Here is a 57671-nt window from a genome sequence, read left to right on the forward strand (position 1 = left end):
GGAATTCGTATTGATCCAGCAGCTCACGCAGCTCCATCTCTACCAGTTCCAGCATTTCAGCGTACTCTTCTGAGTCAACGCCGCCACAGTCTTCAGCCAGCAGGTCAGCTTTGTTCAGGAATACAACGATGTAAGGTACACCTACCTGACGAGACAGCAGGATGTGCTCACGAGTCTGAGGCATTGGGCCATCAGTCGCGCCACACACCAGGATAGCGCCGTCCATCTGGGCAGCACCGGTAATCATGTTCTTAACGTAGTCGGCGTGTCCCGGGCAATCTACGTGCGCGTAGTGACGACTCGGAGAATCGTACTCAACGTGAGAAGTTGCGATGGTGATACCGCGCTCACGCTCTTCGGGAGCGTTATCAATACCGTCAAAAGCAACGGCTGCACCGCCCCATACTTCCGCACATACGCGAGTCAGAGCTGCAGTCAGAGTAGTTTTACCGTGGTCAACGTGACCGATGGTGCCCACGTTTACGTGCGGTTTTGAACGTTCAAATGCTTCTTTAGCCATTACGAGGGCCTCCTGAGTTTACACATCTTGCCGAGTGTCGCCGCCAACTGCAGCGAGCATTACACCCAAACACACAAAAACGCCGTAAAGAGCTTGCTTTCTTCACGACGCAAATACTGGAGCTCTTGAGCGGATTTGAACCGCTGACCTCACCCTTACCAAGGGTGTGCTCTACCAACTGAGCTACAAGAGCTTATTCTTGCATACAAGCAGAACCTGGAGCGGGTAGCGGGAATCGAACCCGCATCATCAGCTTGGAAGGCTGAGGTTCTACCATTGTACCATACCCGCTAAACTTACCTTTTAGCTCTTGTGAGCCAGGCCTTTCGCGCCACCAGCCAAGCAAACTGCTCAGATGGAAAATATGGTGCAGGGGGGTGGATTCGAACCACCGAAGCTTTCGCGTCAGATTTACAGTCTGATCCCTTTGGCCACTCGGGAACCCCTGCCAAAAAAGAGGCGTTATTTTCCGCCTCATCTTGGCAACTGTCAACCGATAATTCCTGAGAATTCACACGGTTACAGCAACAAGATGAAAAAAAATGGAGCTGGCGAGAGGAGTCGAACCCCCGACCGGCTGATTACAAGTCAGCTGCTCTACCAACTGAGCTACGCCAGCCCATATTCACCGACTTGCGACACCTAAATAGGCACTCGCTTTAAGTGAGGGCGCGATTCTAGAGAAACTTTTACTCGGACGCAACATCTGGACAGAAATTTTGTCGTTTCTCCAGATCTTCTTCCCGATTCAGCAGCTCAAACCAGTGCTCACTGCCTATTTTTTCAGCTTCTCCACCCACCATAGACACCCAAACCTCCTCAAAGGAGCGGGGCACAGTGCGAATATTGGCCGGGTAACCACTGGACTGAACCACCTCCAACTGCTCTTCCGCCCGACTGCGATCACTGAACAAGCCAAAAGAGATACCATTCTCCAAATCCCCTTTGGGAATGACATAACTGTCTATCCCCTTCGCCTGCAATTCATGCAGGCGCCTTAAAGCGGCTTTGCGCGACACCTCCGGCGCCTGATATACCCAAAAACCCGGATCCCCAGGCACTTCGAGAACCTCTACAGACGACACAACATCCAAAGCCCCCAGACGCTCAACAAAATATTCAGCCGCAAGACGCTCCTTGAACGGACCCACAAGGGTACAGACAGCACGACCATCATCCCGATCACCCCCCGCCTCACGGGACGCGACCCATTGATTAACCTCAACCTCGGAACTCAGCTCATGACGAACGTCAGACAACTCTGAACCGCCGCCATCAGAAGAACCGCCTCCAGACAAGGCAGCCCCGCCACCAGCCGCTCCAAGTGATGCCCCGCCATCAGGCAGCTCACTCAACAAAGTTAATTGGCCAACGGATTCCGACGATACAACTGGCGCAGCAGATGGCGACACCACAGGCTCAGGTGCTCGCAACCAGAACACCGCCAACAAAACCAGATTAATCACTACCAATGTAATAAATATTGCTCTCATCTTTCCTTCCCAAATCCCCTCGCCACAAGGATTCCATTACCCAAGAGGCCTGACATCCGCCAGCAACAAACCGTCCAGCACCAAATCTTCCACCACCTGACAAACCGGATCATCACCCAGCATGGATGACAACAGAGGCGCATCACCGCCAGTCAACAGCACCGTCCAGCGACCCCCATCCTGCAACTGACGTCGCCACACCTCACGCACCAGCCCGACCACCATCAATGGCAACCCAGAATTCACGGCCGCAGAGGTGTTTGAACCCGGCTCGCCGGAATCAAGCCAGTCAGCCACTACCTTAACCCTGGCGGTATCACCAAACAGAGCCGCATTCATCAAGCGCAAGCCCGGCACAATGTAGCCACCGCGATGCCTGCTACCCGACAACACATCCACCGTCACCGCGCTACCACAATCGACCACGATCACACCTTCACAGCCATACCGGGATGCCCCGAGGACGGCCAGCCAGCGATCAACCCCCAACAAATCAGGATTGTCATAACCAACACTGACACCGGCAGCAGAGCGGGTGACATACGCAAAGCAGGCCTCCACCCCCCAAACCTGACGCGCCCAATCCCGGATCGCCACCGACAACGACTCCTCCGCCACCGTGGACACCTGCAACTCCGCTACCGCAGCACCGACATCCAGCCGACCAAGACTCTCGACCACCGAAGCCAGCAAAGCGGCCTCAGTTTCGAAGTCCGCCCGCACACAAAAGCCACGCCCTAACACCTGAGCGCCCTTCTCGTCAGCCTCCAAAGACAGCAGACGCCACTTGAGGCGGGTGTTGCCAACATCCAGCTGCAATCGCACCATTGAATGACTCACCCCGCCACCATCACACGCCACGCAGCGAAACTTCGCCGCCATTAAATTCCTGAACAGTATCCCCAATTTGCAGACGCAATGCGCCGGAATCGGTCACACCCAGTGCAACACCGGCAATATCTTCACTGACTGTCAGCAAGCGGACATCACAACCGGCATGCACATGCGCAGCCTCCCACTCCCGACGATAGGCAGCAAAGCCCTCCAGGTGATAGGTCGCCAGAACCGGCAACAACTGATCCAACATGACGGCAGCAAGCTCATTGCGCGAGACACCCGGCAACACCTGATTCATATCCGCCCAGGGTTGATCAATATCAGCAGCAGACTCCTGCGCCATGGACACATTCAACCCGATACCGACCACCACCTGACAGGCACCCGCAGGATCGCCCGTCATTTCCAGCAACACACCTGCCAGCTTGCGCCCTTGCCACAGCACATCGTTGGGCCACTTTAACCCGACACCTTCGGCACCCAATTGCCTGGCCGCGCGCACCAGCGCCACCCCAACCGCCAGACTCAATCCTTCCAGAGCAGCAGCACCACCACTGAATTCAACCACCACAGAACAATAAAGACTCTGGCCAAAGGGGCTCACCCAGGCACGACCACGACGACCACGGCCCGCCGACTGATGCTCCGCCAGACACACGTAACCATGCGCACCGCCAGCAACAGCGCGAGCCATTGCCTGCACATTGGTAGAATCTACCGACTGACGAACATCCAGCTCCGACAGAAAACCGGCCGCTACCGGCGACAGGCCCGTCCGAATGCGATCGGCATCCAGCAACTCCAGACCACCGCGCAAGCGGTAACCCTTGCCTTTGACTGACTCCAGCGGAATACCGTAGGCCTCGAGTTTTTGCAGATGCTTCCACACCGCCGTTCGACTGACCCCCAACAACTCGCCGAGATCTTTGCCGGAGTGGTACTCGCCATCCGCCATCAGCGCCAATATTGCCTGTAAATTCATATTCCAGCCTTTTGATCAGTCCACATTAGCCCGCGTGCCGCGACAGCACATCCAACAACCCCGATAAATCCTGACGCAAGCGCTCAACATTCAAACCTGTCGCATCCAGCCGACCACTCGCCTGTTTCAACCATTGTGCCGCCCTTTTCTCGAGCGCCAAACCGGCCTCCGTCGCCGCCACCATCACCCGCCGTTCATCCTCGAGATCCCGCGTACGAGTCACCAGATGCTGCTGTTCCAACCGCTTTAACAACGGCGTCAACGTACCGGAATCGAGCCGCAAGCGCTCCCCCAGCATTTTGACGGTGGCTTCCGAGTGAGATGAGTGCGCCCACTCCCACAGCACCATCAACACCAGGTATTGCGGATAGGTCAGCTGCAAATCCTTCAACATGGGCTGATAGGCGCGAGTCATCGCCCGCGACCCGGCGTACAACATAAAGCACAATTGCTCATCAAGGCGGATCAAATCTTCATTGGCCACAATCGTGCTCCTGATTCATACACTTTATTCACGCTTCCGGCGCTCCTCCATCAAAACCGGAGCCACATCAAGACGCCATATCTGTTTTACAACAGCGCCTCAATGGCAGACTCCAGGCTTTCAGGCTTGTCTTTTGGCGCAAAACGCTTGACCACCTTGCCATCGCGCCCCACCAGAAACTTGGTGAAGTTCCACTTGATGGACTCAGTTCCAAACACACCGGGAGCCTGCTTCTTGAGATGATTAAACAGTGGGTGCGCATTGTCACCGTTCACCTCTACTTTCGCAAACAGGGGAAAAGTCACTCCGAAATTACGCTCACAAAAACCACCAATCTCTTCACTGCTACCCGGCTCCTGCTTGCCAAACTGATTACAGGGGAAACCCAAAATCTCCAACCCCTTGTCTTTGTATTTCTGATATAAGGCTTCCAAGCCTTTGTACTGGGGCGTAAAACCACACTTACTGGCCGTATTCACCACCAAAACCACCTTGCCCTCATAACCTGACAATGAACGCTCTTCACCCGCCAGATCCGGGGCCGAAAACTCCGCTAAGAAACTCATAAACACTCCTGCTCTACTATTTTGTGGATGCAATTTAATTGTGCACAATCAAAATAACTAAAAAATAGCCCGCGGGCAATGCCTTTCTTGCGCAGAATCAGAGAAAGGCTTGAAAAACAGAACTGCCGCCCAAAACCAAAGCCTCGGTTTCAGGCGACAAGAAAATTCAGGAGGGGTTAAGAGTCACCCAGAGTAATGGAGACATTATCAATGAGGCGCGCGCCACTGGTGTACATGGCACCCAGAATGGTCAGCTCGGAGTCGTCCACAGCGGCCGCCTCCAAAGTTTTGCTGTCGGAAATGGTGAAGTAATCCACCCGGAAACCAACACCTTCGATCTGCTTTTTGGCTTCGTCTTCGAGCACTTCGAAATCCCGGCGCCCTGCGAGAATTTCATCCGCCACCCAGTTCAGACTCTTGTTCAACTGGCTGACCCGCGGACGCTCTTCATCGGTAATAAAGCCGTTGCGGGAACTCATGGCCAGACCATCCGCCTCCCGGTGAATCTCGCCCGCCGTAATCTGTACAGGCATGCACAAATCTTCCACCATGCGCCGGATGACCGCCAACTGCTGATAATCCTTCAGACCAAACACCGCCTCATCTGGCTGCACAATATTGAACAGCTTGGTAACCACGGTAGTCACGCCCTCAAAGTGCCCTGGACGACTGGCACCACACAACACATCCGTCATGGTGGGACAGATGACCCGCGTCTGGGTATCCATGCCATTGGGGTACATTTCCAGATCGTCCGGATGAAACAGATAATCACAATTGGCTTCGCGCAAGCGCTTGCAGTCACCCTCAAACGTGCGCGGATACTTATCCCAATCCTCATTCAGACCAAACTGCAGCCCGTTGACAAAAATTGAGCACACCACAATGTCGTTGGTTTCCCTGGCTCGCTCAACCAGCTGTATATGGGCATCGTGCAGGTTGCCCATAGTCGGCACAAAACCAATGCGCTTGCCGGCCATCCGCTCTTTTTTCAGGGCGTCACGCAGGGAAGCAATGTGATGGAAAATTTGCATGGATCAACTCTCTCAATGATGATTTTGCCGGCCACACCGTGAAACGTGCAGCCGCTTACAATCGCGCCGGCAGGACGCCAATCAGAAATCGTCAGCCTGGTTAAAGTATTCCGGCGCCAGGTTTTCAAAGCGGGTGAACTTGCCCACAAAGGCGGCCTTGCTGGTTCCCACCTCACCGTTACGCTGTTTGCCCACGATCAACTCGGCCACACCCTTGTCGGGACTCTCCTCGTTGTAATACTCATCGCGGTAAATGAACAGGATCACGTCGGCATCCTGCTCGATCGCACCGGACTCCCTCAGGTCTGAGTTCATCGGCCGCTTGTTCGGGCGTTGCTCCACCCCGCGATTCAACTGCGACAGAGCAATCACCGGACACTCGTATTCTTTCGCCAGCGCCTTCAAAGAGCGCGAGATTTCGGAAATCTCCTGGGTACGCCCTTCACTGCGTCCAGCCACCTGCATCAACTGCAGGTAATCGAGCATCACCATGGCCGGCTTGCTCTTCTCCTCGAGCTCTTCCAGGGAGAGATGAGGTTGTTTCTGCTGCAACTCCGCCTGATAAGTACGGGTCACTCTTTTTACCCGCGCGCGGACTTCCTGCGGCGTCAGCCCCGGCGTGTCATCAATAAACAGGGGCTTGTCTTTCATCTTGGCCACAGCCGCCGACAGCTTTGGCCAGTCCTCTTCCGTCAGGGAGCCGTCGCGCAACTTGCCCGCATCGATACGACCAATGGAGGACAGCATCCGCATCACCAGCGAGTCCGCCGGCATTTCCATACTGAAGACCAGAGACGGCTTGTCCTGAGTCATCAGTGCCGCCTCGACAAAATTCAAAGCCAGTGCGGTTTTGCCCATGGATGGACGTGCGGCGAGAATGATCATTTCGCCGGGCTGCCAACCGGAGGTACGCTCATCCAGTGCCGTCAGGCCGGTGGACAGTCCGGTAATCGCAGAGTCCGACCGGAAGCGCTGATCGATTTTCTCGACCGAGGTTTTCAGCAGCGCATTCACATCCTGAAAACCACCCTCTTTCGGGCGATCTTCAGCGATTTCCGCCATGCGTCGCTCGGCCATCTGCAGCAGGTCATCGGAATCAAGACCCGCCGGATTCTGACTGGAGCGACTGATTTCATTGGCCGCATGGATCAGCTGACGCAGGGTTGCCCGCTCGCGCACGATCTGGGCGTAGGCCGTAATGTTGGCAGCACTGGGCGTGTGATTGGCCATCTCCGACAAATAGGGCAAGCCACCCACATGGGCCAGCAGATCATGGCGATTCAACTCTTCGGAGAGGGTAATAATATCCAGCGGCTGACCGGCATCGTGCAGCTTGGCCATCATCTGGAAGATATGGCGATGGTTTTCCCGGTAGAAGTCCTCTTCCGACATCACCTCAGCCACCGCATCAAAGCGCTGGTTATCCAGCATCAGGCCACCGAGAACAGCTTGCTCAGCCTCAATGGAGTGGGGCATGGGGTCGCGCTGCGCTGCTGACGGGGCAGAACCATCGAAAAAGTCAGAGTCTCCGTAATCGGGCGGCGAGTCTGAAGGGTAATCGGCAGAGTAAGCGTGCGGATCAGTCATAGGAATGGCGTATCAGGATGCTGAATTGGCTAGTTTGCATAGCACAGGAAAGATTAGCAAGGGGGACGAAAGGAAAATAGAGTCTCTCTCAAACCACCCCAAAAGAGAGCGGTAGAAACGACTCGGGCGCCACCCCAACACCACCGTCTTCCGACAGTGGGCAGGATAACGCCCGAATCACTTGCCGTACCGGACAGACTCCGATACAGCAACAGCCTTTAACGGCTGTAATCACTCAGTAAAAATTTACTCAGCAACTACTTACTCAGCAACTACGGTCAGCTTCACAGACTGAATCACTTCAGCGTGAACTTGTACGTCGATTTCGTACTCGCCAACTTCACGCAGAGTGCCTTCTGGCAGCTTCACTTCAGACTTGGCAACGTCAACACCGGCTTTGGTGATGGCAGCAGCCAGATCGCGAGCACCCAGAGAACCGAACAGCTTGCCTTCGTCGCCAGCGTTGGCAGCGATGGTTACAGTCAGTTCAGCCAGCTTCTCAGCGCGAGCTTCAGCAGCGGTCTTCTTCTCAGCTGCAGCAGCTTCCAGCTCGGCACGACGAGCTTCGAAATCTGCAACGTTAGCAGCGGTTGCAGGAATTGCTTTACCCTGTGGGATCAGGAAGTTGCGGCCAAAGCCTGACTTCACAGAAACCTGGTCACCAATGTTGCCAAGCTTACCCACTTTTTCGAGCAGAATAACGTTCATTTCGTTAATCCTCTAAGTTAAATTCAGTGTTCACGCATCGCGCTTAATCGTCCGAATCGCGGTCATCCCGGCTTGGGGGACGTCCCGATTTGGCTTCGATGCGCGAACGAAAGTCTATCCACGTATCCAGCACCGCAAGCGTCAATACGATCGGGCTTGCGAGCACGAGAACCATATAAAACAAGATCAGCCATTGTCCGCCCATTTGGCGGGTCTTTACGACACTGTGGGCAATGGTTGCACCCACCACCAGCAACGGAAAGCCAAACAGGCCCGCCCAGTGCTGATAATCCATACCCTGCGACCAGCAATACAAAATGGCCGCGGCACAAGACAATGTCGCTACCGGCTTCAGTCGCAACTGATGCAGCTCTACCTGCAACCCACCCGGGTTATACAGCAAAGCTTGCCACCAGCGTGCGAGCAGCAGACTCATAAAAGAGCTGACTGCCATGACATACGCGATCAGGCCAATCACAAAGATTTCGGAAGGCTTCTGAATTACTGTGCCTTCCGGCGCCTGAGCCTGCATCTGCTCCAGCACCTCACCTAACGCTTGCGTCACCCCGTGCACCGGGTCGGGAATTAACTGCCCCATAATCAGCGCGCTCAGCGCACTGACGGCTACCATGCCCATCAGGGTCTGGAGCCAGGCACCACTGCTTCTCAGCAGCAGGGCGGCCAACAACGTAACCACCATTCCCACAATAGTGACCACTGGCATCAGTGGTCCCATGTCACTGATGGCAAACGCCACCAGAGCAGGCAATACACCCCACAGCAGAACAGCCAGGCCATCTACTGTACCGCGTCGCAATGTCACCAAAGCTACCGCAGCGGGGCTAATCAGAGGAAACCAGCTCCCGATAAGAGCTACCACTGACGCCTGCGTACGTCCACGCATGATAAATTCTGCAAGAGCACGCACTATAAACTGATCTCTAAAATTACCGGATTCCCGTACTGACTGTCTTACTCGTGGCTATCCGTGTATGGCAACAAGGCCAGGTAGCGGGCGCGCTTAACAGCGGTAGCCAGCTGACGCTGATACTTGGCTTTAGTACCTGTGATACGGCTAGGTACAATTTTACCGGTTTCTGAAACGTATGCTTTCAGAGTGTCCAGGTCTTTATAATCGATCTGCTTTACACCTTCAGCGGTGAAACGGCAGAACTTACGACGACGGAAAAAACGTGCCATGGTGTTGACTCCTTACTCTTCGCCAGCTTCATCAGCGGCAGATTCTTCTGCAGAGCTATCTTCTTTAGAAGACTCGTCGGCAGACTCTTCGCGACGCTCTTGACGTTCCTGACGGTTCGCCTTGCGCTCGCGGCTCTCTTTTTCCGCTTTCATGATTGGAGACTCTTCAGTTACAGCCTCGTCCATGCGAACCACCAGGTTACGCAATACGGCATCGTTGTAACGGAAGTTGGTAGTCAACTCTTCCAGAACTTCTTCGGTACACTCAACATTCATCAGAATGTAGTGTGCCTTGTGGATCTTGTTGATTGGGTAAGCCAGTTGACGGCGGCCCCAGTCTTCCAGACGGTGAACTGCACCACCTGCATCGTTGATAGATGCAGAGTAACGCTCGATCATGCCTGCTACCTGCTCGCTCTGATCCGGATGAACCAGAAACACAATTTCGTAATGACGCATTTTAGCTCCTTACGGGTTAAAGCCTCCCGGTCAAGGACCAGTAAGGCAAGGAGGACTGAAGTCTTTATGATCCGCTCCAAACCTCTGAAACAGACCCCTCAGCCATAATTAGGGTCGCGTATTCTATGGGCGGGAATGTGGGAATGCAAGGATTTGTGCATTTTGTAGCCGATCCGGACACCGACAACCTCCTGACACCCCACAGAGCACCTGCAAATCTCACATAAAGATGCCAGCGACAGCCTCAGGGCTTATCATAGGCCGCCTGACATTTTCACCCTAACCACCGAGACGCCTCCATGAAAATCTGGGTCGATGCCGACGCCACCCCCAAACCGGTCAAGGAAATCCTGTTTCGCGCCGCACAAAGAGCTCAAATACCGACAACACTGGTGGCCAACCAGGCCCTCAGCGTGCCCAACTCGCCCCACCTGAAAACCGTTCAGGTACCCAGCGGCTTCGATGTGGCCGACAACTATATTGTGCAGCAATGCAGCGAGGGCGACATCGTGATTACTGCCGACATCCCCCTGGCGGCGGAAGTGGTTGAAAAAGGCGCCCTGGCCATCAATCCCAGAGGCGAGAAATACACCCGCGAAAACATCAAACAGCGCCTGGCCATGCGGGATTTTATGGAGGAGATGCGCTCTTCAGGGCAGGTCACGGACGGCCCCAAAGCATACAACCAACAGGATCGGCAGGCTTTTGCCAACACCCTCGACCGATTGCTGGCCAAACGATAAGGCGCCGGCTCACTGAGCAGCGGATGACTGGGCTCTGGGCAGGCCCATTGAACATACGGCTGCCAGACCCACCATCAGCGACGAAACCAACAGGCAGACCTCCAACCCCCAGAGCTGATAGACAACACCGGACAGAACCGTACCCGCCAAACGCCCGGCGGCATTGGCCATATAGTAAAAGCCCACATCCAGTGACACCCCGTCTTCTTTGGCGTAAGCCACGATCAGATAGGAGTGCACGGCCGAGTTAAGCGCAAACACGGCGCCAAAAGCCAGCAGCCCGAACACGATCACCCACTGCGGCTGCCACTGCCACCAGATGGCCAGCGCAATCAGCGCCGGCAAACCACACAACAACAGCGCCAATTCCAGCGCCGTACCGCCATCGGGTATCTTGCCTCGGCTGATGCCGGTAATCGCCGGGGCACGGGCCTGCACCAATCCATAGAGGATTATCCACCCCGCCAGCATGGCGCCCACCGACAAGTGGGACCAGCCAAGCTGCGCCTGCAAAAATACCGGCAGCGCCACCACGAACCAGACGTCCCGCGCACCAAACAAGAAGAAGCGCGCTGCCGACAATTTATTAATGGCCGCACTTTTGGAAAACAGGTCTTTGAATTTCGGTTTAAAACGGGTCTTGCCCAGCTGGCGATCCAACAGTGCGACACTGAACATCAGCACCACCAGCAACCCCACCGCCATCACCGCCACGGCACCACGAAAACCCAGACCGGACATCAACAGCGCACCCAGAAAGAAACCGATGCCTTTCAGGCTGTTCTTGGAACCGGTCAACAACGCCACCCAGCGGTAAAGACGGGCACTCTGCGCACCATCATCATCAGGCAACAGCATCTTGATGCTGCTTTTGGCACTCATCTTGTTGAGATCCTTGGCGATGCCCGACAGCGCCTGAGCCACCATCACGTACACCACACTCAACAGCGAGGGACTGACCAGCAACATGCCCAATGCCACCACCTGCAAGCCCAAGCCGATATGCATGGTGACATTGAGCCCAACCCTGGCGGCGAGCCAGCCACCAAACAGATTGGTCACCACCCCAAAAAATTCATAGAGCAAAAACAGCATGGCCACTTCCAGCGGACTGTAACCCAGGCCGTGAAAATAGAGCACCACCAGCATGCGCAAGGCGCCGTCGGTGAGGGTGAACGCCCAGTAACCGGCCGTCACGACCAGATACTGAGCCACATCCCGCGGCAGATCCGAGACTTTTTTCAGCAGGGCATTCACAGAGACGCGGCCACCTTTTGCACCAGCTCCATCATGCGATTCACATAGCCAATCTCATTGTCGTACCAGACCAGAAGCTTCACCTGTGTGCCATTGATGACCATGGTCGAACCTGCGTCCACAATGCCGGAGCGGGTATCGTTGGTGTAATCCACCGACACCAGAGGACGCTCCTCATAACCCAGCACACCCGCGAGGGAACCTTCCGCCGCAGACTTCAGCGCCTGATTGACCTCATCCACAGACACGGATTTTTCCAGCTCAAACACGCAATCAGTCAATGACGCATTGGCCAGCGGCACCCGCACCGCAACACCGTTAAGACGCCCTTTCAATTCGGGAAAGATTTCCGTGATAGCCGTCGCCGACCCCGTCGATGTGGGAATCAGCGACTGACCACAGGCGCGGGCACGCCGCAAATCCGTGTGGTACTCATCGAGAATACTCTGGGTATTGGTGATGTCGTGAATGGTGGTGATCGAGCCGTGACGAATCCCAAACTGCTTGTGCATCACCTCAACCACGGGTGCCAGACAATTGGTGGTGCAGGAGGCCGCCGTGACAATTTTTTGAGAGCCGTCGTAGAGGTGATCGTTGACCCCCATCACCACATTGAGCGTCCCGTCTTTGACCGGAGCCGAGACAACCACTTTTTTAACGCCCGCCTCAAAATAAGGTTCCAGCAGCGCCTGGCTCTTGAATTTTCCGGTGCATTCCACCACCAGATCCACACCCAGGCCGCGCCAATCGGTCTGTTGCAGCTCGCTATTTTGAGAATAGGAAATCTCGGCCCCATCAATGCTCAACCCGCCGTCCACGACATGGATCTCGCGCTGCCACTGTCCATGAACGGAATCAAATTGCAGCAGGTGCGCCGCGGTGGCCACATCACCGGCCTTTTCATTGATGTGCACCACCTGAAAACCCGGCCAACCCCAGGCTGCTCGCAGCGCCAGCCGCCCCATGCGACCAAAACCGTTAATCGCCACCCTGATCGTCATACCTTACCTCCTGCGAAACCGCCCCTAGTTAAAATGTATATACGCAAAAAGAGATATATCTCTGTGAACTACGAGACCGCCAACACCCGCTTAACAGCAACCGGCCCCTTCCTGCCCGGCCAAACGACCCAGATCTTCCCTGACCTCCGCCGCACCGGAGACCTCCGAGCGAAGCACAGCAAGCACTCCTTTCGAAAATCCATTGTCCTGCAACAGCTGGTAGTAGACCCAAACCCCCTCACGACGGGTACTCACCAAGCCACTGTTGCGCAAATACGCAAGGTGCCGGGAGACCACACTCTGGGATACGGACAATGCGTCTACAATATCGCAGACACACAGCTCCCCTTTTTCCAGCAGCAAGCACAGAATCCGCAAGCGCACCGGCTCGGAGAGGGCTTTAAACACATTGGCGTAATCAGACATATCCATAACCGGGACTATATTTGCTTAGCCAAATATATGCAATCATCCGGCCTGTCACTCTGATAACCACTGCTTCACCTCCCTGGGTGTTCAAAGGAGAAGACATCAACGAAATCAGCAAGTTAGAAATCAGTTTGCCTTAATCGCAAATAGTACTGCCAATTTTATGGCAATCTGCGTATAATTCGCGCCCTCTTGTAAACGGGATCATTGGCTAAGCGCCTTACTCTGGGCCGTTCGTGACATCCTTGGCGGATGGACACAAACCCGCAGCTCTTTTTATAGAGCCTCTTTTATCGAAAGAAGCCCACGACTATGGAATGAGGGGAGATGTGTTGTTACTTGTCACAGACAGGTCAGCGCAGAGACTCCCAGATCGCTATTGCAGCAATGCTGCGGCGATTCACTAAGGCTAACAGTCACTGCCCCCTCTAACCTAAGGTCTACCCATGTCTAATGACTCCGTACGCTTCGCCGATCTCGGCCTGGCGGAATCTGTATTAAAAGCTGTCGAAGCCGTCGGCTACGAAACTCCTTCACCTATTCAGGCACAGGCTATCCCTCACCTTCTCGAAGGCAAGGATATTCTGGGTATGGCGCAAACCGGTACCGGTAAAACCGCCGCCTTTGCCCTGCCACTGCTGACCCGCATTGATCCTAACCTGAACAAAACTCAGGTACTGGTTCTGGCTCCAACCCGTGAGCTGGCCATTCAGGTGGCAGAAGCTTTCCAAAGCTATGCTGCCAAAATTAAAGGCTTTCACGTGCTGCCAATTTACGGCGGTTCTGATTACCGTGGCCAGATCCGCGGACTGCAGCGTGGCGCCCAGGTCGTTGTTGGCACCCCCGGTCGCGTTATGGACCACCTGCGTCGCGGCACTCTGAAACTGGATCACCTGCAAAGCGTTGTCCTCGACGAAGCTGACGAAATGCTGCGCATGGGCTTTATCGATGACGTCACCTGGATTCTGGACCAGACTCCACAGGAGCGTCAGGTTGCTCTGTTCTCGGCCACCATGCCGAGAGAAATCCGCAAGGTGGCTGACACCTACCTGACCAACCCGGAAGTCATCAAGATTGCCGCCCAGACCCAAACCGTTGAGCGCATCGAGCAGCTCTACTGGCTGGTGCGTGGCGTCAACAAACTGGATGCCCTGACCCGCATTCTGGAAGTTGAAGACTTTGATGCCATCATCATGTTTGTGCGCACCAAAAACGCCACTGCAGAACTGGCCGAGAAACTGGAAGCCCGTGGCTACTCCGCCGCTGCGCTGAACGGTGACATGAGCCAGCAATTGCGCGAGCGCGCCATTGAGCGCCTGAAAAACGGCAAGCTGGATATCATCATCGCCACTGACGTTGCCGCTCGCGGTATTGACGTATCCCGCGTCAGCCACGTGATCAACTACGACATCCCTTACGATGCCGAAGCCTATGTTCACCGCATCGGTCGTACTGGTCGTGCCGGCCGCACTGGTAAAGCCATCCTGTTTGTGGCGCCGCGTGAAAAACGCATGCTCTACACCATTGAGCGCACCACCAAGTCACCGATCACAGAGCTGCAATTGCCCAGCAAGGCGCAGGTGGCCGACAAACGTATCACCCAGTTCAAGCAGCAGATTTCTTCTGCCATTGACGAACAGGATCTGACGTTTTTCCGCGAAGTCATTATGAATTACAGCGATGAAACCCAGGCCGAGCCTTTGGACATCGCTGCAGCTCTGGCGTATCTGGCACAGCTGGAAAAACCCCTGCTGCAACCCAAAGACATTGTGGAAGACAAGCCTGTGCGTCGCGAGCGCAATGAGCGCGACGATCGTCGTGAGCGCCCCGACCGCAAACGTCGCGAACGCACCAACGATGCGGATCTGGAAACCTTCCGCCTGGAAGTGGGCCACAACTTTCACGTCAAGCCCGGCGACGTGGTTGGCGCGATTGCCAATGAAGCGGACATCGACAGTAACTACATCGGCCACATCAAGATTCGTGAGACTCACACCTATGTGGATCTGCCCAAAGGCATGCCGGATGAGTTATTGCAAAATCTGAAGAAAGTGCGTGTTCGCGGTCAGCAAATCAACCTGTCCCGTTTTGACGGTCAGATTGAAGAAGACACATCTCGCGGCCACAACAAGCGTCCCTTCAAAAAAGGACCACCCCGTGGCGGCAAGAAGCCAGGCGGTCACCGCGGCGGCAATCGTCCAACCCAGCACTAAGTCAGACACAGCTTGCCATTCGTTTTTTGAATGGTAGTAACGAAAAAACGGCCACTTGATGGCCGTTTTTTTTGGCAACATTCCAATGGCAAACCCTCAGTAGTGATGCCACTACTGCTTAATCCCCCCCCCCGGACAGCCACCACTTCTGAAAAAATAATATGGCACCCCCACAGCAACCATGGCCGTCTTCAATACTGCCATGACAAAGCCAGAAACCATGGCAAACGGATAGCAAACCGAACGGAAGAATGTTGCCTTTCAGCTTGGGACTCCGCCAGAGCTCAGCAAAAAGATTAAACCGTTATAAATGCTCTCAACAGTAATAGCTGCACTTTGAGAAAGGACAATTTTAGCCAGGATTTGTGAAATTTCAGACGACAAACCACAGGCCACCTGATAAAGGTGACCTGGAATGAAATGTGAACGGTCTTGCCAAAAAGCGCGGAACGCCAGGAAACGAAAAAATAGACCTGTCAGGCTTTTTTCTTTTGCTTCAAGCCACGCTTACGCCACCACAGATAGACGCCAGTGTAGAAAAACAGCAACGGAGCAAGACCAACCATAACCAACAGCGACCGTCCCGCCAAGCCAAGAACATCGGCGTTGTGCAACGGGAACTGCCACGCCATAAAGGTTGTGCCTGCGGCCTGTTCACCGACAATACGGCTGGCGAGCACCTCTCCGGTGTACTGATCCAGCCATACTCGACTGGCGCCATGATTACTCCACGGCTCACCTGGCATATTAAAAGACAATCGATAAACAGCACTGTCATTGTGGGGCAGATCAATGCGCTTTAGCACACCTTGCGGGAAGTTTTGACGGGCAAGGTCTACGATCTGATCAACGCCCAAAGGCGTCATATCCGGATCTTGCTCCCCTGAGGACACAGCCACTTTGGGCTCCATTGGAAGCCCCAGACCAACAAGCTGCTCCACCTGCTTGGGGAAGATCATACTGACACCGGAAAAACCGACCACCAACAACAGCGGCAACAGGTAAATTCCCACCACCTTGTGCAAGTCAAAATAAAACCTGAATCTGTTGCTGCCAGGGCGTATGGTCAACGCATTGCGCCAGCGATTGTTACGGGGCCACCAAATCACAAGACCACTGAGACAAAAGAACAACAGCGCAAGTCCCATCAGACCAACGATGATCTTTCCGGTTTCGCCGGATAACAGGGTGTAATGCAGACTGTACAACCAGGTCATGGGGTATTCACCCCAGGTTCTGACCGCAAGGACCTGAGCATCCGTGGGAGACACACTGACCTCAATAGAGCCTGCATTTTCGTCAGGATTGGAAAAGCGCACCAGATGCGGACTGCCTTCCCCACGGGGCAAATAGAGACGGCGAGGTAGCGGGTTACCCGTTACGGCTGTCTGGGCGTTAGCCAGCACCTGACTGAGAGATGCCGGCTCTTCAGTTGACTGAAACGCAACGGTTTCGGGCGTAAGGGATTCATCCAAGGCATGGTCGAACACCAACAAACTGCCGGTCAGCCCGATCACAACCAGAAGCAAACCCAAGATCAGACCTGCGTATTTATGGACGGTGAAAAACGCACTACGCACGCTGAAACTCCCGGATACAACTGAAGAGCCTGCCTCGCCATTCAACCTGTGCGAAGCAGAACCCTATTTTGCGATTTCTTTAAAACTGATAGTTGTAGCTCAAACTCATGCTGCGACCGATACCCTTAAAGTTACGGGCATCGTTACCCACTGTCTGTGAGTAATAGGTGAAATAATCTTCGTTCGTCAGGTTTTGAATGCCCAACACAAAGCTGCCGCCCAGAGCCTGCAGCTGAGCACTCACGTCAATGGTGGTGTAACCATCAAACTCGGCATACTCAGTGCCACTGACGTCTTCAAACTCACGATCCAGCATCACATTCGCCTGCACCCGGGTGCTTAAGCTCTCACCCCAACTGTGCTCCCAACTCAGGTTCACTCGGTTGGGCGAGATGTTAGCGCCATCCAGATCACTGTCAACACTGCCACTGTCATCTGAATCGTAACGACCTTGGGTGTATGCATAGCGCAGCCCCAGTGTATCGGACTCTGTGGCAAACCACTGTGCACTTAACTCAAAGCCATCGATCTCGGTTTTTTCACGATTAACCGAGTAAACACCGTCTGGACCACGACTCAAACGCTGACCGAAATCGGAATCAGATGCATAGTAAGCCAGTTGCGCAGTAAAACGCTCACTGTGAAAGTCCACACCAAACTCCTGATTTTCGGTCAGGATTGGCTCAAGATCCAGATAGGTTTCCACACTTTCATTGGGCGTATCGACACCTCGCAACACACGCCCTACATCCGGCATGGAAAAGCCTTCGGAGTAGTTGGCATAAACACGCCAATTATCGTTGATCTGATAAGTCGCCCCGATATTACCCAGAGTTTCACTGAACTTGATATCTCCACCTTCCACAAACTGGCTCCCATAGTGAGCAAGCGTGGTAAAGTCATCCACTTCCAGTCTGGAAATTTCGCGGCGTAGACCTGCCGTTACACTCAGCTTTTCAATGCCGGTGAACTCGGCCTGCATATAAGGTGCAATATTTTTGTAAACGGTAGGCGGAACCCAGCTACGGCCGGTGAGAATCAGCTCCTGCCAGGTTTCATCCTCATAGGCATCCACACCGTAGACCAGATTGACAGGCAGGCCGGCAATATCATCTTCAATCAGAGTCAGCTTCATCCCGTATTTTTCGGAATTATTCTGAGATTGGTCAAACAGAGTGCCGACCGTTGCAATCGACGGATCCTGAAAGGTTCTGCTTGGGGTGCCGCCGTAGGTTCCTTCAAAGTCCTGACTGAATACTTGAACTCGTAATTTCTGCCCCAGAATGTCTTCATTGCTGTACTGCAAATTGATGGTCGTGACATCATTGGAAGGCTCTTTACCAGGCACATCCGCCTCAATGGAAGAGGTTGGAATGCCCTGATCAATATCACCATTCACCTGCAACCAATCGTTGTTGCCTTCGAGATGATATTTGTTGACCGTCAGCTGAATGCGCTGCTCATCCCAACTGTAACCGACCTTTATAAAAGCGTTGATGGTATCGCTGTCCATGGTATCGCCCTGAGTGTTATCAAAGCCCACCACTTCGCCGTCAGCATCGTAACTGACACCGGTTGTGCGATAACTGACACTGCCCAGAAAATCGATACCAGAGACTTTACCCGAGGCACTGTAGCTGGCACCGTAACCAAAACTGTCACTGGAGTCTTCTGGCTGCATCGTGGTTTCAAAGCGCATGGCCTGCTGCAGATCTTCGGTTGGCTCTTTGGTGATCAGGTTAATGATCCCCCCAGAGGCACCCATACCATGTATCGCATTGGCACCGTGGATCACTTCCACACGCTCGAGCATCAGGGGATCAATGGTGTGGCCATCGCGACCGCCATTGCGCAAAGGATTGGATTGCGGCACACCATCAATCAGGTAGAGTGGCTTGCGCCCGCGCAGACTTTCACCCGCATTACTGAGTTTCTGGCGACTTGGAGAAAAGCTGGGGATCAGGTTACCCAGAACCGTAGACAGGTCATTCTGAATACTTAACTGCTGGGTCAGATCGACCTGATCAATCAGGGTCACGGTATTGGGAATGGTGCTTAACGGACGCTCAACGCGGCTGGCAGTCACGACAACTTCTTCACTGATTTCACCGCGACGGCTGTTGGTCATGGTGGTCGCCAGGCTCTCTTTAGCGGCTTTTACATCGGTGCCAGTCGCTTGCGCAAACACAGCTCCTGTCCCTGCACCCAATGCACCGGCGGCCAACAGGGCCACAACCAACGGCTGACGTCTAAACACTCTATTCATGATTTTCCCCAAGCTCCCAAAGTTATGCAGGTCACCACATGAAACCCCTCTGGGCTTTCACGACCTTCCCTGGACCGGAGACAGCAAAGATAAACTAAATGATAGTGATTCGCAAAAAGCGGATTATAGAGATCAACTGAGGAAATGTAAAAGAACTTCTGAGAACCGTGCCGCACTGGAGAAACCCGACCAGTGCGGCACGAAAATGACTCCGGATTAATTAAGCCCGCGATAGGGCAACCCGGTTAACAGGGACAAGTGTTCGGCCAGTTTTTCCGCCTTGCCAAAGCCATCAATGCCAAACCCTAACGCTTTTTCGCTGCCGCTTTTCAAGCGCAGTTTCAATTTGTAATACTGCACCACCTCTTCGCCGCTGCTCATGCTGGATGAAGAGTGAATCGATAACCCCTCCACGTCCGAACGAGCCAGTTCGCTGGTGCTCAGCGCCATTCCGAACCAGGAACGCTTGGTCAACACGGTATTGGGCGTGATACGCACTCGCAGCTCCTTACCCAGACCGTAGATGCCCAGCGACAGCATCAGCACACCAAAGCCGCCAAATGCGAGTACAAATATCCAGGCCATGGCATCGCTCACCTGTGTCATTCCAGCGCCGATGGAAAAGAAGATGGCCCCCATGAACGTCATAATAAGGTGCAGCTTTCGCGTATTGCCCGGCGTGAATCGCAACCACAGTCCGTCCGGTCGCTGGGTGATTTCGGTCAGGTGTTCCAGCTCGCTCAGTTGCCGATCTTCAAAGGCCGCGTGTGCCTCCGCAGGCAATGGCCGGGAAGCTTTTGCCTGCGACGGGAACATGGGCAGTTCCCAGGAACGCTGGAAGGCAACCTTCTTATCCAGCGCTTTTATCGACAGACGCCAGTAGTGGTAATCGTTATCCGGCACTTGTGAAGCCTGTAATCCTTCGGGCACATCCACCAGCACTCTCACGCGGGTACCACGCTCTGCGTTTTGCACCCGGCAGGCCTCGGTGTGCAACGGCACCTTGCGCTGCCACACCACACTGTCGGTGGTTTTCGTTTCATTGCCCGAGCGCCGGCGGGTTCGCCGAAACAACACCAGGGCCGCTTCAAATTCACCGGCATCCTGCTGCGGGATTCCCAGATCCACGTAACCGCCCATCTGCCCGCCAATCGCCCCGGGATAGGGATCCATATGAAACGGTGTCGCCCCGTAACGCCGCCACTCACGCGTTAACTTGATGGCTTGCGCCAGCAAAAACACACTGACCAACGGAAACAGCAACACCAGCAGCACCAGATAGTCGCCACGAGCCAGCTTGCGACTCAATTCGTCATGGCCCGCAATCAGGACAACACTGCTGACACCGCCAAAGATCAGTGCAAACACCCACATCACCCAGCGGCCTGATTTCATATGGCTGTCTATGGTTGGGCTTGACCACTCCTTGCGACTTAACCACGGCTGCGACATATCCTTATCCTTCTGTTACTCAATCTGAAAAACCGATCTTGCTCAAACACTCAGTCCGTAAACGCAAAAATCAGGCAATTTTCTATAATGTCCGAATTTGGCTAGAGACGTCAACGCAAGTGGAGTAGATTGCCGGTATGAGACGTTTTCTTTCCGACACAGAACTCCCCGTCGAATGGCAGCAGGCGCGCCTGTCCCGCGACGCTCGCTTTGACGGGGTGTTTTACATTGGCGTGTTAACCACTGGGATTTTCTGTCGCCCGGTGTGTCCCGCGCGTCTGCCCAGGGAAGACAACGTTCGCTATCTGCGCACCCCGGCAGAAGCCATAGAAAAAGGGTTTCGCCCCTGTCGCCGCTGCCGTCCCGAGTACTCGCCCAGGGTCCGCCACTGCTGGTCTGATGAACGAATCGATTCCGTATTGAATGCCATCGACAACGGCTATCTGGATCGCCATGATCTGCCGGAGCTGGCCCGGACGGTTGCTCTCAGTGACAGACAATTGCGGCGCCTGTTTCTCGACAATCTGGGCACCACCCCCAGCCGTGTTGCCGAAACCCGGCGACTGATGCTGGCCAAACAACTGCTGTGTGAATCGAACCTTTCCATGACCCAAGTGGCAGAGGCTTCCGGGTTTAACAGCATTCGCCGCTTTAACAGCAAGGTAAAATCTTTTTACCAACAGACGCCCAGTGAAATTCGTCAGGCGCAACTGAGACGACCTACCCGCCAGCAAGATGACTGGGTGATCGACATCCCGCATTCTGACCATTATCCCTGGCAGCAAGTGTTTCACTTTTATCAGCAGCGTGCCGTCGAGGGTTTGGAGCATGCCAGTGAAAATTGTTTGCAACGCATCGTCCATATCAATCACCAACCGGTGTTACTGCGCTGCGAAAAACTGGCCCATCGACCGGCGCTTCGACTGACACTCACTGGCGCAGACTGTTCGTGTCTGAGCCAGATTATTGCGCTCACCCGCAAGGCGCTGGATCTGAACAGCAATCACCTTGCCATCGCAGAACATCTGGCTCGCAGTAAACAACTTGCCCCGCTCACAAGATCACAAAACCTCATTGCCTTGCCCGGCGCCTGGGACCCATTTGAATATTTGATTCGTGCCATTCTTGGCCAACAGGTTTCGGTGAAAGCGGCCAGGACACTGACTGCTCGACTGCTCGAACGCTGCGGCGAAAAGGTGACTCTGGCCGGTCAGACATGGTACCTGTTCCCTACCGCAGAAACTCTGGCAACCGCTGATTTGCGAAACTTTGGGATGCCACAAAGACGTATCGATACTCTGCAACAGGTCGCCCGCGCACAGGCCAATGGCGACATTGATCTGGCGATGACCCACAACGCACTCCATCCAACAGATGCGATCGCTTCTCTCAGACAGTCATTACTGAACATAAAAGGCATCGGCATCTGGACGGTAGATTACCTGCTCATGCGTGCGTTTTATCAGCCCGACATCTGGCTGGACACAGACCTCGGCATCATCAATGCGGTTAAAAAAATCCATTCGGATCTGGATAAAAAGAGCCTGAAAACCATTGCTGACGACTGCTCCCCATGGCGATCTTATGCAGTCATGGCACTTTGGCATTCGCTCTCTGCAGGAACATCAAATGAAACCGATTATCCCCCAACAGACGCCCATGGTGTTCGATACCTTCAGCACGCCCGTAGGCACGATGATTGTGGTGCAGGATGATGAAGGCATTCGCTATATCGACTTTCAGGATTGTCCCACCCCGTTAACTCCGGCGCAGAGCTGGCAGCGGGACAGCCGTGCCTGCCAATCGGCAAGGGAGCAACTGCTGGCCTATTTTAATCGGGAACTGACCCACTTTGATTTACCGCTGGCGCCCATTGGCACTGAATTTCAGCAACGAGTATGGAGCGTATTGGCCGAAGTCCCCTTCGGCACCACAATCACCTACGGCGACATGGCCCGACAGTTACATCAACCATCGGCGTCACGGGCGGTGGGTATGGCAAACGGACGCAACCCGCTGTCGATCGTTTTGCCCTGCCATCGGGTGGTTGGGGCGAGCAGAAAACTTACCGGCTATCGCGGAGGTCTGCCCATCAAAATGGCGCTATTGAAACTGGAAGGGTTAGACATCGACTCGCAGCACAGAATCACTCCTTAGTCCGACTGCGCTCCGCCGGCACAAACAACTGCTTGAGCATATAGTCTTTAAAGTCTTCTGCGTACGGTTGTTCCGCCAATGCCTTTTCCATGCACAACAGCCAGGCATCCCGCTCAGCCACGCCAATAGGCAAGTGCGCGTGAGCACGGGGAATCGCGATGGGCCCATATTTTTCCCGATAAAGTTTCGGACCACCCAGCCAACCACTTAAAAAACGCGCCAGCTTTTCTTTCGACTCCGTCAGATCCTCACGATGCATCGCGCGAATGGTTTTGGCCTCGGGCAAGGTATCCATGTAAAAGTAAAAACGCTCCGACAGTTTCTTCAAACCCTCGTATTGTCCGGCTGCCTGATACGATGTATCGCCATCACCATATTGTTTCTGTTCAGTCACTCTGTGAAACCCTCTTCTCTGTCACTTCTACAATTCGCCACGAGTGGCGATAAAGCTCAACGTCAGTTTACGCCAATCACATAGTTCTCACCTATGGTCATGGAAGGAAAAACCCATTTAACCCGCGAACCCCGTACCGGTAATCTTAGCGGCAACTGACACCCAGGAGGTCTTATGAAAACGCTGTTCAGAATCATCAATAAAGCCATCGACGACAACGCCAACCCACCACAGACCAATCCCTGTGGTGACGCCCCATGCAACTATACGGATAACTACTACGGCGATCAGGCCTGTATTTTGAAACACAAAGCCTGAAACGTAATTCCTCACACCTCAATCCAGCCAGTGCTTTTCCGCAAACACTGGCTGGTACTGCTGATTAGGCTTGAGACTTCTTTACGCCCACATAGTTGACATTGTCAACCAATAGGAAATATAGTTGATTCTATCAACCAAATGATACGAATTTCAGCTATGCCAACACACTCTCTCAGCGAAGCCCTGCATCGCCTCACCCATGCCTACAAGCGACAACTGCGCGCGGCCATCAGACAACAGCAGATCCAGCTGCCCGTTACCCATATCCGGGCCTTGAAGGGGGTCTGCCGCAATCCGGAGTGTACGGCTCAATCCATCGCAACGCGGATGCAACGGGACAAAGCCCAGATCACAAGGGTTTTGAATGAACTGCTGCAGGCAGGTCTGATTGAGAAAATCGACAATCCCAATGACCGCCGCAGCCTGCTGTTGCGCCCGACCCGGAAGGGTGAAAAGACCATGGATCAGATCAAACTGGCCGAGCAGCAAACCGCTGACCGCCTGACCCGACAATTAGGCCCCGACGATCTTGAGTCTTTTATCCGCATTGCCAACACCATGTCCGACAGCGTTGACGAAGAGCTGCTTCCGCAGGCCGATACGCTTTCCCAAACCGGAGAATAACTCATGGCCAAACCAGCACCACGCGAACTGGAAGTGATCCGCTCCACCCGCGTTACCCCGCACATGCAACGCATTACCCTGGGTGGCGCCGAAATCAATAGCTTTCCTGAAGATCAGGAAAGCGCGTATATCAAACTCATGTTTCCACAGAACGGCGACGAGCGCCCCCAGGTGAGAACCTACACCGTTCGCCGGCAGACTCGCGACACCATCGATGTGGATTTTGCCCTGCACGGTGATGCTTGCGCGGACGACACCCTCTCCACCCAGGGGCCGGCTTCCACCTGGGCCCAACAGGCCACACCCGGTGATCGCATATGGGTCGGCGGCCCGGGCCCGAAAAAACTGATCAACCCCAGTGCCGACTGGTTTTTGCTGGCCGGGGATATGACCGCCCTGCCCGCCATCAGTGTAAACCTGGCCCTGCTGCCTGACGACGCTCAGGGTTACGCGGTGATTGAGGTGGTTGATGAATCCGACATCCAGTCTATTCAGCATCCGCCCCGGGTAGAACTGTTCTGGGTGATTAACCCGATTGCCACCGATCAACACCACCCGTTACTGGACAGAATTCAGCAACTGAACTGGCTGCCTGGCCAACCTGCTGTCTGGGCCGCCTGTGAATTCAACAGTATGCGGGCACTGCGCAAATACCTGAAACAGGAGCGGGCCATACCGAAAAGCCATCTCTATATTTCCAGCTATTGGAAAATCGGCAGCAGTGAAACCCAGCATAAAACGGCCAAACGGGAAGACGAAGCCCAACAGTCTGACGGAGCAGACCGCTAAACACCTTCACCAATTGATCCTTATTCACAGGGGATCTTTGCTTATCCCGCCACAGGGTAATAAAGTGCTTCTCTATCGATGGACTGATAAAGAGCGTTTGCTGTGCTGACCCCTGTAACTGTTTTTGCCCTAATTGCCGTGACCGGCCTCGCCTGCCAATGGCTCGCCTGGCGCGCACGACTGCCCGCCATTTTATTTCTGCTGCTGTCGGGAGTTCTGCTTGGCCCGGTAGCCAATGTCGTCAAACCCGATGAACTGTTCGGCGATTTGCTGTTTCCGTTTATCTCTCTATCGGTGGCGATCATTCTGTTCGAAGGCAGTCTGACCCTTAAATTTCGGCAACTGCAAGACATCGGTAGCGTTGTGCGCAACATGGTGTCTTACGGCGCGCTGATCAATGCGGTGATCACCACCGTTGCCGTGCACTTTCTGATTGGCATCAGCTGGCCACTGGCGGCCTTGTTCGGTGCCATCATGGTCGTCACCGGCCCTACGGTGATTGTGCCGTTGCTGCGCACCGTCAAACCCAATGCCCGCATCGCCAATGCCCTGCGCTGGGAAGGCATTGTGATTGATCCTCTCGGGGCGCTGTTTGCCGTACTGGTGTTTGAGTGGATCAGTGCCCAACAGGGACACGGTGACTGGCTTCACGCCACCTGGATCTTTTTACAAACCATCGTCGTGGGCAACCTGCTCGGTGCGCTGGCCGGCTACCTTTTTGGACTGTTGTTGCGTCATCGCTGGCTGCCAGAATACCTGCAGAACTTTGCCACCCTCGCCACCGTCGCCGGTGTGTTTGCCTGCGCCGAAAGTCTGCGTCACGAGTCCGGTCTGCTCACCGTCACCATCATGGGCATCTGGCTGGCCAATATGCGGGACGTGAACACCGAGGACATTCTCGACTTTAAAGAAAATCTGACCATCGTGCTGGTCTCAAGCCTGTTTATCGTACTCGCCGCCCGTATTGATTTTGCCGACGTGGAATTGCTGGGCTGGGGCAGTCTGGGTGTGCTGGCAGTGATGCAGTTACTGAGCCGCCCTATCAAGGTCTTTATCAGCAGCATGGGCTCTGTGTTTACCTTTAAGGAAAAACTGTTGCTCTCCTGGGTCGGCCCCCGCGGTATTGTTGCCGCAGCGGTCACGGCGCTGTTTGCTCTTAAACTGGAACAGATGGGTTACGAAGAGGCCTACCTGCTTGTACCTCTGGCATTCACCGTGATCATGGGTACCGTGGTCATTCAAAGCCTTACCGCACGACCACTGGCCCTAGCTCTGGATGTGGCCGAGCCTGACTCGCGCGGCTACCTGATTATGGGAGCCAATCCTGTCGCCCGGGCAATCGCCAAAGCCCTGCGTACGGCCAACTACCGTGTACTCTTGTCGGATACCTACTGGGACAATATCTCCAGTGCGCGCATGGCGGACTTGCCCACATTTTATGGCAGTCTGCTGTCAGAACACGCCGACCGGCACCTGGATCTGGTGGGCATGGGGGGCTTTTTGGGCTTGTCTCATCATGCCGAACGCAACCACCTTGGCGCACTCAAGTTCCAGAACGAATTCCCCAAAACCAAAATTCTGAGCCTCGCCAGCAACCGGGACAACGTCCAGAAGAGCAGCAAGCGCACCATCAGCGGCAACCATCACGGGCAAGTCCTGTTTGGCGACGATACCACCTTCAGCAAACTCGCAAGCCTGATCGCCAAGGGTGCACAAATTAAAAGCACCACTCTGACCGACAACTTCACCTACGACGACTGGCGCAGCCACGAAAGCAATGCTGACAGCATCCCCCTGTTTTGTGTTGATACCAAGGGCAGCGTGCTGTGGTTTACGCCACAACATCAACTGGAACCCAAAAGTCAGTGGCAGTTATTCAGTCTTGTTCCCCAGGAAAACAAACCCTCCAAAGAGAAAACGGAGAGAAAGCAAAGCAGCAATAAGGAAAACCAGGAAGTACCGTCTGCCGGCAAATAGTTCACAACATTCTGTGAATGACAGGTGACCGTTAAAGTGTTTGGCAATTCATTGCCCCAGCCGGTCGAGTGATTTTCTTTGACTATACTTGGCCGTGCGACCCGAGTTTGTGCATGTTACTGATGACGTCTCATGCACGGATGGGATTAAAACACACAAAGGAAGACCTCATGCCACTCAAACATTTCGCTGCAGCCTTACTTTTTGGTGTATGTGGCCTGTCCATTGCCGGTGCACACGCCGCCACCGACCCACTGCCTTCATGGAACGATTCCACCGCCAAAACCTCGGTCATGGCTTTCGTAGAGAAGGTCACCCAAGAGGGATCACCGGACTTTATCCCTGTCGCGCAGCGCATTGCCACGTTTGACAATGATGGCACCCTCTGGAGCGAACAACCGGTATATTTTCAGGGAATTTTCGCGATAGATCAGATCAGTGCCATGGCAAAGGATCACCCCGAATGGAAAACACAGGAGCCCTTCAAAAGTGCTCTATCGGGTGACATCGCAGGCATCATGGCCAGCGGTATGGAAGGTCTGGCAAAAATCATTGCCGCCAGCCACGCCAACATGACCGCCGAGGAATTTTCCAGCGCCGTCAGCAACTGGCTGGCAACCGCCAAACATCCGACCAGCGGCAAGACTTTCGACAAGATGGTGTTCCAGCCCATGCTGGAATTGCTGGATTATCTGCGCGCCAATGACTTCAAAACCTACATTGTCTCCGGCGGTGGCATCGACTTTATGCGAGTATTTGCCGAGCGGGTGTACGGCATCCCGCCAGAACAGGTTATCGGCTCCACCATCGACGCCCAATACGAATTGCGCGACGGTGTTCCGGTTATCCTCAAGACCCCCAAACTGGTACTGATTGATGACAAGGCCGGCAAGCCGGTAGGCATCTATCGTCACATCGGCCGCAGGCCCGTCTTTGCTGCGGGCAATTCCGACGGCGACTTGCAAATGCTGCAATACACCACCATCCCCCGCAGCGCCGACGACAAGACACCGCGCTTTGGTCTGATTGTCCATCACACCGATGGCAAGCGTGAGTGGGCCTACGACCGCAAATCCCACATCGGCCAGCTGAACGAGGCGCTGGATGAAGCCAGGCAGCGCGGCTGGATGATTGTCGACATGCAAAAGGACTGGCGCCAAGTCTACCCTGAGCACGCAGCCAACAACTAGCCGGGCCAGATCATACAAACGACACATAGAGGAGGCGCTTGCACCCAGGGCCTCCCGTGTAACCCCTCCCTCTCTTCTCGAGACACCTAAAGCCTCCGCAACTCGGGACTTGATCGAAAAAAGACCCGCGCCCCGCAGGGCGTGACTCGCCGGTCACCCTGGGCAGGCGATTTTCAGCTGCTTTCGCACTTAAACCAAAAGACTAAAGAGACGCCAAGAAGAGCCGACATCCCTTAAACACGAGTCACGGATGGCGTGGTCAGAACGACCCTGATAGCCGACTTCTCCGCCAGACAAGCATGCTATGAAGCCGGCAATAACGAAAAACAATAAATCAGAACAGCGAAGCGAGACTTCTATGCAAAGCAAACCTGAACGCGATATCTTCGCCCAGGCAACAACCGCCAGGCCTTCATCCCCTTTTGTAGTGCTGATGGGTATCGAAACAGCCTTAATCGTGCTCATTGTTGCCCTTGGAAACAACATGCTGGCCATTGCCGGCGGCACGCTGGGTTGTTTCACCCTGGCCCTCAGCTGGACTCTCGGACGCAGACAAGCCAGACAGCTCTCTGAATTTACACAGGTACTGATGCAAACCAATGGCGAGCGGATGGATCTGTCACAGGAAGTCACAGACACTCTCGCTGCAGGCGATTTTAAAACCTACGGGCAATTAACCCGTCGACTGCGTGATTTAATTGTCGAATTTCAGCAACAGTCTCTGCAGATTTCTCTGTCTTCAGCAACCAGTCGCATCGCCGCCGACAAGGCCAACCGCGAGGCCAGTGGCCAGCAAAATCTTTCAGAGTTGATCTTCCAGGCCAGTGATCAAACCACTTCGGCCCTGCAGGACGTAGCTTCCCGTTCCGCCACCATTGCCGAGATGAACTCCCGCAATCTGAATGTTGCACAGGCGTCCGGGGAGCAACTGGACAATGCTCAGCGTCAAGTACAAGCCATCAATAATGCAATGAACACGTTTCAGGGCAATATTTCCCGACTGGATGAAAGCTCCACCCAGATTCAAACCATCCTGGCAACCGTGCAGGGGTTTTCGGAGCAAACCAACATGCTGGCCCTGAATGCTGCCATTGAAGCCGCCAGAGCGGGCGAACAAGGACGCGGCTTTGCTGTGGTCGCCGATGAAGTTCGTGAACTGTCGGTTCGGGTCGGCGCCGCCGCCAGCCAGATTGGAACCCTGCTGGAAGAGATGATCAGCGCCATGTCCAGTGCCGATGACCAGTGTCAGTCCATCATTACTCAGAGCGCCACCGCCGGTGACGCCGTGAGCACCGCCGCCGAGCAGTTCAGCACCATGGTCAACGATTTTAGCCAGGCTCACGACGATCTGATCATGGTCAGCAGTGCGCTGGAAGAACTGGCCGTTACCAATACCGAAACCCATCAGCACGCCACAGACATTCGCGATCACAGCGTTGCGATCGGTGATCGAATGGACAGCATTTTCCGCGAAACCGATGCCCTGCGTGACAACACCAATCTGGTACTTCAATCCCTGTGCCGGTTCCGTCTCGGCGAAGGGCAATTGGAAAACGTCACCAACATCCTGTTCCAGCGTCGCGATGAACTGGTGAAGGTTTTGGAAGACCTGCTGGACAACGGGGTCAATATTTTTGATTCCAATTACCGTCCGGTGCCCAACACCAACCCGCAGAAGCTACTGGTCAGCTGGGCCGAGCCGTTTGCCGATAAAGTGCGCCCCATGCTGGATTCCTGGGATAAAGGCGGCAAGGACGGCATCGTCTACATCGCCCCGACAGACATCAATGGTTATTTTGCCGCGGCCCGTACCGTCAGCTCACAACCGATGACCGGCAACCCGGAAATTGATATGGCCCGCAGTACCCACCAACGTATTCTGGTGTCCGGTCAGGAGCTGGAAAACCTGCGCAAATGCACCTACCTGAGCATGGGTACCTTTGTGCTGCCCGGTTCCGACATGGTGGTGATTGTGATGTACATTCCGCTGTATGTGCGCGGACGTCACTGGGGTGTACTGAGTGCGGGCGTTCACCCGGCGGCACTGGGCATCAGCTGATCGACAGCGCGGCTTATCGTCCCGGTTCGGGCACGTCAGAAGCACGAACGTTCTGTTCTTCCATAATCGCTTTTGCCCGATGGCGGTCTTCCTCATCCGCCTCCACCCCGTCCTGCAGCGCCGCTTTTACCGGCGCATACACTAACCGGGTAAAGAGCGGAAAGTGGTCTGAGCCTATTGCCGGCATGCGCTCGATAGTCTCAATCGTGAAATGGCTGCTGTGAAACAGGTGATCCAGGGGCCAGCGGCAAAATGGGTAATCGGCATGGAAGGTATTGAACATGCCCCGCCCAATTCTCGGATCCAGCATTCCGCTGATTTTGCGAAACAGACGCGTCGTCGAAGACCAGGCAACGTCGTTCAGATCACCGGTCAATATCACCGGCTGGTCACAGTGCTCAATACTGCGGGCCACCATCACCAGCTCTGCATCCCGCTCGGCGGACTCCGGATTTTCAGTCGGGCTGGGTGGTGCCGGATGCAGAAAGTGTACGCGCACCTTGTCACCGCAGGGCAACCTCAGAAGCGCGTGCATGGAAGGTACATCGCTTTCGACCAGGAAGGTGGTTTGAGCATCTTCCAACGGCAACCGTGAATACACATGCATACCGTAGAGATTATCCAGCGGACACTTGATGGTGAAGGGCATGGAGTCTTCAAGCACATCCAGTTGCTGCTGCCACCAGTGATCAGATTCCAGGGTCACCAGCACATCCGGCTGATACTCCTTGACCAATGCCAGCAAGGCCTCCGAGTTGCGGTTGGGTGTCAGCACGTTGGCCGTCATGATGCTCAGCTGGCGATCCCTCTGGCTGTTGGTCGCATTGCGAACCTCCCTGCGCCATAACGGGGTATAGGGCAAGACCCACCACAACTGATAACCGAGGCACAACAGCGCAGCCGCAATACTGCCCCAACTGCTGACTCGTTCGAGATCCAGCCACACCAGCTGTGCAATCAATACCAGTACCGCCAGCACGGCAAACTGCAAACGCGGGAAATCCATCCCGCGAATTGTCCAGTGAGAATTACGAGACAGAGGCAGGAGCGTTACAAGCACCAGTAGAAATGTAATCAACCAAATGATGAACACATCAACCTCACCAGCAACCAGTTAAGCCGTGGTCTGTTACTTTTCGGCCCGTCCCATAAACCGACGCTCTTCCACATTGATCTTGATTTTATCGCCGGTGGAAATGTGCTCTGGCACCTGCACCACCAAACCGGTGGATAATGTGGCAGGCTTGGTTCTTGAGGTCGCGGAGGCACCTTTTACTGAAGGGTCGGTTTCGGTAATTTCCAGCTCAACACTGGTGGGCAGATCCAGCGCCACCGGTACTTCATTCACAACCAGCACCTGAATGCCCGGCGTCTCTTCATTGATAAACAGAATTTCATCGGCGATGGAATCCTTGTTCAGGTTGTAGGGGGTGTAATCCTCCTGATCCATAAACACGTATTCCTCACCGTCGATGTAGGAAAACATAGCCGGGCGACGAATCAGATCCGCAAGGTTGAGCATTTCGCTGTCCTTGAAGGTTTCGTCTATTTTGTTACCCGTCACCACATCGTACATGCGCATGCGATAGAGACTGCCGCCCGCACGTCCCTGAGGAACGGAGCGCTCAATGTCTCTGACGATGTAGGTATTGCCGTTGTAGTCAATGGCTGCATTTTTTTTGATTTCACTTGCTTTAGGCATTTTTTATATCCTGATATTCACTGAACTGGAACACGAAAAACAACAAAGAACTATGCGTTTCTCTGACGCACAGCTTCAAACAAACACACGCCGGTGGCCACCGAGACGTTCAAACTGCTCACTTCACCGGCCATGGGAATATTCACCAGACCGTCACAACATTCACGGGTCAGGCGACGCATACCCGGTCCCTCGGCCCCCATCACCAAGGCCATGGGACCTTTAAAATCCTGCTGATAAACTGACTGCGGCGCTTCACCGGCGGTACCGATCAACCACACCCCCAACTCCTGCAACTTGCGCAGGCAACGCGCCAGGTTGGTCACAGGGATATAGGGCAGCACTTCGGCCGCACCACAAGATACCTTGCGCGCGGTCGGCGTCAAGCTGGCGGAATTATCTTTTGGAGCAATCACCGCGTGCACACCCGCCGCCTCGGCAGTGCGCAAACAGGCGCCCAAATTGTGAGGGTCAGTCACGCCATCCAGCACCAGCAGGAACGGGTCCTGCTTCAAACCTTCGAGCATTTGATAGAGGAACTTCTCATCGTGCAGTTCACCGGGAAAACTCATGGCAACCACACCCTGGTGATTGCCATCGACCAGTTTGTCCAGCTCTTTGCGGCTGGCCTGACGCACTTTAATATCGGCGCTGGCAGCCGCAGCCAGCACTTTTTGCAGGCGCTGGTCATGACGTCCCTGCAACACCAGAACTTCATTCACTCGCTGAGGGGCACTTTTTAATAAAGCCTGCACCGCGTGCAGACCGAATACCGTTTCTAACTTTGCCACTGTAGATCTCACTTTACACAGTAGTTATCGAACACCCGGGTTAACTCAGCTTTATTCTGAGCGCAAACAGAAAAACCACTTCCGGAGAAGTGGCTTTCAGTTTTCCTGCCAATCCAAACCAGTATCAGATCAGCGTTTTTTGCCACCGGATTTCTTTGGCGCCGCTTTTGACGCTTTGGCCTTTCGCACCTGTTTGCCCTTGCTGGGCTTGGCCGCAGATTTCTTCGCCGGAGCTTTTCCTGCAGGCGCCTTACCCGGAGACCGGCCAGACGTTTTTTTTGCGGCTCCTGAACTTCTCGATGACCCGGACTTACCGCGACCACCACCGGATTTACGCTTGCCCGGCGCGTCATCACTCTGGGCCAGCTTGCGCATATTGCCTTTGGTATCCACCGGTCTCGGGGCGTTTTTACCGCGCTTCGCAGAAGACCCTTTGCGGGAACTGGCATTGAAGGCCACCATTTCGAGATCGACTTTGCGATCATCCAGATTGACCGAGGCGACTTTCACCGTCAGTTCATCCCCCAGACGGAACACCTGACGGGTACGCTCGCCAACCAGACGATGCTGAGCGGCTTCAAAATGGTAGTAGTCGTGCGGCAGATTGGTGATGTGCACCAACCCTTCAACGTACAGATCTTTCAATTCCACAAACAAACCGAAGCCCGTTACGCCGACAACCACACCGATATATTCTTCACCGACATGGTCCTGCAGATACTCACACTTCAGCCAGCTGGTAACATCGCGGGTTGCCTCATCGGCACGGCGCTCTGTCAGAGAACTGCGCTCCCCCATCGCCAGCATATCGGCCATGTTGTAGGGATAGATTTTGTCCTTGGGAATCGGCGTCGCACCATCGGCGCGCTTGACCTGCTTGGTTTCCACATTGGAACGCACAATATGACGCAAGGCGCGGTGAACCAACAAATCAGGATAGCGACGAATCGGAGAGGTAAAGTGCGCATAGGCCGTATAGGCAAGCCCAAAGTGGCCCTTGTTGTCAGGCTGGTACATGGCCTGACTCAGGCTGCGCAGCATGACGGTTTGAATCAGATTGGAATCACTGCGTCCCTCGATTGATTTCAGCAGTTCCTGATAGTTGCCCGGCTCCGGCTGATCACCCGATCCCGGCAGACTCAGACCCAGCTCGCCGAGAAACTCGCGCAGGTTTTCCAGTTTTTCTTCACGCGGTCCTTCGTGCACACGATACAAGCCCGGCAGTTCGTGCTTTTCCAGAAAACGCGCCGCGCAGACATTGGCTGCCAGCATGCATTCTTCAATCAGCTTGTGGGCATCGTTGCGCACCACGGGAACGATCTGCTCGATCTTGCGGTTTTCGTCGAACAGGATTCGGGTTTCTACGGTTTCAAAATCAATCGCACCACGGGCAGTTCGCGCCACACGCAGAGTCTGATAAAGGCCATGCAAACACAAAATCTGTTCCAACACCGGGGCTACCGGATTATCTGCCGGCAATGCTTTGGCTTTCGCCTTGAAACCCAGTTTGTTTAAGATTTTCCGGCCTACACCCACTTTTTCCGGTTTCACAACCGCCAGCGCCTCGCCCACCTGGGTATAGGTCAAACGAGCGTGGGAGTGAATAATCGCCTCGTAAAACTGATATCCACTGACCCGGCCGCTTCCGGCCACGGTCATTTCACACACCATCGCCAGGCGATCGACGTGAGGATTCAGGGAACAGAGACCATTGGACAAAGCTTCCGGCAGCATAGGAACAACAAAGTCCGGAAAATAAACGGACGTTCCACGCTCCTGCGCTTCGCGATCCAGCGCACTGCCGATTTTCACATAGTGGGAAACGTCCGCGATGGCAACGTAGAGACGCCAGCCACCGGACTTTTTGGGTTCACAGTAAACGGCATCGTCAAAGTCGCGGGCGTCTTCACCGTCGATGGTAACAAACGGCAACTTGCGAAGATCAATACGATGGCGTTTGTCTGCCTCATCGACTTCGACAGGCAGGCTTCGGGCTTCCGCCTGCACATCACTGGGCCACAAATGCGGAATACCGTGGGAGCGAATCGCCACGTCGATTTCCATGCCCGGCGCCATATGATCGCCCAACACTTCCAGAATCCGGCCTGCAGGCGGGTTTTTACGCCCGGGCTGCTGGGTGACTTCCACCACCACAAACTGACCTCGCTTGGCTTTGCCCACATCTTCCGGTGCGATCAACAGATCGTGAGAAAGTCGGGGGTTATCAGGACGGACAAAATAGATGCCACTTTCACTGAAAAAGCGTCCCACCACCTGATGGGTGTTGTGAGACAGCACTTCGACAATGCTGCCCTCGCGGCGGCCTTTGACATCGCGGCCCGTCTCTCGTACCAACACCTCGTCGCCATCAAAAATGCGACGCATTTCTTTAAAACTCAGATACAGATCGTCACCGCCTTCGGCGGGGATTACAAAACCAAAGCCATCTTTATGGCCCTGTACACGACCGCGAATCAAATCCAGTTTGTTAATGACACCATAACCCTGCTTGCGATTGCTCAGCAGCTGACCGTCACGGGACATGGCAATAAGGCGGCGGCGCAGCGCCTCGATGGAATCTTCATCTTCCAATCCGAGCACGTCGCACAGAGCCTCGTGGGTCATGGGGCCTTTGGCTTGCTCTAGGATTTCGGTGATGTATTCCCGACTGGGGATGGGGTTGTCGTACTTTTCGGCCTCGCGGGCCAGATTGGGATCTACGGGGACCCCTGTTTGTTTACTCAAGTAGTATTTCCTGTAATAAATCGCTTAAATGCGGTATTTGCCCGTTGACTATACCGGAAAACCTTCTGCTTCGCCGGTATATTCGTCGCAAACACCCTGTTTACGGGCATTACAGCCAGTATAGACGCTGAATTCACAAAATTTTACTGAATCTCGCTTCGGCCATACGCCATTTCAGCCTGACCGTTCCTTCTCTATATCATCCCAAGATGACCGTTTGCCAGCCAGAACCTCCGAATAACCGAACATGTCAAACTGATGACTGGCAGGAACATAGACCTGAAAACCGGCAAAATTCAAATGCAGGAGGCCAAACCGCGCTCGCTGATGGACAAGGATTTCCGGGCATTTATCGTTAACGATGAATTTAACGGATGGCTCGGACGCCGAGGACGCGGCACAGGCCCTGTCGCGTTTTATTGCCATGATTCATGAAGTGTTTAAGATTTTTTTGAAGAATGGTCACTACGACACCTACGTCGCCGAGCAATACCAAATCGATGCAGACTCATTTTGGTAATGCTAACTGTCTGCCCCAAACTCGGCCCGATTTCGACCGGCCTCCTTGGCTTTATAGAGCAGCCGATCGACCCGTTCGATGAATTCGACAGGCTCAATGGTGCGGTCTGCGATCACCGTATCAACCCCCATACTGACGGTTACATACGAGCTCACTGACGAGTGCTCGTGAGGAATTTGCGCTTGTGCAATGGATGTCAGACATCGCTCCGCCACTCTCCTGGCCGACCTGGCATCCGTCTCCGGCAGAATAAAAACAAATTCCTCACCGCCGTAACGGGCAAAGAAGTCTTTAAAACGCGTTGCCGCTTGCGACAGGATCTCCGCCACCTGTTTCAGGCACTCATCGCCTTGTATGTGACCGTAATGATCGTTGTACTGCTTGAAGTAATCAATATCCAGCACGATGAGTGACAGTGGCTGGCGGCTGCGGGTGGCGTGAGTCCATTCGATATCGAGGATACTATCGAACATACGACGATTGGCAATGCCAGTGAGACTGTCCTTGAACGACAGTTCCTCCAGCTTTTGTTTCATCTCTATCAGCTGCTGTTCGGTTTTCTTGCGCTCGCTGATATCGAACATAAAGCCAATCAAGGCTTCAACTTCACCGTCCTTGCGCACGACATGCACCACATCCCGAATCCAGACGTAGTCGCCATCTCGGGTTAATGCGCGGTAATCCGCCTCGTGATCAATCCCCTCCTGGGATTGAGACACGCAGAAATTGACCACAAACTCCCGGTCTTCGGGGTGCATCCGATCCGCCCAGTCATCGACACTGACCCAGCTCTCCGGACTCCAGCCCAGCAGTTCTTCAATTTGCGGACCAATATAGGAAAACCTCATGGTTTTCCAGTCTATCCGCCAGGGAATCGCCCTGGTGGACTCCAGAAGAGTTTTATAAACATCACTGTCAGTTTCTGAATCGTTGAACCGGGTCAAAGATACATCCTCTTAAAAAAGTACTGACAAGCTCCAAGTCGTCTACAGCAAATGATTCCCGGGCTGTATCAATCCTGAGCCAGACGCGCGTAACGTCCACGTGAGAAGACCAAAGGCGGCTTACCGGCATCGGAAAAATCCAGTACCCGCCCGACCAGAATAACATGGTCGCCGCCCTCGTATTGATGCTCGATCTGGCACTGCATTACTGCCGCACAACCGGCGATCACCGGCGCACCCTTGATGCCCTCTTCAAACTGAACACCATCAAACTTGTCGCCGCCACTGCGGGCAAAGTTGCCGGACAGCGCTTCCTGATCTTCTGCCAGGACATGAACATTCCAGTATTTTGCATCCATCAGAGCCTGAAAGCTGGTGGACTCCTTGCCAATACTCCACAAGATCAAAGCCGGATCCAGAGATACTGAGTTGAAGCTGCTGGCGGTTACCCCACACAAACTGCCGTCTTCCCCTTTTGTCGTGACTACAGTGACACCCGTGGGGAATGAGCCCAGCATATTGCGAAACTCAAATGGATCTATGTTTGACATTATTCTCTCAACTCTCTGTGAAATTTCTAGATTACATGCTTATTATCAGATGTGTTGGCTGCAACGCCAGAGGACTCCCGCCACACCAGACGGATTCCGGCACTGAGTAAATGAAGGGCTGAACAACACGGATCGATAAGTCGTCCCATGTTACATGAGTTGCCTTATCCCCGTCAATTAAAGATCTTGCCAGAGACTTTATGACTCATTCTCCATTGTTCGGTCACTACAACGTAACAGGCCTGTTACCCGCCAACTTGTCACTTCTTAACTCAGAAATGTAACCCGATTACCCACAAAAAAGGCCGAAAAAACGACTTAAGCCCCCACTGTTGACACCCCGAAGGCGGGTATGTGATAAAGAGCCCCAAGAAACGAGAGACAAGCGCCAAGCCGGCCCACAGACGGCAAGCTGGCCAGATTAAACCTAATAAATAACAGCCCCATAGCAATAATAATTGAGGCGACAACTATGATTATAACCAAACTGGTAGCCAGTACCTCCGCCGCACTGCTGCTGACAAGTGCCGCGGTATTTGTCCAGCCAGGCCATGACGCCGGGCAAGACAAGCAATTTGCCCATGCAGCGCACAGCAAAGTGTTTCACAGTAACTTTGCCACCATGACCGAGTCTGAAAGAGCTGCTTATATTCGCCAGCAATTGGCCACAGCGAACGCACGCTTCCCATAAGCACTGACTGCTCTGTCCATATTTTCAAAAGGCCGCTCCAACGAGCGGTCTTTTTTGTGGGCCCGGACACCCCAATCCAGTCATCCACGAGACCACACGTCCTTTCCGACGCCGCTCGTTGCATCGCTTCTACCTTCTGACTACTCTTAGACTTCTGAAATCGACGTTGACTGCGACAAGCAAAGACTCAAACCCTCAGGAGCACTTCATGAGCGACCCCACCTACACGCCCCCCAAGGTCTGGACCTGGGACAAGGAAAACGGCGGCGCGTTTTCGAACATCAATCGCCCCATTGCCGGCCCCACCCACGAGAAAGAACTGCCACGTGGCAAACACCCCATGCAGCTCTACTCGCTGGGCACCCCCAACGGAATTAAAGTGACGGTGATGCTCGAAGAGTTACTCGCCCTGGGGTTTGAAGGCGCAGAATACGATGCATTTCTGATCAACATTGGAGAGGGCGAGCAGTTCAGCAGCGGCTTTGTCGACATCAACCCCAACTCCAAGATTCCAGCCCTGCTCGATTGCAGCACAGAACCCCCGACACGGGTCTTTGAATCCGGTTCGATTCTGCTCTATCTGGCTGAGAAGTTTGATGCCTTCATCCCAACCGACCCCGCCAGGAGGACCGAGTGCCTGTCATGGCTCTTCTGGCAAATGGGCAGCGTGCCGTTTCTGGGAGGCGGGTTTGGCCACTTCTATGCCTACGCACCAGAGAAATTCGAATACCCGATCAACCGCTACACCATGGAAGTGAAACGCCAGCTGGATGTTCTGGATCGCCAACTGGCCAATCATCGCTATGTGGCAGGGGATGAATACACCATCGCCGACATCGCTATCTGGCCCTGGTATGGCTCACTGGTAAAGAACAAAGTCTATGAAGCGGCTGAGTTTCTGGAAGCTCACACCTACACCAACATCCTGCGCTGGACCGATGAGATAGCCCAGCGACCTGCGGTGAAACGCGGTCGCAAAGTCAATCGCACCACAGGCAGACCGGAAGATCAGCTTCGGGAACGACACGACGCCAGCGATTTCGACACCAAAACCCAGGACAAACTGGAAACCGCGGGCGAATAAATCCCTGCCCAGACAAAAAAGCCTGAGGCTGGCTCAGGCTTTTTTGGAGTTCGAAAGATCGTCTGTTTTAAACCGCAGACGTCAGGCTATCCTCTTGGCCACTGTCGTCCTGGCTCCTGGTCTTGCTGTAGTCCCGACCAATCAACAGATACACCGCTGGCAACACATACAGAGTAAACGCCGTACCAATGGTCATTCCCGATGCAATCACCAGCCCCATTGAGAAACGGGATATCGCCCCGGGACCATTAGCCAGCAACAGCGGCACCATGGCCAGCACCAGTGCCGCGGTCGTCATCAACACCGGACGCAAGCGAATGGCGGTTGCCGACTCGATGGCTTCGCGCTTGCTCTGTCCTTCCATCTGCAACTTGTTGGCGAACTCCACAATCAGAATGCCGTGTTTGGAAATCACACCAATCAATGTGAGCAGACCAATCTGGGTGTAGATATTCAGTGTTGCACCGGGCGCCTGGAACATGCCGAAAACATTCAGCACTAGCAGCGCACCACTGATGGATAACGGCACGGTCATCAACATGATGAACGGGTCGCGGAATGACTCAAACTGCGCCGACAACACCAGATAGATGATGATCAGTGCGAAGAAGAAAGTGACCACCAGGGCAGACCCTTCCGTCTTGTACTGACGGGCCTCCCCGGCGTAATCCACCGAGTAGCCCTTGGGCATCAGCTCATCCGCAGCCTGTTCCAACACCGCCAGAGCATCACCCATGGCCACTCCCGGACGTTGCACGGCCCCAATGGTGACACTGTTGAGCTGCTGGAAACGACCCAGAACCTGCGGCTGAACCGATTGCTGCAGCGTGACAACGGTAGACAGAGGAACCAGTTCACCGGATTGAGTCCGGGTGTAATAGTTTTCCAACTGATCGGGGGTCAGACGATCCGACCGGCGTACCTGTGGAATCACTTTGTAGGAGCGATTCTCCAGCGAGAAGCGATTCACATAGCCACCGGACAGCATGGCCGAGAGATCGCCTGACAACTGAGCCATATCAATCCCCAGCTGTGAGGCCTTTTCTCTGTCGATCATAATTTCCGTGCGCGGTTTATCGATCTTCACATCCGTATTGAGAAAGATAAATTTCTTGCTCTCGCGAGCTTTCATCAACACCTTATCCGCCACTTCTTTCACAACCTCTGACGGCGCCGTGCTGAGAATGGCAAATTCAATAGGCATCCCGGAGCCACCGGAGGGTAATGCCGGGGGAACCATCGCAGCCACCTGCAAGCCACCGACATTTGAAAACCGGGGAGTAATAACCTCGTTTAACACCTCCTCGATGGATTGCTCACGCTTGCCCCAGGGTTCAAAAATAAAGCCACCAAATGCTCCGTTATTGGCTCCGGGGGCCGTCAGGCTAATGCCATTAAACTGAAAATCGTTGGCAATGGCATCGCTGGCTTGATTAATGTTCCAGGATTCCTGTGTATAACGCTCCATATACTCCAGAGTCACCCCCGGATCAGCCTCGGCCATATAGAAGACCATACCGATGTCTTCTTTGGGGGCCAGCTCACTGGGTGACATGACAAACAGGAAATAACACGACAGCAAAATAATGACGCCGAAGATCGACATGCCCACGCGCTGATCGAGCATGGTGTGCAGGTCTTTCTGATAGCGACTCTGCAGTTTCTCAAACTGACGATCCAGCCAGCCTTCGAGCCCCTTGGCCTCTTCACCCGTGTGACCTTTGAGCATTTTTGCACACATCATCGGTGACAAGGTCAGCGCGATAACCCCGGAGATCAGAACCGCGCCGGCCAGAGTAAAGGCAAACTCAACAAACAACACACCGGTAATGCCGCCCAAAAAGCCAATCGGCAGGTACACAGCCACCAACGTGGTGGTCATCGCAACCACGGGCCAGGCCAACTCACGCGCCCCCTTGATTGCCGCTGCGTAGGGCGTCATTCCCTCCTCGATATGACGGTGAATGTTCTCCAGTACGATGATGGCATCATCCACCACGATTCCAATGGCCAGGACCATCGCCAACAGGGTCAACAGGTTCAAAGAGAACCCCAGCACCAGCATCAACAACAGAGCCCCCACCAGTGAGAGCGGTACCGCAACCGCCGGGATCAACACGGAACGCATGGAACCCAGGAACAGGAAAATCACCACGATGACAATCACCACGGCTTCCACAATGGTCTGCTTCACTTCGCTGATGGCATCCCGAATATAGACCGAGCTGTCGTAGCTGAAGTTTGCATACAAACCTTCCGGCAACTGGGGAACAACCTCGTCATCCCACACCCGGCGCAACTCCGCCAGAACCTCAATGGCATTGGCGTCCGGCGTCAGATAAATCGCAAAGAATGTGGCCTTCTGACCATTAAAGCGTGCCGAGGTGTTGTAACTCTCTGCCCCCAGCTCCACATCCGCCACATCTTCCAAACGAATGATCGACCCCTTCTCTGCCCGCACAATCAATCGCTTGAACTGATCAATATCGCGCAAGTCTGTATCGGCCTTCAAATCAATGGATGTCATCTGACCTTTAGTGGCACCTACGGCAGACAGTACGTTGTTGGCTCTCAGGGCATTGCTGATATCCGAAGCTGTAAGGTTGAACGCGCGCATTCGTTCCGGCTTCAGCCACGCTCGCACGGCAAAGGTCCGGCCACCGTGAATTTCAGCCCGCTGCACACCACCGACGGTGGCCAGACGGGGCTCCACTTCACGGATCAGGTAATCGGTAATCTGATTGGTATTCAGGGCGTCGCTGTAAAACGACAGGTACGCATGGGCGGCTGAATCGCCCACCTGTAATTCAATCACCGAGTTTTCTGCCGACGCCGGCAGTTCACCCCGCAGCTTATTGACCTTGGCAATCACCTTGGTCAACACCTTGTCCGGATCGGCATCCAGTTTCACCTGCGCACTGACCGTGGACAGCCCCGCAACACTGGACGACGTCATGTAGTCGATGCCATCTACAGTGGCGACCTGACGCTCAACCGGCGTAGTAATAAACCCCTGAACCAGATCGGCATCCGCCCCGACATAGGCCGTGCTGACATTGACCACCGCATTTTGCAGCTCGGGGTACTGGCGAACGTTCAACTCGGTACCGGCACGCAAGCCCAAAAGCAGAATGACCAGACTGACCACCGTGGCCAGCACCGGCTTGTTGATAAAAATATCCGTAAACTTCACAGCAGAATCCTCAACCGTTTTCCGGTGTCGGTGCAATTTCCGCATCAGGCTGCACACTGTTATTAATGCTGACCACGGCTCCGCTATCGAGCTTCAACAGCCCGCTGGTCGCGACCCGCTCACCAACTTCCAGACCGTCTTCGATAGCAATCAGCCCTCCTCGAGCCTGTCCGGTGGTGACAAAACGCTGCTTAACGGTCAACACCGGCTCGCCCTTTTCGTTTTTGTCCCCGGATTCGGTAATCACGTACACGGAGTTGCCATAAGGTTTGAAGCTGATCGCCGTGCGCGGCACCAGCACCACATCGCGCTGCTCACCGACGTCCAGACTGATGCGAGCAAACATGCCCGGGCGCAACCGCTGACTGGCGTTCTGGAAGGTTGCCTGCACCTGAAAGTTACGGGTACCGGCATCAATCACCGGCTCAATCGCCGTGATCTCTCCTTCAAACCTGTCATCCCCAAGGGCATCCATCTGGGCGGTCACCGTCATGCCCACACGCACGTCACTGTAGCGCTGTTCAGGCAAAGTGAAATCGACAAAGATCGGATTCAGTGCCTGCAGACCAATCAATGGATCACCGGCACTGATATAAGCACCTATATTCACCTGGCGGATACCCAGACGTCCGGCATAGGGAGCGCGCAAGGTTTTCTGCTCGATACGGGCTTCCTGAGCCGCTACCCGCGCCCGGGCCTGTTCCAACTGGCTTTGACGCTGATCGTACTCAGACTGGGACACGCTCTTGCGCTGCCACAACTGCTTGATCCGGTCGCGCTCCAATTCGGCCAGACGCTCTGCCGATTGCAGAGTTTTCAACTCGGCGCGGTCTGTGGCGCTGTCGAGAGTGAGGATGATGTCACCGGCCTTCACTTCACTGCCGCTGTCAAAACGAATCGATTCCACAATGCCGCTGACCTGGGTCGACAACTCGGCCCCCTGAACGGCCACAACACTGCCCACCGCTGTCACACTGTCAATCCAGCGATCCCGCTTGGCTTCCGTCGCCGACACGACCACCGGCGGTACCGGCATATTGTCGAGAAAGTCGTTGATCATCCGGTTGAGGAAGAGTTTTCCCCCAATCACACCACCAAAAACCACAATGGCTACAACCAGCAGCCCTAGCATCCTTTTACTCATAGGTTTTCTTCCAGTACCACTATTCACTATCTGTTGGGGAAACTACCGGACAGGTAGCCATCGAAAAATCGGGAAACACCTCTGTCATGATTTGCTCAAGCAGCGCGTTCTGCTGCTCTGGATCATCCAGCGGCTGCAAAGGCTGCCAGCCAAGGCCGTTAAGCAAAGCATGAGTATTGGTGACTAATAATTGGTAAGGGCGCGGAACAGAGTGGGCCTCCAGCAAGCCAGCAGCGCTGACCAGCATGTGCATTCCCTCACTCATGGACCAAAGCCCACTGCACAGTTCACGCTCACTCATGCCGCGAGGATCGACATCCCCACGGGATACCCCCTCTCTGACCACCGACGCCACGGCATCGGCAATGGGGACGGAGGCAAGCAACGCGGCCTCTCTGCGCTCTTCAGACGCAGACATCCACACCGTGTGAGTCGAGACATATTGAGCCAGACGAAAATACTCCGGCTCCTTTTGCGCGAACAGAATATCCGCCAGCAAAATCGCCAGCATTCTGTGGCGGGTGGGGCCCTGCCAGTCGGCAGCGCGACGATAGAGTTCGAGCCGAGACCCCACACTGCGGGTCGCCAGCGCCACCAACAGGTCTTCCTTGGCCGAGAAATGCTGATACAAGGTGCCCACCGAGTATTCACATTCACTGGCCAGTCGCGCCATCTGCAGATTGAGCAGGCCTTCACGCTGGATCATGCTCCAGGCACGATCCAGAAAAATCTGCTCCCGCTCAGCCAGCTGACGCTTTTTACGATCCTGAACACTGCCCATGCTGGCTAATTTCCATCCGATTCCACTGACCCACCCCTTTCGACCGCACACAAAGCGGCCAGTCTTTTTACAGGTCGCCAATTATGAATCAGATTCAAAAAACGTCAATGGTTCAATTTGTGAAGATAAATCAAGAAGGATTGGGACAAGCAGGAAGTCAAAGTGTTTTCGCCCGCAGAATACGGCTGGCGAGCCTTTACAGATCATTCCCTTGCGTTAATAACTCTCTGACCGGTCTGATTTCGACACTGCCATAGCGCGCCGGGGGGATTTTCTCGGCCAGTAGAAGCACCTCTTCCTGACTTTCCGCCTCCAGCATATAGAACCCCGCCAGCTGCTCTTTGGTTTCCGCAAAAGGACCATCTGTGGCTGTCGCACGACCATTTCGCACCCTTAAGGTGGTCGCGGTATCGGTGCTCTGCAAGGGAGCGCCATCGACAAAATGCCCGCTCTGAGTGAGCCCGTCGACACAGGCAATACACTCATTGTTGAGCGCATCCCATTCGTCCTGGGTCATATTTTTCATAATGTTTTCGTCATAGTAGACAAGGCACAGGTATTTCATTGGATCTCCTTAAACACATTCATTCCGGGCGCTCCAAAGGATCAGTCCCGATCCGGGGCACCAAGCGGGAACAGCGGGCGATAGGGGCGCGCATCTTCAATGCACCGCCTGACCGATGGCCGCGCCATTAATTGCGCTCGATACGCGCGCAAGGCGGTGTGGGATTCGGGGATTTCACACACCCAGTCGGCGTAAAATAACGAGGGTGCTGCGGCACAATCCGCCAGGCTGAAGACACTGCCGCAGGCGAAGTCCCGCCCTCTCAATTCTTCTTCCAGCCAGGAATATGACTTGAGCAAAAAAACTTTGGAGTCCTCAACCGTTTTGCGATCTCTCTGATCCGGCGGGCGCAACGCATCATCCACCACGCGCTGCGTAGGCGTCATCACATAGAGATCGAAAAAGCGGTCTAGGGTGCGCACGCTGAGCGCCGACAGCTCATCAGACGGAATAAACGACACCTTGCCGGGATGATAGGTTTGCAAATACTCAATAATGATGGAGGATTCAAAAACCGCCCGGCCACCATCCAGCAACAAAGGGAATTTCTCCAGCGGTGAGCGCGACTGCAGCGTGGCAGTATTTTCCGGATGGTTCGGACCCACTTCTTTGAAGGTAAATACCGTCGCGTTTTCATACAACGGAATCAAGACTTTCCAGGTATACGCTGAAAAAGGATGCCCATACAACTCAAGTTCACTCTCCGTCATGAGCGCCCCCCGACCAGAGCGAACCGGGCTCCCTGGGGATCAATCCCATTAATCGTAAAGTCCCCTCCGGGAATCTCATCCGGTCCCTCTGTCACCTGACCACCATTGTTCTGAATGGCCTGCACCGCCTCATCAATATCCGCCACGCGAAAATAGTAATTCCATCGCGGGGGAGCGCCCTTCTCGGGGTTGGTCATCATGGCACCGATTACGCCTCCGTGACGCAAAAAATCATAGGATCCCATAGGCCCCATATCCATTTCACCGTCTTTGCTCCAGTGAAACTGTTCGCTGTAGAAAGCAAACGCCGCATTCTGATCCGATGTACGCAGCTCATTCCAGGCACAGTGCCCGAGGCGGGGCTTATCGTAGGCAAACGCCAGACTGGCTTCCTCACTGATGCCATGCATCACATAAAACGGCACTCCCTGAGGGTCTGTGACCATCGCAATCCGTCCCACATCGGGAATGTCAGTGGGCGGCATCTGTATCTGCCCGCCGGTGGCTGTGATGGCTTTCAGACGAACATCCACATCATTAACATGTATGTAACCCAGCCAGACAGGACTGGCACCGCTGGCGACCATATCATTGGTCAATTGCATCATGCCCCCCACGTACAATCCCGGCTCGTCGGCGGGCATGCCAAAATAGCGGTAATCCATATCGGGCAACAGACTGTCCTCAACCTGCCAACCAATCACCCGACCGTAAAATGAACGTGCTCCCTCGATATTATTGGTGAGCAGCTCGTACCAAACAAAATCTCCGTGTTTATCACTCATGACATTCTCCTGACCGCATTTACTGCTCCAGATGTACCACTGGCTCAAAGCCTCCAAACACCATGCGCATACCGTCAAAAGGCATGGGATTCTTCTCCGGATTGACGCGCGGGTCCGTGCTCATCAGTGTCTGCATTTTCTCCATCGCCTTATCACGAGTATCCTTGTCGGGCCACTCGACCCATGAGAACACCACGGTCTCATCATCTTTTGCCTTTACCGCACGGCGGAAGTCAGTAATCTTGCCGTCGGGCACATCCTCACCCCAGCACTCCACTGCCCTAAGCGCGCCCAACTCCATAAACAAAGCCTGATTGGCAGCCTTGGCATGCTCAACAAACTCGCTTTTGTTGGCACTGGGAACCGCCACCACAAAACCATCGACATAACTCATTGCTGTCTCTCCTTTTGAATCCATGAGCGTTAGCCCATGATGATTAAGCTGATAGAGCAATTTGCTCACTGAGTAGTCGTCCCCCAACACACAGAATCGACACCCCTTCTGCCCTTTTTAATTATTTATGCTTCCACAAACCGCAGGGCATAGACCGGTGGCAGGTAATTGGAAATCAAAGCCCAGTTGCTGCCGCCATTGTCACTGATCCACAGATTGCCTGTAGTAGTAGCCATCGCCAGCGTGTCGCCGGAGGCATCCACCACCAGACCGTGGCGATACACCAGATCGTAACTCTCCTGTTCCGGCAACCCCCGGTTGAGACGAGCAAACGACTCACCCCCATCATCCGTGCGTGTCACCACCAGCTTGCCGTCCACGGGATAGCGAAACTCGTCTTTGATGGCGGGGACAAACCAGGCCCGACGTGACTGCTGCGGGTGCACCGCCACGGCAAAGCCAAACGAGGAGGGCTCGGCAGTCACCTCTCGCCAAGTCGTACAGTGATCTTCGGTTTTGAAAATACCGTTGTGATGCTGCACCCAGAAACAGTCCGGATCGCCAGCACACTGCACCAGACGATGAGGGTCCTGTATCGCCGGATTCTCCTGCTGCTCCGGCGGCATGTACGCAGCTTTCATACCGCGTGTCTTCACTTGCCAGCTGACGCCCCCATCCCGGGTTTGCCAAATGCCCCCGCAGGAAATGCCCAGCGTCAACCAGTCCGGATTGCGCGGGTCGATGCAAATGGAATGAATGCCCGGCGCATCGTAGCCTCCGCCAAACCACTCACTGCGACTGGGATCAGTCCACAGCGCCTTATTGAGTTGCCAGCTGTCACCCCAGTCCCGGCTGACAAACAAACCGCCAGGGATGGTGCCCGCCCACAGCCTGCCTTTCGCATCGGCTTCCAGACTCCAGATCAATTCCAGGCTGGCGCCATCTGCCTCGCCCTCAGTGACGGGATACACCGGTACAGCTACCTCCTGCCAACTCTTGCCATCATCGGTGGAGCGGTGCAGTTTGGTGCCGAAATGCCCCAGATTCAGGGCGGCGAGCATCACGCTCTTACCCTGCCACAGCCCCCGCCAAACCATCGAGACGGGCTCACCGGGAAAAGACCGCTGACAAATTTTCCAATCACCATCCTGTTGCCGAAGGTCAAACAAGCCTTTGCGGGTAGCCACCAATAATCGTTGAGCCATACCGTCCTCCTGTTGCCGTGTTTTTTGAGCGCGTTTACAGCACTAGCCGCCGGACAGCGCCTGCATGATGTACACCTCATCGGAATCCTTCAGTGGATGCTGAAGAGCGCGATCACGCGGCACCAGCTGACCGGCAACAAAGATCGCAACGTGAGGCCGCAGCCGTCGTTGATCATCCAGCAGATAACCCGACAAACGCGGGTATTCGGTTGCCATGACCTGCAACAGGTTTTCCACGGTATCCGCACTGTAGACAGTCGCCTGCTGCGGCCCGACGTCACGTAAACGAGGCGTACAAATCACCGAGGGCATGTCAGGTCTCTCCCTGCTCTTGCAGCTCTTGCAGACGGGCCTGCAAAAATCGTCGTTCGGGCTCCTGCTGGGCCAGATCGTGCGCTCTTTGATACGCGTCTCTGGCCGCAGCATTATTGCCTTGGCGCCGGTAAAGGTCGGCCTGCGCAGCGTACGCAAAATGGTAGTCTGTCAGTTTGCCTCGGGATAAGATATCTGCAATCAAAGACAAGCCGGCCTCGGCGCCATCGCGCATGGCCACCGCCACTGCCCGGTTAAGCTCCACCACCGGAGAAGGATTCACCCGCAGTAAAACATCGTACAGGCCGGTGATTTCAGTCCAGTCGGTTTGCTCCGCACTGGGAGCTTCGGCATGCACCGCGGCAATGGCTGCCTGCAAGACATAGGGGCCAAAGCGACGTGTTCTGAGCGCCTGTATCACCAGCCCACAGCCTTCCACAATCTGCTCCCGGTTCCACAGGCGGCGATCCTGCTGATCGAGCAGGATTAAGTCCCCGCTGGGCGAAGTGCGTGCCTGACGTCGCGCATCGTGCAACAACATCAGTGCCAGCAACCCCATCACCTCGGCGTCCGGCAATAAACTCAGTAATAAACGTCCAATCCGAATCGCCTCTGCCGACAAGTCCGCGCGGATGACAGACTCCCCGGCAGAAGCCGAATAGCCTTCATTAAACACCAGATAAATGACTTGCAGCACCGATTCCAGACGCACCGGCAAATCCTCAGACGTCGGCACTTCATAGGGAATGCACGCGTCGCGGATTTTGCTTTTGGCGCGCACAATCCGTTGAGCCAACGTCGGCGGCGGAATCAGAAAAGCGGCGGCAATTTCTTCTGTGGTCAGACCGCACACCTCGCGCAAGGTCAATGCCGTACGAGCTTCCGCCGACAAGCTGGGGTGACAACAGGTAAAGATCAGCCGCAGACGGTCGTCTTCAATGTCATCGGCGTCTTCAGCAAAAACCTCCGAAGACTGCTGTTCCAGCTCTGTCGCCAACCGCTCGCAGGCGGCATCAAACCGGGTTCGTTTGCGCAGGCGATCGATGGCTTTAAAACGACCGGCAGACACCAGCCAGGCGCGCGGATTATCTGGCAGGCCGTCTTTAGACCACTGGCTCAGTGCCGCCGTAAAGGCATCGTGCAAGGCCTCTTCGGCCAGTTCGAAATTGCCATTCAGCAAACGAATCAACGTGGCCAGTACGCGACGGGATTCGCGCCGGTAAACGCCATCAATGGTTTGTTGAAACATCCTGGCATTCATAAGCACGGACCGCAGAATCTCGATGTGTATTGATGAGGATGGTACTGCTCTACAGTGTACCCCTGACCGGGCGGATCTCAACACAGCCGATTCGCGCCAAAGGTATCTCAGACGCCAGATGAATGGCCTCATTCAAATCTCTGGCCGTCACCAGATAAAACCCCACCAGAGGTGAGCCGCCGGAGGAAAAAACACCGTCAGTGACCGACACCTGATGATTGCGCACCATCACCGTGGTCGCGGTATAAGCAGGCGCCAAAGCTTCACCCGCCAGCAGTCGTCCGCTCTCTGCCAACGACTCCGCATAATGCACGCACTCTGTGTCCGCTGGCATATCCGCTGTTCCGGGAAAACGCTCCTCTACACCGTACACCAGACACAGATACTTCATGGGCGGTCTCCTCGATTTTGTGAATACTTACCGAGTAGTCGTTCAGGCAGAGAGAAAATCGACAATCAGTCCAGCGGCAATTCCGTCTTTTTAATCACCTCACGCAGCACAAAGCTGGAATGCACTCCTGTGACACCTTCCAGCCGGGTCAATTGCCCCAGCAGTACCTGTTCGTAGTGCTCCATGTCCCGCACCACTACCCGCAGAAGGAAATCCGCCGACTGGCCGGTAACAATCAGACACTCCAACACTTCCGGCATATCAGTCACAGCCTTTTCGAACGCCTCGAAGCGATCCGGCGTGTGGCGATCCATGGAGATGCCCACCATGGCGGTCAGGTTCAGTCCCAGCGCCTTGGGCTTGAGCAGGGTGACATGGCGATCGATCAGACCGCTCTCTTCCAGGCGCTTGACCCGGCGGGAACAGGGTGTTGGCGACAACCCCACCTTGTCGGCCAACTCCAGATTGCTGATACGCCCGTTGCGCTGCATTTCCTGCAGGATTCTCCTGTCAATCCGATCTAAATTGACGACATTCGTCACGCACCACCTCCTGGATAGTTAATATCACTCACTATAAAGCCATTTATAGTGAATAAATGCAATACCACCTCGTATTAGAATGCAGTTTGCAACCATTCTCTACAGTCAGCGCCGTATAGTATCCACCATCAAAGAGCTTCACAGCGCGGGCAAGTCACCCACAAGGCAGACTTCGCAGCCAGCGGTTCTACCCGAACTGCGACTCGCCTCCACCAGAGGCACCGCAAGCGCTATCCGCGCTTATCCCCGCCGCTCTTTCTGATCCACATTCGTTGAATCAACCGCCATTCAGAGCAAGAGCAGAGAACAGGATATGCAACCGTTCAACCCCAACTTCAATCACAAGAAATACCGTCCCTTTGCGCCAGTTCAGAAGGCTGACCGCCGCTGGCCCAACAAGGTTATTGAAGCCGCACCCGCCTGGTGCAGCGTCGACCTGCGCGATGGTAATCAGGCGCTGATGGAGCCGATGACCCCGAGTCAGAAGTTGGAGATGTTCAAACTGCTGGTTGATGTGGGCTTTAAAGAAATTGAAGTCGGCTTCCCCGCCGCTTCACAGCCGGATTTTGATTTTGTCCGTCAATTGATTGAGGAAGATCTGATTCCGGACGACGTCACCATTCAGGTGTTGACCCAGGCCCGTGAGCCGTTGATTGCACGCAGCTTTGAAGCCTTGCAGGGCGCCCGCAAGGCGATTGTGCACCTGTACAACTCCACCTCCACGGTACAGCGCGAGCAGGTGTTTAAACTGAGCCGTGAAGACATCAAAAACATTGCCATTCAGGGTGCCAAGTGGGTGCGTGACTTTGCCGCACAACAGCCGGACACCCACTGGCAATTCCAGTATTCCCCCGAGAGCTTTACGGGCACTGAAATCGATTACGCGGTGGAAGTGTGTGATGCTGTCACCGAAATCTGGCAGCCAACACCGGACAACAAGGTGATCATTAACTTGCCGGCCACCGTCGAAGTGTCCACGCCGAATGTCTACGCCGATCAGATAGAGACGGTGTGCGATACCATTGCGCGCCGCGACTCCATCATCATCAGTCTGCACACCCACAACGACCGGGGCTGTGGTGTGGCTGCCGCGGAATTAGGCATCCTCGCTGGCGCCGATCGTATTGAAGGCACACTGCTCGGTAACGGCGAGCGCACCGGCAATATGGATGTGGTCACCGCCGCCATGAACCTCTACAGTCAGGGGATTGATCCGGAACTGGATTTGTCCAATATGGATCGCATCATCGCCACGGTCGAGAGCTGCACTCAGCTGTCCGTACATCCGCGCCACGCCTACGCCGGCGAGCTGGTGTTTGCCGCCTTCTCTGGCAGCCATCAGGACGCCATCAACAAATGCATGGCCATTGATGCCGTCAAGCGTGCCGAAGATCCTGAAGCTCACTGGAATGTGGCCTACTTGCCCATCGATCCCCGCGATCTGGGCCGCAACTACCAGCAGGTGATTCGCATCAACAGCCAGTCCGGCAAGGGCGGTATTGCCTATGTGATGGAGCAGGATTACGGCATCCAGATGCCGCGCTGGTTGCAGGTGGATTTCAGTGCTCACGTACAAAAACGCGCCGAAGACAGCGAAAGCGAAGTGGCGCCGGAGCAGATTTTCGATACCTTCAACAGCACCTATCTGCTCAACCAAAACCGTGTGGATACCTACAATCTGAGCCGTTCCCACGAGGCTGACCAACTGAGCGTCGTCATCACCACCGACGCCGGCGACGTCACCATTGACGGCAAGGGCAAGGGCGTACTGGACGCGTTTGTCAGCGGTCTGTCTGACAACACGGGCAGCGATATGGTGCTGATCGATTACAGCGAGCACACCCTCGGCCAGGATGAACAGGCAGAAGCCATTACTTACGTGCAGCTGAGCATCAACGGCAGTCGCTACTGCGCCGCCGGCAAGAGCGAGGACATCGTCGGCGCCTCTCTGCAAGCGGTTCTGAATGCGCTGTCACGCAGTGACGTGAGACTGGCACAAGCCAGCAAACTCGCCGCGGTCTGATCGCAACCGCCCATCCCCTCCTGTCTGTTGTGAGATGAACGACATCGCTGACGACAGACAGGAGGTTCAGATTTCACACATCAGCGTTCGACCCGCCAAAGCCCCAACTCATCACCCTTGCCCCCGACAATTGCCAACCGATCAATAACATCCGTTGATCCCTGTGATTCTGTTGCTATGCTGGCCATAATGGAAACTGCACAGCAACCATTAAACACCGTGTAAAGAATCCGACTGCACGACCCAAAAGGTAAGCGTGAATTTATGGATACAGTAACCGGACAACAGACCGACGCATCCACCCCCGAACTGACACGCTGTGTCGATCAGATTATTGAGTCGGTGGGCAAACACATTGTCCTCGCTTTACCTCTGGGATTAGGCAAAGCCAATCACGTCGCCAATGCCCTGTACCTGCGCGCCAAAGACGATCCCAGCCTCAATCTGCACATTGTGACAGCCTTAACCCTGGAGGCTCCGGCCTCCGGCAACGAGCTCGTGCAACGTTTTTTACAGCCGGTGATTGAGCGGCTATACAGCCACTATCCCGAACTGCTTTACGCCACCGCACGCCGCCAGGGGAATCTGCCAGACAACATTCAGGTATCGGAATTTTTCCTCAATCCCGGCAGCCTGATCGGCAACCAGACAGCGCAGCAACATTATTTGAGCAGCAACTACACTCACGTCTGTCGAGACATTCTCGACCTGGGTGCCAATGTGATTGCGCAGCTGGTAGCCCCCCACCCAGACAACAGCGCTCAGGTCAGCCTGAGCTGCAATCCGGATCTCACCGCAGACCTGATCGATCAAGCGGAAAAAAAAGGACAGAAGATATTCAAGGTTGCACAGGTGAATGCGCAACTGCCTTATATGGGTGGATCCGCAGAACTGCCCCCTGATTTTTTTGATGCAGTTATCAACACCACACCCGACTTTCCGTTATTTCCCACGCCTCTCGCACCGGTTGCGCTGGGCGACTACGCCATTGCCACACACGTCTCGTCACTGATCAAAGACGGAGGCACACTGCAAATTGGTATTGGCTCAGTGGGTGACAGCGTCGCCTATCTGTTGGCACTGCGGCATCATCAGCCTGAACGTTATCAAACCTTGCTGAACAATCTTTCCGGCGAGCGATCAACTTCTCTGCGACCAAACATACCACTGGAAACGGGTCGATTTGATCAGGGACTTTACGCCAACACCGAGATGCTGGTTGAGGGCCTGATCTTCCTGAGACAGCAAGACATTCTCAAACGCACCGTAGCGCCCGGCGGGCATTATTGCCATGCCGGCTTTTATCTGGGCTCGCTGAACTTTTATCAACAACTGCGCGATCTTGATCAGCAATCCCGGGACGGGCTGGATATGTGCCCGGTGAGTTTCACCAATCACCTCTACGGCGACGAAAACCTCAAGCGCACTCAACGCCGTGATGCCCGCTACATCAACAGCGGCATGATGGTGACACTCACCGGCGCCGTGGTTTCCGATGCTCTCCGTGACTATCAGGTTATCGGCGGTGTCGGAGGACAATACAACTTTGTCGCCCAGGCTCAGGAACTTGAGGACGGCCGCTCCGTTATCTGCCTGCACAGCACCCGCACCAAAAATGGAACAACCTCGTCGAACATTGTCTGGGACTATCCACACGCGACCATTCCCAAACATTTGCGGGACATCGTCGTCACCGAGTACGGTGCAGCGGATTTACGCGGGCTGTCAGACCGCGATGTGATTGTTCGGCTTTTGCATATTTCGGATTCACGCTTCCAGAAGGATTTGCTCACCGCCGCCAAGAACGCCGGCAAGCTGGAACCGGATTATCGTATCCCGGAGGCTTTTACGCACAACACGCCCGAGAACATTGCCACATCCTTTGAGCAATCCGAACTCCTGACACATTTCCCTCACTTTCCTCTGGGTTCCGATTTCACCCAGGAAGAGATGCGCCTCTCCGTCGCGCTGGTGGCCATCAAACAAAAAGGCACTGCCATAAAACAACTGCTGCCGATGATACATCTGGGGTGGCGTCATCGAAAAAATGGCCGCAAGCTCTACGCCGCTGAATTGCACAGAATGCAACTGGATCAGGCCCACACACCCAAAACCCTTTTCTTACAGTTACTGGTCATTGGTGCCCTGCACCACACCGAGTCCTCCCGCTCTCTATTGGCGAAACCTGAAGCTTAAACCCGCCTCACCCTGCCTGCACTTGCCGGAACACAGGCGGGTGCTATCCTTTCTGTACCCCTGCCATTCGGCGGGTGGTCGCTCATCATTAACGACCTTTCCATCCACCCATGCATCCTAAACCGCGACAGGGGTAAGAGTGTGAAAAACGTCAGGCACCTGGTTTTGCCGATGTTATTGATAATGGCAGAGACTGCACAAGCCACCGATCAGGTCGCAGGGAAAGAAGTCTTTTATACCAGCCCGAATCAGGTCCGCGAACGTTGTGTCGCCCTGAACCCCATGCCCGGAGCCTCCTACCCTGATAACCAACAGGCTCAGGCCGATGAGATGTGCAGTCTGGATTTCTATGACAGCAATGTTGCACTTTGTCCCAAGCTGGTGAGCACCAGCCCTGGCACCTTTGTCTACGAGCTGTCTAATGGGGCATACCAGGACAAACAACCGACGTTTGAAAAGGAGGTTTGCCCGGAGGGGCACATTGTCACCGACAAGGCGGATGGCCCTCCGGCTGCGTTTAAAATCACCATGAATGGTCGCCAGACCAGCGGCACCTTTTCACCTTCGTCTCTGCTCTACTATCACTTTTCACGATACTTCGATACCGGCATTCATGTCCCTGTCGCCGTGTGGCGCAGTATGGATCGTAAAACCCACGCTCAAAGAGTGACTCACAAAGGCTTGCAGCATTCGGCTGGAAAGTCGTCATTAAAAATGAACCATGCCGCATGGCAACTTCTTGATAAGGCGGAGCAACAACCCGAGTCATACCCTGAAACCAGTGAGCTTTTCACTTCCGATCGCTCACAGATTTACGGGGTGATGCTGCACATCAAAGGCCGACGCTACCATGCCGAAGTCAACAGCTCTCGTCGCTCGGGCTGGGGGGAAGGTCAAAGCCGGGACTTCCAGAAGACCGCACCCTTCCAGGCATTGAGAAGCAGCAAACCTCTTATTGATGCGATCCGGGAGGGGCGCAAGCGTGCCGCAGAAGATCCCGCCCTGAGGAAAGCCATGGCCAACGGCTTTGGCGACGAACAGATGGCCTACTGGATGCAGGACCTGACCGAAATCACGTTGCTGGATTATATCTTCCGACAGCAGGATCGCATTGGCAATATCGATTACGTCAACTACTGGCACTGGGTCGACGGTGATCAGGTGATCTACTCTGAAAACAAACCGGAAAGTATTGATGGCAAGTTACTGAAACTCCGTCGCACCTGGCTCAACGATAACGATGCAGGAGTCAAAAAACTGTATGCCAATTTTACCAAGCGCACCCAAATGCTGGAAAAACTGCGCCACTACAACCCAAAAACCTACATTCGCCTGATGAAACTCGACCAGGATTTAAAGCAGCAGGGGCCACTGTTTGAGTATCTAAAAGAATCCTTTGGACTGACTACGGCTCAATTCAATCGTACCGTGCAGGCCATTCACGACGCAGCGGCCATCATTCGCTCAACCTGTGAAGCAGGAAAACTGCGATTCGATCTGGACCCGGATACTTTTTTCCGCACTGGCAGCGCACCGGAACAAAGACTCTCCTGCGGGGTCGACAATGAGGCATGAACAACACCACAGCGATCCCACATGCTTGTTGCCTTACGCAGTGCTATTGCTGTTTCTTGTTTTCACGCCGCTTATAGATGCAACGGAAACAACTTCAAAGCCTGACGCGCCACTGCGGGTGGCCATTATTTCTGACCTTAACGGCAGTTACGGCTCGACCCACTATTCGCAAGCGATCGATGAAGCCATTCGGGAAATCATTCAACTGAAACCCGATCTGATCATCAATGCCGGGGATATGGTGGCAGGCCAGCGAGTACCACACCTCAGCGAAAAACAGGTTAACGACATGTGGCGGGGCTTTCACCATCACGTCACCGAGCCACTACAGAAAGCAGGACTTCTTATGGCCGTCACACCGGGAAATCACGATGGTTCAGCCTACCCCGGTTTTGAACATGAACGCCGGATTTACGGTGAACAATGGATCAGGCATCGTCCAGCGCTGACATTTGTCGACGACAAACACTACCCCTACTTCTATGCCTTCGAAAAAGACAAGGCTCTGTTTGTAAGTCTGGATGTCACCACAACCGGTGATCTTCCCGAAGTTCAGAAAAGCTGGCTGTATAAACTGCTTGAACTTCATGGCGAGCGCTACAAGCAGCGTATTGTCTTCAGCCACGTGCCCTTATGGCCATTTGCCCAGCGGCGTGAGAATGGCTACAGCGGTGACAGGGAACTGGAGCAACTGCTAAAGGATCACCATGTCGATCTTTATCTCAGCGGACACCACCATACCTTTTACCCCGGCTACAAAGACGGGCTCTATCTTGTGAGCTTGTCTTGCCTCGGCAGTGGCCCGCGCAAGCTTGTTGGCACTCATGCACGCTCGCCGCGATCCGTAAGTTATCTGGAAATTGGAGACGACATCAAACTCGGCGCCAAAATGACACAAGCCCCCGGCGACATGATTGATTGGCAAACACTCCCCAACGCCATTAGCACTCGTGCCGCGACCATTCAACGGGCTGATTTAGTCACGGCTCCCGAACATATAAGTCCACTGACCTCCATGCCTTTAGAACAACTCGACCACTGGCAGTAACCGTCACTTGGATCAGCCTTTACGGCCCCGCTCAACTCAAAAGGAACTGATGTGATCGACCACTCTCTCCCCAGAAAGACACCACTGGAACGCTTTCTCAATCTCTTTACCGAAGTCAGATCCGGTGAAGCCCTTTCGGCGCTGATGCTGGCTCTCAATATTTATTTGATTCTGACGGCGTATTATGTGCTGAAAC

Annotated in this window: 55 protein-coding genes and 4 tRNA genes (1 of these 59 running past the window's edge); 18 read left to right on the plus strand and 41 right to left on the minus strand. The window is 54.5% G+C overall.

Features of this window, described 5'->3' with window-relative positions; genetic code table 11:
• The 16 genes from KOI40_RS00005 to rpsF form a co-directional block, all read right to left on the minus strand.
• On the minus strand, positions 1 to 520 hold a 520-nt coding region (locus tag KOI40_RS00005; RefSeq protein ID WP_216095391.1), incomplete at its 3' end, for a GTP-binding protein.
• A gap of 117 nt (positions 521 to 637) precedes the next feature.
• A tRNA-Thr gene (locus KOI40_RS00010) sits at positions 638 to 713 on the minus strand.
• 24 nt (positions 714 to 737) lie between these two features.
• Positions 738 to 811 (minus strand) — tRNA-Gly (locus KOI40_RS00015).
• Positions 812 to 885: 74 nt separating this feature from the next.
• Positions 886 to 969: transfer RNA gene (locus KOI40_RS00020), tRNA-Tyr, on the minus strand.
• 94 nt (positions 970 to 1063) lie between these two features.
• Positions 1064 to 1139: transfer RNA gene (locus KOI40_RS00025), tRNA-Thr, on the minus strand.
• 70 nt (positions 1140 to 1209) lie between these two features.
• A complete protein-coding gene (locus KOI40_RS00030) occupies positions 1210 to 2013 on the minus strand; it encodes an SPOR domain-containing protein (protein WP_216095392.1) in 804 nt (267 codons plus the stop codon).
• A 36-nt stretch (positions 2014 to 2049) separates the two neighbouring features.
• Entirely contained in the window at positions 2050 to 2895 is an 846-nt protein-coding gene (locus tag KOI40_RS00035; protein WP_216095393.1) for a type III pantothenate kinase, read from the minus strand.
• Positions 2864 to 3832: a bifunctional biotin--[acetyl-CoA-carboxylase] ligase/biotin operon repressor BirA gene (gene birA, locus KOI40_RS00040; protein ID WP_216095394.1), complete on the minus strand. Its 969-nt coding sequence runs from the start codon at positions 3830 to 3832 to the stop codon at positions 2864 to 2866. The genes KOI40_RS00035 and birA overlap by 32 nt, the downstream gene beginning before the upstream one ends.
• 25 nt (positions 3833 to 3857) lie before the next feature.
• Positions 3858 to 4316 carry a MarR family winged helix-turn-helix transcriptional regulator gene (locus tag KOI40_RS00045; RefSeq protein WP_369413122.1) on the minus strand — a complete coding sequence of 153 codons (459 nt, stop codon included), beginning with the start codon at positions 4314 to 4316 and terminating at the stop codon, positions 3858 to 3860.
• A gap of 86 nt (positions 4317 to 4402) precedes the next feature.
• Entirely contained in the window at positions 4403 to 4882 is a 480-nt protein-coding gene (locus tag KOI40_RS00050) for a glutathione peroxidase (RefSeq protein WP_216095395.1), read from the minus strand.
• A 176-nt stretch (positions 4883 to 5058) separates the two neighbouring features.
• Entirely contained in the window at positions 5059 to 5916 is an 858-nt protein-coding gene (panC, locus tag KOI40_RS00055) for a pantoate--beta-alanine ligase (RefSeq protein ID WP_216095396.1), read from the minus strand.
• A gap of 81 nt (positions 5917 to 5997) precedes the next feature.
• Positions 5998 to 7392, minus strand: a complete 1395-nt coding sequence (dnaB, locus tag KOI40_RS00060; RefSeq protein ID WP_216096001.1) for a replicative DNA helicase — start codon at positions 7390 to 7392, stop codon at positions 5998 to 6000.
• Positions 7393 to 7764: 372 nt separating this feature from the next.
• Positions 7765 to 8211 carry a 50S ribosomal protein L9 gene (gene rplI / locus KOI40_RS00065; RefSeq protein WP_216095397.1) on the minus strand — a complete coding sequence of 149 codons (447 nt, stop codon included), beginning with the start codon at positions 8209 to 8211 and terminating at the stop codon, positions 7765 to 7767.
• Positions 8212 to 8254: 43 nt separating this feature from the next.
• On the minus strand, positions 8255 to 9115 hold the full coding sequence (locus KOI40_RS00070) for a hypothetical protein (RefSeq protein ID WP_216095398.1): 861 nt from the start codon (positions 9113 to 9115) through the stop codon (positions 8255 to 8257).
• 68 nt (positions 9116 to 9183) lie between these two features.
• Positions 9184 to 9411, minus strand: coding sequence for a 30S ribosomal protein S18 (gene rpsR, locus KOI40_RS00075; RefSeq protein ID WP_160968094.1), 228 nt, complete (start codon positions 9409 to 9411; stop codon positions 9184 to 9186).
• Between the two features lie 12 nt (positions 9412 to 9423).
• Complete coding sequence (rpsF, locus tag KOI40_RS00080; RefSeq protein ID WP_216095399.1) at positions 9424 to 9870, minus strand: 30S ribosomal protein S6; 447 nt, start codon at positions 9868 to 9870, stop codon at positions 9424 to 9426.
• 299 nt (positions 9871 to 10169) lie between these two features.
• Between rpsF and KOI40_RS00085 the strand changes: the two genes are divergently transcribed.
• The gene (locus KOI40_RS00085; RefSeq protein WP_216095400.1) at positions 10170 to 10613 is read left to right on the plus strand and encodes a YaiI/YqxD family protein; all 444 of its coding nucleotides are present in this window, start codon (positions 10170 to 10172) and stop codon (positions 10611 to 10613) included.
• Between the two features lie 9 nt (positions 10614 to 10622).
• On the opposite strand, the gene arsJ is transcribed toward KOI40_RS00085, so the two are convergent.
• The 3 genes from arsJ to KOI40_RS00100 all read right to left on the minus strand — a co-directional run bounded on the left by arsJ (position 10623) and on the right by KOI40_RS00100 (position 13297).
• The gene (arsJ, locus tag KOI40_RS00090) at positions 10623 to 11870 is read right to left on the minus strand and encodes an organoarsenical effux MFS transporter ArsJ (protein ID WP_369413123.1); all 1248 of its coding nucleotides are present in this window, start codon (positions 11868 to 11870) and stop codon (positions 10623 to 10625) included.
• Positions 11867 to 12871: an ArsJ-associated glyceraldehyde-3-phosphate dehydrogenase gene (locus tag KOI40_RS00095; RefSeq protein ID WP_216095401.1), complete on the minus strand. Its 1005-nt coding sequence runs from the start codon at positions 12869 to 12871 to the stop codon at positions 11867 to 11869. The genes arsJ and KOI40_RS00095 overlap by 4 nt, the downstream gene beginning before the upstream one ends.
• Positions 12872 to 12961: 90 nt before the next feature.
• A complete protein-coding gene (locus tag KOI40_RS00100) occupies positions 12962 to 13297 on the minus strand; it encodes an ArsR/SmtB family transcription factor (protein ID WP_233709849.1) in 336 nt (111 codons plus the stop codon).
• 449 nt (positions 13298 to 13746) lie between these two features.
• Here KOI40_RS00100 and KOI40_RS00105 point away from each other — a divergent pair, with 449 nt between their 5' ends.
• A complete protein-coding gene (locus tag KOI40_RS00105; protein ID WP_216095403.1) occupies positions 13747 to 15513 on the plus strand; it encodes a DEAD/DEAH box helicase in 1767 nt (588 codons plus the stop codon).
• Between the two features lie 476 nt (positions 15514 to 15989).
• Here KOI40_RS00105 and KOI40_RS00110 read toward each other — a convergent pair whose 3' ends face one another.
• The 3 genes from KOI40_RS00110 to KOI40_RS00120 form a co-directional block, all read right to left on the minus strand.
• Entirely contained in the window at positions 15990 to 17093 is a 1104-nt protein-coding gene (locus KOI40_RS00110; RefSeq protein WP_216095404.1) for a PepSY-associated TM helix domain-containing protein, read from the minus strand.
• A 79-nt stretch (positions 17094 to 17172) separates the two neighbouring features.
• Entirely contained in the window at positions 17173 to 19359 is a 2187-nt protein-coding gene (locus KOI40_RS00115; protein WP_216095405.1) for a TonB-dependent receptor, read from the minus strand.
• A 216-nt stretch (positions 19360 to 19575) separates the two neighbouring features.
• The gene (locus tag KOI40_RS00120; protein ID WP_216095406.1) at positions 19576 to 20811 is read right to left on the minus strand and encodes a hypothetical protein; all 1236 of its coding nucleotides are present in this window, start codon (positions 20809 to 20811) and stop codon (positions 19576 to 19578) included.
• A 137-nt stretch (positions 20812 to 20948) separates the two neighbouring features.
• Here KOI40_RS00120 and KOI40_RS00125 point away from each other — a divergent pair, with 137 nt between their 5' ends.
• A complete protein-coding gene (locus tag KOI40_RS00125; RefSeq protein WP_216095407.1) occupies positions 20949 to 22526 on the plus strand; it encodes a DNA-3-methyladenine glycosylase 2 family protein in 1578 nt (525 codons plus the stop codon).
• Positions 22441 to 22968, plus strand: a complete 528-nt coding sequence (locus tag KOI40_RS00130; protein WP_233709850.1) for a methylated-DNA--[protein]-cysteine S-methyltransferase — start codon at positions 22441 to 22443, stop codon at positions 22966 to 22968. The genes KOI40_RS00125 and KOI40_RS00130 overlap by 86 nt, the downstream gene beginning before the upstream one ends.
• Here KOI40_RS00130 and KOI40_RS00135 read toward each other — a convergent pair.
• On the minus strand, positions 22958 to 23362 hold the full coding sequence (locus KOI40_RS00135; RefSeq protein WP_216095408.1) for a group II truncated hemoglobin: 405 nt from the start codon (positions 23360 to 23362) through the stop codon (positions 22958 to 22960). The genes KOI40_RS00130 and KOI40_RS00135 overlap by 11 nt on opposite strands.
• Before the next feature lie 174 nt (positions 23363 to 23536).
• On the opposite strand from KOI40_RS00135, the gene KOI40_RS00140 reads away from it, so the two are divergent.
• From KOI40_RS00140 to KOI40_RS00165, 6 genes are all read left to right on the plus strand, one after another.
• Complete coding sequence (locus KOI40_RS00140) at positions 23537 to 23680, plus strand: hypothetical protein (protein WP_216095409.1); 144 nt, start codon at positions 23537 to 23539, stop codon at positions 23678 to 23680.
• 159 nt (positions 23681 to 23839) lie between these two features.
• The gene (locus tag KOI40_RS00145; RefSeq protein WP_216095410.1) at positions 23840 to 24307 is read left to right on the plus strand and encodes a MarR family winged helix-turn-helix transcriptional regulator; all 468 of its coding nucleotides are present in this window, start codon (positions 23840 to 23842) and stop codon (positions 24305 to 24307) included.
• Positions 24308 to 24310: 3 nt separating this feature from the next.
• On the plus strand, positions 24311 to 25096 hold the full coding sequence (locus tag KOI40_RS00150; protein ID WP_216095411.1) for a siderophore-interacting protein: 786 nt from the start codon (positions 24311 to 24313) through the stop codon (positions 25094 to 25096).
• A 102-nt stretch (positions 25097 to 25198) separates the two neighbouring features.
• Positions 25199 to 27073: a cation:proton antiporter gene (locus KOI40_RS00155; protein WP_216095412.1), complete on the plus strand. Its 1875-nt coding sequence runs from the start codon at positions 25199 to 25201 to the stop codon at positions 27071 to 27073.
• A 170-nt stretch (positions 27074 to 27243) separates the two neighbouring features.
• On the plus strand, positions 27244 to 28263 hold the full coding sequence (locus KOI40_RS00160) for an HAD family hydrolase (RefSeq protein WP_216095413.1): 1020 nt from the start codon (positions 27244 to 27246) through the stop codon (positions 28261 to 28263).
• Between the two features lie 358 nt (positions 28264 to 28621).
• Positions 28622 to 30322: a methyl-accepting chemotaxis protein gene (locus tag KOI40_RS00165; RefSeq protein WP_216095414.1), complete on the plus strand. Its 1701-nt coding sequence runs from the start codon at positions 28622 to 28624 to the stop codon at positions 30320 to 30322.
• Between the two features lie 13 nt (positions 30323 to 30335).
• On the opposite strand, the gene KOI40_RS00170 is transcribed toward KOI40_RS00165, so the two are convergent.
• From KOI40_RS00170 to rnr, 4 genes are all read right to left on the minus strand, one after another.
• Complete coding sequence (locus KOI40_RS00170) at positions 30336 to 31328, minus strand: endonuclease/exonuclease/phosphatase family protein (RefSeq protein ID WP_216095415.1); 993 nt, start codon at positions 31326 to 31328, stop codon at positions 30336 to 30338.
• A 123-nt stretch (positions 31329 to 31451) separates the two neighbouring features.
• Entirely contained in the window at positions 31452 to 32024 is a 573-nt protein-coding gene (gene efpL / locus KOI40_RS00175) for an elongation factor P-like protein EfpL (RefSeq protein ID WP_216095416.1), read from the minus strand.
• Between the two features lie 50 nt (positions 32025 to 32074).
• Positions 32075 to 32815 (minus strand): 23S rRNA (guanosine(2251)-2'-O)-methyltransferase RlmB, encoded by a 741-nt coding sequence (rlmB, locus tag KOI40_RS00180; RefSeq protein WP_216095417.1) that lies wholly within the window; start codon positions 32813 to 32815, stop codon positions 32075 to 32077.
• 129 nt (positions 32816 to 32944) lie between these two features.
• Positions 32945 to 35560: a ribonuclease R gene (gene rnr / locus KOI40_RS00185; protein ID WP_216095418.1), complete on the minus strand. Its 2616-nt coding sequence runs from the start codon at positions 35558 to 35560 to the stop codon at positions 32945 to 32947.
• 361 nt (positions 35561 to 35921) lie between these two features.
• Here rnr and KOI40_RS00190 point away from each other — a divergent pair, with 361 nt between their 5' ends.
• Entirely contained in the window at positions 35922 to 36080 is a 159-nt protein-coding gene (locus KOI40_RS00190; protein ID WP_216095419.1) for a hypothetical protein, read from the plus strand.
• A gap of 2 nt (positions 36081 to 36082) precedes the next feature.
• On the opposite strand, the gene KOI40_RS00195 is transcribed toward KOI40_RS00190, so the two are convergent.
• Together KOI40_RS00195 and KOI40_RS00200 are read right to left on the minus strand one after the other, a co-directional pair.
• The gene (locus KOI40_RS00195; RefSeq protein ID WP_233709851.1) at positions 36083 to 37024 is read right to left on the minus strand and encodes a sensor domain-containing diguanylate cyclase; all 942 of its coding nucleotides are present in this window, start codon (positions 37022 to 37024) and stop codon (positions 36083 to 36085) included.
• A 68-nt stretch (positions 37025 to 37092) separates the two neighbouring features.
• Entirely contained in the window at positions 37093 to 37575 is a 483-nt protein-coding gene (locus tag KOI40_RS00200) for a flavin reductase family protein (RefSeq protein WP_216095420.1), read from the minus strand.
• 472 nt (positions 37576 to 38047) lie between these two features.
• Here KOI40_RS00200 and KOI40_RS00205 point away from each other — a divergent pair, with 472 nt between their 5' ends.
• Together KOI40_RS00205 and yghU are read left to right on the plus strand one after the other, a co-directional pair.
• Positions 38048 to 38266, plus strand: a complete 219-nt coding sequence (locus KOI40_RS00205; protein ID WP_216095421.1) for a hypothetical protein — start codon at positions 38048 to 38050, stop codon at positions 38264 to 38266.
• Positions 38267 to 38474: 208 nt separating this feature from the next.
• Entirely contained in the window at positions 38475 to 39350 is an 876-nt protein-coding gene (yghU, locus tag KOI40_RS00210; RefSeq protein ID WP_216095422.1) for a glutathione-dependent disulfide-bond oxidoreductase, read from the plus strand.
• Between the two features lie 67 nt (positions 39351 to 39417).
• Here yghU and KOI40_RS00215 read toward each other — a convergent pair whose 3' ends face one another.
• The 12 genes from KOI40_RS00215 to KOI40_RS00270 all read right to left on the minus strand — a co-directional run bounded on the left by KOI40_RS00215 (position 39418) and on the right by KOI40_RS00270 (position 50633).
• Positions 39418 to 42543 (minus strand): efflux RND transporter permease subunit, encoded by a 3126-nt coding sequence (locus tag KOI40_RS00215; protein WP_216095423.1) that lies wholly within the window; start codon positions 42541 to 42543, stop codon positions 39418 to 39420.
• A 10-nt stretch (positions 42544 to 42553) separates the two neighbouring features.
• Positions 42554 to 43687 carry an efflux RND transporter periplasmic adaptor subunit gene (locus tag KOI40_RS00220; RefSeq protein WP_216095424.1) on the minus strand — a complete coding sequence of 378 codons (1134 nt, stop codon included), beginning with the start codon at positions 43685 to 43687 and terminating at the stop codon, positions 42554 to 42556.
• Positions 43688 to 43706: 19 nt separating this feature from the next.
• Positions 43707 to 44468, minus strand: a complete 762-nt coding sequence (locus KOI40_RS00225; protein WP_216095425.1) for a TetR/AcrR family transcriptional regulator — start codon at positions 44466 to 44468, stop codon at positions 43707 to 43709.
• A 196-nt stretch (positions 44469 to 44664) separates the two neighbouring features.
• The gene (locus tag KOI40_RS00230) at positions 44665 to 45033 is read right to left on the minus strand and encodes a YciI family protein (protein WP_216095426.1); all 369 of its coding nucleotides are present in this window, start codon (positions 45031 to 45033) and stop codon (positions 44665 to 44667) included.
• A 41-nt stretch (positions 45034 to 45074) separates the two neighbouring features.
• Complete coding sequence (locus KOI40_RS00235) at positions 45075 to 45743, minus strand: glutathione S-transferase family protein (protein ID WP_216095427.1); 669 nt, start codon at positions 45741 to 45743, stop codon at positions 45075 to 45077.
• Positions 45740 to 46528, minus strand: coding sequence for a VOC family protein (locus KOI40_RS00240; RefSeq protein ID WP_216095428.1), 789 nt, complete (start codon positions 46526 to 46528; stop codon positions 45740 to 45742). Before KOI40_RS00240 ends, KOI40_RS00235 begins: the two co-directional genes overlap by 4 nt.
• Before the next feature lie 19 nt (positions 46529 to 46547).
• Complete coding sequence (locus KOI40_RS00245) at positions 46548 to 46922, minus strand: DUF1428 domain-containing protein (protein WP_216095429.1); 375 nt, start codon at positions 46920 to 46922, stop codon at positions 46548 to 46550.
• A 125-nt stretch (positions 46923 to 47047) separates the two neighbouring features.
• On the minus strand, positions 47048 to 48127 hold the full coding sequence (locus KOI40_RS00250; protein WP_216095430.1) for a WD40/YVTN/BNR-like repeat-containing protein: 1080 nt from the start codon (positions 48125 to 48127) through the stop codon (positions 47048 to 47050).
• 42 nt (positions 48128 to 48169) lie between these two features.
• Positions 48170 to 48439, minus strand: coding sequence for a MoaD/ThiS family protein (locus tag KOI40_RS00255; protein WP_216095431.1), 270 nt, complete (start codon positions 48437 to 48439; stop codon positions 48170 to 48172).
• A gap of 1 nt (position 48440) precedes the next feature.
• A complete protein-coding gene (locus tag KOI40_RS00260; RefSeq protein ID WP_233709852.1) occupies positions 48441 to 49688 on the minus strand; it encodes an RNA polymerase sigma factor in 1248 nt (415 codons plus the stop codon).
• Positions 49689 to 49749: 61 nt separating this feature from the next.
• Positions 49750 to 50091: a YciI family protein gene (locus KOI40_RS00265; RefSeq protein WP_216095433.1), complete on the minus strand. Its 342-nt coding sequence runs from the start codon at positions 50089 to 50091 to the stop codon at positions 49750 to 49752.
• Positions 50092 to 50156: 65 nt separating this feature from the next.
• Positions 50157 to 50633: an Lrp/AsnC family transcriptional regulator gene (locus KOI40_RS00270; RefSeq protein ID WP_216095434.1), complete on the minus strand. Its 477-nt coding sequence runs from the start codon at positions 50631 to 50633 to the stop codon at positions 50157 to 50159.
• Positions 50634 to 50946: 313 nt separating this feature from the next.
• Here KOI40_RS00270 and leuA point away from each other — a divergent pair, with 313 nt between their 5' ends.
• The 5 genes from leuA to KOI40_RS00295 all read left to right on the plus strand — a co-directional run.
• Entirely contained in the window at positions 50947 to 52656 is a 1710-nt protein-coding gene (leuA, locus tag KOI40_RS00275) for a 2-isopropylmalate synthase (RefSeq protein WP_216095435.1), read from the plus strand.
• Between the two features lie 264 nt (positions 52657 to 52920).
• Positions 52921 to 54852: an acetyl-CoA hydrolase/transferase C-terminal domain-containing protein gene (locus KOI40_RS00280; protein ID WP_216095436.1), complete on the plus strand. Its 1932-nt coding sequence runs from the start codon at positions 52921 to 52923 to the stop codon at positions 54850 to 54852.
• 141 nt (positions 54853 to 54993) lie between these two features.
• A complete protein-coding gene (locus tag KOI40_RS00285) occupies positions 54994 to 56427 on the plus strand; it encodes a hypothetical protein (RefSeq protein ID WP_216095437.1) in 1434 nt (477 codons plus the stop codon).
• A complete protein-coding gene (locus KOI40_RS00290; protein ID WP_216095438.1) occupies positions 56417 to 57475 on the plus strand; it encodes a metallophosphoesterase family protein in 1059 nt (352 codons plus the stop codon). Before KOI40_RS00285 ends, KOI40_RS00290 begins: the two co-directional genes overlap by 11 nt.
• Positions 57476 to 57526: 51 nt before the next feature.
• Positions 57527 to 57671 carry the 5' portion of an NTP/NDP exchange transporter gene (locus KOI40_RS00295; RefSeq protein WP_216095439.1) on the plus strand. The gene runs 1235 nt beyond the window's last position, so the window shows 145 of its 1380 coding nt (coding positions 1-145); the start codon lies at positions 57527 to 57529; the stop codon falls past the right edge of the window.

This window comes from Pseudomaricurvus albidus (genome assembly GCF_018863235.1).
Lineage (GTDB): Bacteria > Pseudomonadota > Gammaproteobacteria > Pseudomonadales > Cellvibrionaceae > Pseudomaricurvus > Pseudomaricurvus albidus.

Coding starts and splice junctions, on each gene's coding strand:
- KOI40_RS00280 (WP_216095436.1), top strand. CDS start 52,921: ATGGATACAGTAACCGGACAACAGACCGACGCATCCACCCCCGAACTG.
- KOI40_RS00160 (WP_216095413.1), top strand. CDS start 27,244: ATGCCACTCAAACATTTCGCTGCAGCCTTACTTTTTGGTGTATGTGGC.
- leuA (WP_216095435.1), top strand. CDS start 50,947: ATGCAACCGTTCAACCCCAACTTCAATCACAAGAAATACCGTCCCTTT.
- KOI40_RS00070 (WP_216095398.1), bottom strand. CDS start 9,115: ATGCGTGGACGTACGCAGGCGTCAGTGGTAGCTCTTATCGGGAGCTGG.
- KOI40_RS00235 (WP_216095427.1), bottom strand. CDS start 45,743: ATGACGGAGAGTGAACTTGAGTTGTATGGGCATCCTTTTTCAGCGTAT.
- KOI40_RS00250 (WP_216095430.1), bottom strand. CDS start 48,127: ATGGCTCAACGATTATTGGTGGCTACCCGCAAAGGCTTGTTTGACCTT.
- KOI40_RS00170 (WP_216095415.1), bottom strand. CDS start 31,328: ATGGATTTCCCGCGTTTGCAGTTTGCCGTGCTGGCGGTACTGGTATTG.
- KOI40_RS00245 (WP_216095429.1), bottom strand. CDS start 46,922: ATGAGTTATGTCGATGGTTTTGTGGTGGCGGTTCCCAGTGCCAACAAA.
- KOI40_RS00190 (WP_216095419.1), top strand. CDS start 35,922: ATGAATTTAACGGATGGCTCGGACGCCGAGGACGCGGCACAGGCCCTG.
- KOI40_RS00150 (WP_216095411.1), top strand. CDS start 24,311: ATGGCCAAACCAGCACCACGCGAACTGGAAGTGATCCGCTCCACCCGC.
- yghU (WP_216095422.1), top strand. CDS start 38,475: ATGAGCGACCCCACCTACACGCCCCCCAAGGTCTGGACCTGGGACAAG.
- KOI40_RS00145 (WP_216095410.1), top strand. CDS start 23,840: ATGCCAACACACTCTCTCAGCGAAGCCCTGCATCGCCTCACCCATGCC.
- birA (WP_216095394.1), bottom strand. CDS start 3,832: ATGAATTTACAGGCAATATTGGCGCTGATGGCGGATGGCGAGTACCAC.
- KOI40_RS00095 (WP_216095401.1), bottom strand. CDS start 12,871: ATGACGATCAGGGTGGCGATTAACGGTTTTGGTCGCATGGGGCGGCTG.
- KOI40_RS00120 (WP_216095406.1), bottom strand. CDS start 20,811: ATGTCGCAGCCGTGGTTAAGTCGCAAGGAGTGGTCAAGCCCAACCATA.
- KOI40_RS00220 (WP_216095424.1), bottom strand. CDS start 43,687: ATGAGTAAAAGGATGCTAGGGCTGCTGGTTGTAGCCATTGTGGTTTTT.
- rpsR (WP_160968094.1), bottom strand. CDS start 9,411: ATGGCACGTTTTTTCCGTCGTCGTAAGTTCTGCCGTTTCACCGCTGAA.
- KOI40_RS00140 (WP_216095409.1), top strand. CDS start 23,537: ATGAAAACGCTGTTCAGAATCATCAATAAAGCCATCGACGACAACGCC.
- rpsF (WP_216095399.1), bottom strand. CDS start 9,870: ATGCGTCATTACGAAATTGTGTTTCTGGTTCATCCGGATCAGAGCGAG.
- KOI40_RS00230 (WP_216095426.1), bottom strand. CDS start 45,033: ATGAAATACCTGTGCCTTGTCTACTATGACGAAAACATTATGAAAAAT.
- efpL (WP_216095416.1), bottom strand. CDS start 32,024: ATGCCTAAAGCAAGTGAAATCAAAAAAAATGCAGCCATTGACTACAAC.
- KOI40_RS00050 (WP_216095395.1), bottom strand. CDS start 4,882: ATGAGTTTCTTAGCGGAGTTTTCGGCCCCGGATCTGGCGGGTGAAGAG.
- KOI40_RS00085 (WP_216095400.1), top strand. CDS start 10,170: ATGAAAATCTGGGTCGATGCCGACGCCACCCCCAAACCGGTCAAGGAA.
- KOI40_RS00240 (WP_216095428.1), bottom strand. CDS start 46,528: ATGAGTGATAAACACGGAGATTTTGTTTGGTACGAGCTGCTCACCAAT.
- KOI40_RS00165 (WP_216095414.1), top strand. CDS start 28,622: ATGCAAAGCAAACCTGAACGCGATATCTTCGCCCAGGCAACAACCGCC.
- KOI40_RS00125 (WP_216095407.1), top strand. CDS start 20,949: ATGAGACGTTTTCTTTCCGACACAGAACTCCCCGTCGAATGGCAGCAG.
- KOI40_RS00265 (WP_216095433.1), bottom strand. CDS start 50,091: ATGAAGTATCTGTGTCTGGTGTACGGTGTAGAGGAGCGTTTTCCCGGA.
- KOI40_RS00115 (WP_216095405.1), bottom strand. CDS start 19,359: ATGAATAGAGTGTTTAGACGTCAGCCGTTGGTTGTGGCCCTGTTGGCC.
- panC (WP_216095396.1), bottom strand. CDS start 5,916: ATGCAAATTTTCCATCACATTGCTTCCCTGCGTGACGCCCTGAAAAAA.
- KOI40_RS00290 (WP_216095438.1), top strand. CDS start 56,417: ATGAGGCATGAACAACACCACAGCGATCCCACATGCTTGTTGCCTTAC.
- KOI40_RS00130 (WP_233709850.1), top strand. CDS start 22,441: ATGAAACCGATTATCCCCCAACAGACGCCCATGGTGTTCGATACCTTC.
- KOI40_RS00030 (WP_216095392.1), bottom strand. CDS start 2,013: ATGAGAGCAATATTTATTACATTGGTAGTGATTAATCTGGTTTTGTTG.
- KOI40_RS00105 (WP_216095403.1), top strand. CDS start 13,747: ATGTCTAATGACTCCGTACGCTTCGCCGATCTCGGCCTGGCGGAATCT.
- rplI (WP_216095397.1), bottom strand. CDS start 8,211: ATGAACGTTATTCTGCTCGAAAAAGTGGGTAAGCTTGGCAACATTGGT.
- dnaB (WP_216096001.1), bottom strand. CDS start 7,392: ATGCCCCACTCCATTGAGGCTGAGCAAGCTGTTCTCGGTGGCCTGATG.
- KOI40_RS00035 (WP_216095393.1), bottom strand. CDS start 2,895: ATGGCGGCGAAGTTTCGCTGCGTGGCGTGTGATGGTGGCGGGGTGAGT.
- KOI40_RS00260 (WP_233709852.1), bottom strand. CDS start 49,688: ATGTTTCAACAAACCATTGATGGCGTTTACCGGCGCGAATCCCGTCGC.
- KOI40_RS00200 (WP_216095420.1), bottom strand. CDS start 37,575: ATGTCAAACATAGATCCATTTGAGTTTCGCAATATGCTGGGCTCATTC.
- KOI40_RS00205 (WP_216095421.1), top strand. CDS start 38,048: ATGATTATAACCAAACTGGTAGCCAGTACCTCCGCCGCACTGCTGCTG.
- KOI40_RS00225 (WP_216095425.1), bottom strand. CDS start 44,468: ATGGGCAGTGTTCAGGATCGTAAAAAGCGTCAGCTGGCTGAGCGGGAG.
- KOI40_RS00255 (WP_216095431.1), bottom strand. CDS start 48,439: ATGCCCTCGGTGATTTGTACGCCTCGTTTACGTGACGTCGGGCCGCAG.
- KOI40_RS00100 (WP_233709849.1), bottom strand. CDS start 13,297: ATGTCTGATTACGCCAATGTGTTTAAAGCCCTCTCCGAGCCGGTGCGC.